This window comes from Pseudomonas alloputida, from assembly GCF_021283545.2.
Taxonomy (GTDB): Bacteria; Pseudomonadota; Gammaproteobacteria; order Pseudomonadales; family Pseudomonadaceae; genus Aquipseudomonas; species Aquipseudomonas alloputida.
Genome location: NZ_CP128540.1, coordinates 5950555 through 6008225, shown reverse-complemented (window position 1 = coordinate 6008225; position 57671 = coordinate 5950555). Strand labels below are relative to the sequence as shown.

Genomic DNA, 57671 nt, shown 5'->3' with positions numbered 1-57671 from the left:
GGTGGCTGAGCTGGTTCTTGTCTGCTGGGGCTAGATCGGCGCTGGAGCAGTTGCGCTCCGGTACCCAGAACAGCGGATCGTAGCCAAAGCCCTGGTCGCCGCTGGCCTCGAACAGGATGCGCCCGTGCCACAGGCCTTCGCACAGGATCGGCAACGGGTCGTCGGCGTGGCGCACCAGCGCCAGAACGCAGACGAACTGTGCACTGCGCTCAGCTTCAGGCACGTCTTTCAAGGCTTCGAGCAGCTTGGCGTTGTTTGCCGCGTCACCTTTGCCATCGGCATAGCGCGCCGAGTAGATGCCCGGCGCGCCACCGAGGAAGTCCACCGCCAGTCCAGAGTCATCGGCCAAGGCCGGCAGGCCGGAAATGCGGGCGGCGTTGCGCGCCTTGAGGATGGCGTTCTCGACAAACGACAGGCCGGTTTCTTCCGGCTCCACCTGGCTGAACTCACCAATCGAGTGCAGCTGCACGGAATGGCCGAGCATGGCCTGGAGTTCCTTCAGTTTGCCGGCATTGTGGCTGGCCAATACGAGTTGCTGGAAATTCATCATTCGCCTGGGAACACTTCCTGGTTGAAGCTGAGAGAGTTGCTGATGCCGCCGGTTTCGATGTTCAAGTCGAAGGTGACGGTTTCTGGCTGATCGATCTTGAACTGGGCGATGTAATACACCGCGCCCTGTTCGGTAATCTGCTTGAACGACAGCGGGCTGCTGCGCCCGGTCAGGTCACTGACCTTACCGCTGACCAGTGCTGGGGTGGGCTTGCCGGCCTTGAGCACGGCAATGTTGAGCACGCCCTGGTTCTTGCTGCGCACCAGGCCGGTGGCCGCGGCCACCTTGGGTGTGAGCATGCTCGAGGTGAATGCGCTGTAGTGCACCGTCACGTCGCCAAATACCTCCTTGCGCTCGGGGCGTGCGGCATCGGCAGCCAATACTGGCAGGGCCAGGCACAGGCTGATCAGGAACAGGGCTAGGCGACGCATGGTGCGATTCCTCCGGTGGGCGTCAGACCGCGAGCTGATGCTCTTGCAGGCCCGGACTGCTGACGCGGTAGATGCCGATCTCACCTAGAAGATTAGGCCATAGCCGGCCACCCCACCCGTTGCGGTGCAAGTGGTCGACCGCCAGGCGGTCGAGTACCTTGGCCCGGCGTTCGTGCACAAGTTCTTCGAAGTCGGCGAAGGTGCAGAAGTGGATGTTCGGCGTGTTGTACCAGGTATACGGCATGAAGTCCGATACCGGCATGCGGCCTTTGGTCGCCAGGTACCAGCGGCAGCGCCAGTGGCCGAAGTTCGGGAAGGTGATGATGCACTGACGGCCCACTCGCAGCATTTCGTCGAGGATGCGGTCGGGGTATTCCACGGCCTGCAGGGCTTGGGTCATGATCACCACGTCGAAGCTGTTGCTGGCGAAGTTGCCCAGGCCTTTGTCCAGGTCTTGTTCGATGACGTTGACACCCTTGGCCACGCAGGCGGCGATATTGTCGGCGTCGATTTCCAGGCCATAGCCGGTGACCTGTTTGCGGTCACGCAGCGAGGCCAGCAGTTCGCCGCTACCGCAGCCCAGGTCGAGTACCCGGCTGCCGGCGGGGATCCAGTCGTGGATGATTTCCAGATCGGCTCTCATGCTGTCCTCAGATGGCAATGCGGTTCATGTAGTTCGAGAAACCCTGCATGTAGCGAGGTGTGGGAATCAGGAATGCATCGTGCCCGTAGGGCGAATCGATCTCCAGGTAGCAGACGTTCTTGCGCGCGGCCATCAGCGCGTCGACGATCTCGCGCGAACGGGCCGGAGAGAAGCGCCAGTCGGTGGTGAACGACATGATGCAGTAGTCCGCCGTGACGTGGGCCAGCGTGGCGGCCAGATCACCACCGTGCGTGGCGGCCGGGTCGAAATAGTCCAGTGCCTTGGTCATCAGCAGGTAGGTGTTGGCGTCGAAACGGCCGGAAAACTCCTCGCCCTGATAGCGCAGGTAGCTTTCGACCTGGAACTCGACGCTGTGGAAGTCGTAGTTGAGCTTGTCGCTTTTCAGCTCACGGCCGAATTTTTCACCCATCGAATCATCGGACAGATAGGTAATGTGGCCGACCATGCGCGCCAGCATCAGGCCGCGCTTGGGGATCACGCCTTGGTCCTGGAACGAACCGCCATGGAACTCAGGGTCGGTGAGAATGGCCTGGCGCGCCACCTCGTTGAAGGCGATGTTCTGCGCCGACAGCTTGGGCGCCGAGGCAATGTCGACGCAATGACGCACACGCTCGGGGTAGCTGATGGTCCATTGCAGTGCCTGCATGCCGCCAAGGCTGCCGCCGACGACAGCGGCCCATTGCTGGATGCCCAGGCGCTCGCCCAGGCGCACCTGGCTGTGGACCCAGTCCTCTACGGTCAGTACAGGGAAGTCGGCGCCATACGGTTTGCCGGTGGCAGGGTTGACGCTGCTGGGGCCGGTGCTGCCGTTGCAGCCGCCGAGGTTGTTCAGGCTGACCACGAAGAAGCGGTTGGTATCGATCGGCTTGCCGGGGCCGATGCAGCTGTCCCACCAGCCCGGCTTGCGGTCGGTGGCGGCATGGTAGCCAGCGGCATGGTGGTGGCCGGACAGGGCATGGCAGATCAGCACGGCGTTGCTCGCGCTGGCGTTCAGGGTGCCATAGGTCTCGTAGACCAGTTCGTAACTGGCCAGTGAACGGCCACAGGCCAGTGCCAGCGGTTCATCGAACCGGGCGGTTTGCGGTACTACCAGACCGACGGAATCTTCGGGAAAGACAGTTGACATCGACCCTGCTCACGCTTGACGGAGGCGTAAGTCTAAAGAGCGCTACCCCCAGCGGCAAGCAAAGGCTTGCGACTGGGGGCAAGCTGGCGCTGGCGAGCCTCAGATCATTCGCCACAGCTCTTGAGGCATGCCGGCGTAGGCGGCCAGCGGGGGCATGACAAACGACTGGACCACCTGGATCGCCAGGAAGGCGAAGATCGGCGAGATGTCCATGCCACCCAGATTTGGCACCAGGCGGCGGAACGGCGCCAGCACCGGCTCGCTGATCTGGTAGGCCAGTTCGGCCGCCGGGTTGTGGCTGTTGGGTGCAACCCAGGAAACGATCACCATGACGATCATCGCCACCCAGAAAATCTTCAGGAACAGCGAGGTGATGCCGATGATCGCCCACATCAGCAGGTGCAGGACGTCGCCGAAGGTACCGTAGGTGACCATCAGCACAAAGCCCATCAGCAAGGCCTGGATGACCACCGCCAGCAGTAGCGACGAGGTATCCAGCCCGCCAACGCTAGGGATGATCCGGCGGATCGGCTTGAGCAGCGGTTGGGTGGCACGAACGGCGAACTGGCACAGCGGGTTGTAGAAGTTGGCCTTGACCAGTTGCAGCACGAAGCGCAGCAGGACGATAACCAGGTAAAGGCTGACCAGGGTTTGCACCACGAAAATCGCGGCGCCTGACAGTGCATTCATCTAAGGCTCCTTATTTGCCCAGTTGTTCGGCCAGCTCGGCAGAGCGCGTGGCTGCAGCCTGCAGCGCCTGCTCGACGATGGCTTCGAAGCCGCTGGCCTGGAACGACTTGATCGCCGCTTCCGTGGTGCCGGCGGGCGAAGTGACGCGGCGGCGCAGTTCAGCGGCATCGACATCGCTTGCAACTGCCATGCGCGCGGCGCCCAGGGCTGTCTGCAAGGTCAGTTGGGAGGCCGTTTCGCGTGGCAGGCCGAGTTTTTCGCCTGCCGCGGTCATGGCCTCGATCAGCAGGAAGAAGTACGCCGGGCCACTGCCGGACACAGCTGTCACGGCGTCCAGTTGCTGTTCCTGCTCCAGCCACAGGGCGGTGCCTACAGCCGACAGCAGTTGTTCGGCCTGCAGACGCTGTTCGCCGGACACTTCAGCGGTGGCGTACAGGCCGCTCACGCCTTGGCGCAGCAATGCCGGGGTGTTGGGCATGCAGCGCACCACCGGGCGAGCGCCCACCCAGCTCTGCAGGCTGGCGCATGTGATGCCGGCGGCGATGGAAACGATCAGCTGGCCATCCTGCAGGTTGGGTTGCAGTGCCTGACATACGGTTTTCATGACTTGTGGCTTGACCGCCAGCACGATGACGTCAGCGCCATCGATGGCCTGGGCGTTGTCCTCGAAGGCTTCAATGCCGTGCTCGGCCTGGATGCGACTGCGGGTCTCGGCGCCCGGGTCGCTGGCGCGGATCTGCGAGGCGTCCAGGCCCTGGGCACGCAGACCACCGATCAGGCTGGCGGCCATGTTGCCGGCGCCGATAAAGGCAATACGTGTCTTGCTCATGTCAGGTCCTTGTGGAAAAGAGTGAGTGAAGCATGGAATCAGGTGTTGCCGTAGTCGCGGGCTCCGAACAGGGCCGTGCCAATCCGTACCCACGTCGCGCCCTGGGCGATGGCCGCTTCCAGGTCGTGGCTCATGCCCATCGACAGGGTGTCCAAGCCAAGCCCCAGGCCTTCCTGCAACTTGCGCAGGCTGGCGAAGGCGGCCTCCTGGGTGGCGCGGTCTTCGGTGGGTTCCGGGATTGCCATCAGCCCGCGCAGGCGCAGGTTGGGCAGTGCGGCTACGGCTTTGGCCAACGCGGGTAGGTCGGCTGGGGTGCAGCCGGATTTACTGTCTTCGCCGCTGACGTTCACCTGCAGGCAGATGTTCAGCGGCGCCAGCCCCGCAGGGCGCTGTTCCGACAGGCGTTGGGCAATTTTCAGGCGGTCCACGGAATGCACCCAGTCGAAATGCTCGGCGATGGCTTTGGTCTTGTTCGACTGAATGGGGCCGATGAAGTGCCAGATCAAGGGCAAGTCGCTGAGGGCCTGCTGCTTTGTCAGTGCTTCCTGTAGGTAATTCTCCCCGAAGTCGTGCACACCGGCGGCATGGATCTCGCGGATAGCGCTGGCGGGCTTGGTCTTGCTCACGGCCAGCAACTGGACGCTGGCCGGATCACGCCCGACTGCCTGGGCAGCACTGGCGATACGGGCGGAAATCGCGGAAAGGTTGTCTGCTAGGGTGGACATGGATCGATGCCGGCAGCTGTGGGGTCTGCGGCATTCTACCTGCTTGAAGGCCTTTGGGGAGTCTTATGGATGTGACCGACCTGTTGGCCCGAGCTGTGGATGCGGGGGCTTCAGACCTGCACCTGGCGACGGGCCAGATTCCGATGCTGCGCCTGGATGGCGAGTTGCAGCGTATGGGCTTGCCGCCGTTGAGCCAGGGTGCCTTGATCGAGGGCATGGCCAGCGTGCTGGATAACGATCAGCGCCGGCAGTGGGCCCAAGGCGATGAAATGGACCTTGCGCTGGAGTTGCCGGCGCTTGGGCGCTTTCGGCTGAACCTGTTTCGCCAGTTGAATGGCCCGGCGGTTACCTTTCGGCTGATCCCGGGGCGCATTGCGACGGTGAGTGAGCTGGACCTTGCGGATGTGTTTCAAGCTGTTGCGCATTGCCGGGATGGCTTGATCCTCGTGGGCGGGCCGACCGGCAGTGGCAAGTCCAGCACCCTGGCAACGCTGCTCGACCAGCTGAACCGCGAGCGGGCGCTGCACATCATTACCCTGGAAGACCCTGTCGAGATCATCCATGACAGCCAGCGCAGCCTGGTCAACCAGCGTGAGATGGGGCGCCATAGTCGCGGCTTTGCTCAGGGGCTGCGCAGTGCGCTGCGCCAGGACCCGGACGTGATCATGATCGGCGAGTTGCGCGACCTGGAAACCATTCGCCTGGCCCTGCGCGCGGCCGAAACCGGGCACCTGGTGCTGGCAACCGTGCATGCGCGTTCGGCGACCAGCAGCATCGACAGGTTGGTGGAGGTGTTTGCTGCCGAGGAAAAGCCGTTGGTGCGGGCGATGCTGGCCGAGTCGCTGCGCCTGGTGGTCGCGCAGGTGCTGGTCAGGCGCGTAGGGGGTGGGCGGGTGGCGGCGCGGGAAGTGCTGGTGGCGACGCCGGCGGTGCGTAACCTGGTTCGGGAGGGGCGGTTGGCGCAGTTGTCTTCAGTGATGCAGGGCGGGGCGGCGGAGGGGATGCTGACGATGGAGGGGGCGTTGCGGAGGCTGAGGGAGCGAGGGTTGATCAAAGGCTTGTAGTACCTGCAAAGGCCCTTTCGCGGGCGCGCCCGCTCCCACAGGTATGTGAGCTGCGCGCGAGAGCGACGCGCTACCTGTGGGAGCGGGCGTGCCCGCGAAGGGGCCGGTACCGGATAGCGCCGATCAGCTTAACGCTTGGCCAGACTCAGCTGCTGCTCTTTCGGCAGCACCCGCTTGGCCACCACGTAGTGCTTCTGCCAGTAAGGCTTGCTCAAGGTGTCGATACTCACCCGCTTGCCACGGCGTGGAGCGTGGATGAAGCGGTCGTTACCCAGGTAGATGGCTACGTGATTGACCCGACGGCTCTTGATGTTGAAGAAGATCAGGTCGCCAGGCTTCAGATCACCCTTGGCCACCTTCACCCCGTGGCCCCGGGCCATGGCATTGGAGGTGCGCGGCAGGTCGACGTCGGCGACGTCGTTGAAGGCGTATTTGACCAGCCCGCTGCAGTCAAAGCCTTTTTTCGGGCTGCTGCCGCCCCAAACATAAGGAGTACCGAGCACATTTACCGCACGGCTCAGCACATCGCTGCTTTGCTTAGGCGACATGGCGGCGACATTCGCACCGCGGCTGCTGGCGGCATTGCCTGGGCGGGCGCGTAGCGCGGTCTGTTTGACTGGTGCGCGTTTCACCGAGGCGTTGGTCGTATAGCCGGTGAAACCATTGGGAAGACGTTGCTCACGATTGGTGGCGTGGGCGGCCAGGGGCAATAATAGGCAGAGGGTCAGCCATGTCTTGATCAAAGGCGGCATAGATGAAGCTCTTATGAATAGTTATGTGTTGGCGCGCAACTTTATAACAGCTTTTTGATCAGTTATTGATCCGTTGGTCGATTGCCAGGCGCCGTATGTCGGCTTGCGACGAAAAAGTCACATTTTTTCTTAGAAAATTTTCGGATAACCCACGGGGGCTATGAATGAACAGTTATCAACAGGGGGTGCCCTTTCACGACACCCACAGCAAAACCATCGGCTACCTGCTGTGGATTTTCGGCTTCACCGGTTCCCATCGTTTCTATTACGGCAAGCCGATTACCGGGACCATCTGGTTCTTCACCTTGGGCTTGCTGGGCATTGGCTGGTTGATCGACCTGTTCCTGATCCCGTCCATGGACCGTGAAGCCGACCTGAGGTTTCAGTCCGGGCGTATCGACTACAACATCGCCTGGATCCTGCTGACCTTCCTGGGGGTGTTTGGCCTGCACCGGCTGTATCAGGGCAAGTGGATCACCGCGATCATCTACTTCTTTACCGGCGGGTTGTTCCTGGTGGGGGTGCTGTATGACTTCTGGACGTTGAACAGCCAGGTGTCCGAAAGGAATGCGGGGCGGGGCTGACGGTGGCGGGGCTGCTTTACAGCCCCTTCACGGGCAATGCTGTCCATATAAAGAAGGCCTTGTCGCATCGCTGCGGCAAGGCCTTCTTCGTTACTGACGGGTCTGCCGCTGTTGCAGCAACAGGTTGCTGAACCCGGCCCCAGCCAGCTGCTTCTGTGCCCCTGTCAACTGCTCGCGGTTGCTGAACGGCCCAACCAGCACGCGGTACCAGGTTTCATCCTTGACCGTGCCCGACTCCACTTTCACGGACTGGCCCAGCAGGATGATCTGTGCCCGTACCTTGTCGGCATCGGCCTGCTTGCGGAACGAGCCGGCCTGAAGGAAGTACTGCGTGGTCGCTGCCGGCTTGATCACGGGTGGTGGCGGTGGCGGGGTCTGGCCGAGCAGCGCTGCCTGGGCCCGCGCCGTGTCGATTTTCGCCGCTTCTGCTGGTGTCACCGGGGTTACCGGCTGGGCCGGCACCGGTGGGGTTTTCTCCGGTACGGCTTCCGGCGGCACGATCACCTCAGACTCCGGCAGCAGGGTGTAGAAGTCGTACTTCGGCTTCACCGGCTGTTGCGGGGTAGCTTGCGCGGGCTTGCCGGCTTCGGCCGTTTTCGCCGGTTTCTCCTGCTCGGGCTTGGTGCGCTTGATGTCATCGCCACCGGGTTCGAGCTTCATCAGGAACACGATGAACGCGCCTACGGTCAGGCCGACCGCCAGCCATACCCAGCCGGGGATCGGCTGTTTGGCCGGTGCCGTCTGGCGGCTGGCGCCGCGTTTCGGGGCAGGTTTTTTCTTGGCAGCCAACTTACATGCGCTCCAGGGTTTCCAGGCCGAGCAGTTCCAGACCTTGTTTGAGGGTGCGGCCAGTCAGGGCGGCCAGGCGCAGCCGGCTCTGCTGCTGCGAAGGGGTTTCGGCAGCGAGGATCGGGCAGTTCTCGTAGAAGCTCGAGAACAGGCCGGCCAAGTCGTACAGGTAGCTGCACAGCACGTGCGGCGTGCCTTTTTCGGCGACGTTGTTGAGGATTTCGCCAAACTGCGCCAGGCGTGCGGCCAAGTCCTGCTCGTGGGCAGCTTGCAGCACGATCTTGCCGTCGACTTCGTCAAAGCCTTTGCCCAGCTTGCGGAACACGCCGGCTACGCGGGTGTAAGCGTACAGCAGGTAAGGCGCGGTGTTGCCTTCGAAGTTGAGCATCAGCTCGAAGTTGAAGCTGTAGTCACTGGTGCGGTGCTTGGACAGGTCGGCGTATTTCACCGCGCCAATGCCCACCACCTCGCCGATGTGGCGCAGTTCGTCGTCGGCCAGGCTCGGGTTCTTTTCCTTGACCAGCGCGTAGGCGCGCTCCTTGGCCTCGGTGAGCAGGTCGATCAGCTTCACGGTGCCGCCGTCACGGGTCTTGAACGGGCGGCCGTCGGCGCCGTTCATGGTGCCGAAGCCCATGTGCTCCATTTGCATCGGGTGGCCGACGAAGCCAGCGCGGCGGGCCACTTCGAACACCTGATTGAAGTGCAGGGCCTGGCGCTGGTCGACGAAGTACAGTGCGCGGTCAGCCTTCAACACGTTGCTGCGGTAACGCACGGCAGCCAGGTCGGTGGTGGCGTACAGATAGCCGCCGTCAGCCTTCTGCACGATCACCGGCAGGGGGTCGCCGTCGCTGTTCTTGAACTCTTCGAGGAACACGCATTGGGCGCCCTGGTCTTCGACCAGCAGGCCCTTGGCCTTGAGGTCGGCCACCACGTTGGCCAAGTCGTCGTTGTAGGCACTTTCGCCCATCACGTCGGCCATGGTCAGCTTGACGTTGAGCAGCTCGTAGGTCTTCTGGCAGTGCGACAGCGAGATGTCCTTGAAGCGTGTCCAAAGGGCCAGACACTCGGGGTCACCGGCTTGCAGCTTGACCACCAGGCCGCGGGCGCGAGTGGCGAACTCTTCCGATTCATCGAAGCGTTTCTTCGCCGCGCGGTAGAAGTTTTCCAGGTCCGACAGCTCGTCGCTGGTGATCGGGTTTTCCTGCAGGTAGGCCATCAGCATGCCGAACTGGGTACCCCAGTCGCCGACGTGGTTCTGGCGGATGACGTTGTCGCCCAGGAACTCCAGCACGCGCGCAACGCTGTCACCGATGATGGTCGAGCGCAGGTGGCCGACGTGCATTTCCTTGGCCAGGTTGGGTGCCGACATGTCGATCACCACCTTTTGCGCCGGGCCGGCTTTGCGCGCACCCAGGTGGGCGTCGGCCAGGGCGGCATCCAGGCGGTTGGCCAGGGCGTCGGTGTTCTGGAAGAAGTTGAGGAAGCCGGGGCCTGCAATCTCGACCTTGCTGATGTCGGCGCTGGCCGGCAGGGCGTTGATCAGTTTTTCGGCGAGGTCGCGCGGCTTCATGCCGGCCGGCTTGGCCAGCATCATGGCGATGTTGCTGGCGAAGTCGCCGTGGGTCTTGTCCCGGGCGTTTTCCACCTGGATCGCCGGCGACAGCCCTTCAGGCAGCACACCGTCGGTGACGAGTTGGGTGAGGGCTTGCTGGATCAGCTGGCGAATGGTGTCTTTCATGGGGATCTCTTTTCGACCGCAAGCGCGGTGAGCGCCTGGATGCGCAGGTGGAAAAACTGGGCATTATCCGTTGCCGGGAGCAGGTTGCCAACCTTTGGGCGGCAAGCTGGGGGCCACAAGCGGCAAGAAAAAGCGGCATCGCACCCGCCCGGCGCTTGCTTGCCGCTGGCAACTCGCAGCTTGCAGCTCAATACAGGTCTACCGGGTCGACATCCAGCGACCAGCGCACCTGGCGCCCGCTCGGCAACTGTTCCAACACTAGCAACCAGGCGCTGATCAGTCGATGCAACGGCGCCCGGGTGTTGGCCTGTATCAACAATTGTGCGCGGAATCGTCCGGCGCGGCGCTCCATGGGCGCCGGTACCGGGCCCAGCAGTTCGATACCCGGCAGGCGCTGTTCGGCCACCAGGCGCTCGGCGGCGGCACAGGCTTCGTCGAGGAAACCTTCGGCCTGCCCCGGCTTGTGTGCTTCGGCACGCAGCAAGGCCAGATGCGAGTAGGGCGGCAGCCCGGCGGCTCGGCGTTCGTCCAGGGCCTGTTCGGCGAAGGCGAAGTAGCCTTGCTCGGTTAGCTGGACCAACAGTGGGTGGTCGGCCAGGTGGGTCTGGATGATGACCTTGCCGGGCTCTTCGGCCCGCCCGGCCCGCCCGGCCACCTGTACGATAAGTTGTGCCATGCGCTCGCTGGCGCGGAAGTCACCGGAAAACAGCCCGCCATCGGCATCAAGGATGGCCACCAGGGTCACCCGCGGGAAGTGGTGGCCCTTGGCGAGCATCTGGGTGCCGACGAGGATGCTCGGCTGGCCGCGCTGGATGGTGCTGAACAGGTTGTGCATGGCGTCCTTGCGCGCCGTGCTGTCGCGGTCCACGCGCAGGATCGGGTAATCCGGGAACAGCACCTTCAGGCGCTCTTCGGCGCGTTCGGTACCGGCACCGACCGGGCGCAGATCGACGTGGTTGCATTGCGGGCACTGGTGCGGCAGGCGTTCGTCATAGCCACAGTGGTGGCAGCGCAGCACGCCGGAGCGCTGGTGCACGGTCATGCGCGCATCGCAGCGTGGGCATTCGGACAGCCAGCCGCAATCGTGGCACAGCAAGGTTGGGGCAAAGCCGCGGCGGTTGAGGAACACCAGCACTTGTTGGCCAGCCTCCAGGGTCTGTCGGATAGCCTGCTGCAGCGGGCCACTGATGCCGCTGTCCAGTGGCAGGCTCTTCACATCAAGGCGCAGCATGCGCGGCGGGCGTGCCCCTCCGGCGCGTTGGTTCATACGCAGCAGGCGGTAGCGGCCGGTCAGGGCGTTATGCAGGGTTTCCAGCGACGGTGTGGCGGAACCGAGCAGGATCGGGATGTTCTCCTGGTGAGCGCGTACCAGCGCCAGGTCGCGGGCGTGGTACCGCAGGCCTTCCTGCTGTTTATAGGAGCCGTCGTGCTCTTCGTCGATGATGATCAGGCCGGGGTTTTTCATCGGCGTGAACAATGCCGAGCGGGTGCCGATGATGATATCGGCCTCGCCGTCCCGTGCCGCCAGCCAGGCATCCAGGCGTTCGCGGTCGTTTACCGCAGAGTGCAGCAGGGCAATGCGCGCGTTGAAGCGTTGCTCGAAGCGGGCCAGGGTTTGCGGGCCGAGGTTGATCTCCGGGATCAGCACCAGCGCCTGCTTGCCGGCTTCCAGGGTTTCACGGATCAGTTGCAGGTAGACCTCGGTCTTGCCACTGCCGGTGACGCCGGCCAGCAAGAACGCGCCGAAACCGCCAAAACCCTCGCACACGGCGTCGAAGGCTTCGCGTTGCTCTTCGTTGAGCGGCAGTTCCGGCTGTGCCAGCCAGTGCTCATGACGTAGTGCCGGCAAGTGGCGGCGCGTCTCGATCTGTACCAGGTCCTTGGCCAGCAGCAGGTCGAGGCTGTCCTTGTTCAGGTTGAGTTTGGCCAGCAGGCTGTGGGCCACGCCGTGCGGGTGCTGGGCCAGGGTCTTGAGGGCGTCGCGCTGGCGCGGCGCGCGGGCGATGCGCGGGTCTTCCAGGCGGGCGCCCGGGGCTATGTGCCAGAAGCGTTCCTGGCGCATTTCGGCGGCTTCGCCCTGGCGCAGTAGCGTGGGCAGCGCCCAGCTCAGGGTATCGCCCAGGCTGTGCTGGTAGTACTGGGCGGTCCACAGGCACAACTTGAACAGCGACGCGGGGATGGGGGACACCGGGTCGAGCAGGGCGCTGGCAGGCTTCAGTTTGTCGGCGGGCACTTCGCTCCGCGTGCACACCTCTATCAGCACGCCGATCATTTCGCGGCGGCCAAAGGGCACGCGGATGCGCATGCCTGGGGTCAAGGTCAGGCGCGCCATGCTCGCCGGCGCCTTGTAGTCGAACAGGCGCCGCAGCGGGGAGGGCAGGGCAAGGCGCAGGATGACGTCGGACACGCGGAAAGTCTCGGAGGGCGTTACAAGGACTGGCGAGCCTAGCAGACGACGGTCGGTGCAAGCGACATCTTGCGCTGACGGTGTGCTCTGGTATTATTCGCCGCCTAATTACGTGCGGTATTCAACAATTGGTGTTGGGTGGCGGCACGCAGCTCGAGGAAGTGACCATGAAAGAAGGTATCCACCCGAACTACGAAGTAGTTGCAGTCACCTGCAGCTGCGGTAACAAGTTCGAAACTCGTTCGACCCTGGGCAACGTCCTGTCGATCGACGTTTGCAACCTGTGCCACCCGTTCTACACCGGTAAGCAGAAAGTTCTGGACACCGGTGGTCGCGTACAGAAGTTCGCCGATCGCTTCGGCATGTTCGGTGCCAAGAAGTAATCATGCGCATGGCGAATCCTTCGGGTTTCGCATTGTTGCTGAAGAAGGCGTCCCTTGTGGGCGCCTTTTTTGTGGGCGTTATCTGGCATTTCCCGGTCCTGGCGTTCTGCCCACTGCCGGACAAGCCCCAATGGGTAGCGGTACGACAGGTGGTTGATGGCGACACCTTGCGTCTGGTCGATGGCCGCAGTGTGCGGCTGATCGGTATCAATGCCCCGGAAATGGGTCGCAAGGGACGTACCAGTGAGCCCTATGCCGAAGCTGCCAGGCGGCGATTGCAGGCCTTGGTCAAGGCCAATGACGATCGCGTCGGGCTGGTGCCTGGTGTTGAAGGTAAAGACAAGTACGGTCGCACACTGGCGCACATCTACAGCCGCAATGGCGACAATCTGGAAGCGCAATTGCTTAGCGAGGGCTTGGGCTACCGCGTGGCTATTGCCCCTAATGTACGTCTCAGCGGTTGTCAGCAGCTTGCCGAACAAGCTGCGCGCCAGGCCGGCGTTGGCCTGTGGCGGCATTCGCCCGTAGTGGCTGCAAGCGATGTCAGGCAGTCAGGTTTCGCTGTTGTGCGTGGTCGTATCGAAGGTATCGAGCGAAATCGTGGTGGGGTCTGGCTGACCCTGGGCAGTACCCTGGTGCTGCAGGTTCCCGCTCGTCTGCAGCGCAACTTCCCCGCCAGCTTCTTCGATAACCTCAAGGGGCGCCAGGTCGAAGCGCGCGGCTGGGTGCTGGATCGTTCCCGCAGGGGTGGCCTCAAGCCCGGGCAGCGACGCTGGGTGTTGCCATTGACCGATCCGAGCATGTTGGAGCGCATTTCAGGCTAAAAGATGTAGACATTTCGCTACTGGATTGTACACACTGTTGGTCGTATGCCCCGTGGGTTGTAGCGTAAAGTCGTAGGCTAAAGGCCTTGACACAAGTGACCGGCCAGTCTTGTGGCTCCCCGGCTCTTTGCGTATCCTCGGCGGTCCGTCAGAACAGTAAATAGCGGAATGCCCACCATGTCAGACCTGAAAACCGCCGCTCTCGAATATCACGCTCAACCTCGTCCGGGGAAACTGAGCGTTGAACTCTCCAAGCCCACTGCCACCGCCCGTGACCTCGCCCTGGCCTACAGCCCAGGTGTTGCAGAGCCGGTGCGCGAAATTGGCCGTGATCCAGAGCTGGCTTACAAATACACCGGCAAAGGCAACCTGGTTGCGGTGATTTCCGATGGCACTGCCATCCTCGGTCTGGGTGACCTCGGCCCACTGGCTTCCAAGCCGGTCATGGAAGGCAAGGGTGTTCTGTTCAAGCGTTTCGCCGGTATCGATGTGTTCGACATCGAAGTCGAGTCGGAAAGCCCGCAAGCGTTCATCGACACCGTTCGCCGCATTTCGATCACCTTCGGTGGCATCAACCTTGAAGACATCAAGGCACCTGAGTGCTTTGAAATCGAACGTACCCTGATCGAACAGTGCGACATCCCGGTGTTCCACGATGACCAGCACGGTACTGCCATCGTGACTGCCGCTGGCATGATCAACGCCCTGGAAATCGCCGGCAAGAAACTGGAAGAAGCCAAGATCGTCTGCCTGGGCGCCGGCGCTGCTGCCATTTCCTGCATGAAGCTGCTGGTAAGCATGGGTGCGAAGGTCGAGAACATCTTCATGATCGACCGTAGTGGCGTGATCCACGCTGGCCGTGACGACCTGAACCAGTACAAGGCGCAGTTCGCCCACGCGACCGACAAGCGCACCCTGGCCGACGCCCTTGACGGTGCCGACGTGTTCGTAGGTCTGTCTGGCCCGAACCTGCTGAGCCCGGAAGGCCTGAAGTCGATGGCTGCCAACCCGATCGTGTTCGCCTGCTCGAACCCGGACCCGGAAATCTCGCCAGAGCTGGCGCATGCCACTCGCAACGACGTGATCATGGCTACCGGTCGTTCCGACTACCCGAACCAGGTCAACAACGTACTGGGCTTCCCGTTCATCTTCCGTGGTGCTCTGGACGTTCGCGCCAAGCGTATCAACGAAGAAATGAAGATCGCTGCCGCTATCGCCCTGAAAGACCTGGCCAAGCTGCCAGTGCCGAAGGAAGTTTGCGAAGCCTATGGCGTTGAAGGCCTGGAGTTCGGTCGTGAGTACATCATTCCGAAGCCGCTGGATGCACGCTTGATCACCGTCGTTTCCGATGCTGTGGCCAAGGCTGCCATCGAATCCGGCGTGGCTACCCTGCCTTATCCGAAGCATTACCCGCTGACCAGCGTGGATGAAGTGTTCAACGGCTGATTGCAGCAAGCGACATAAAAAAGCCCCGGCTCGCATGAGCCGGGGCTTTTTTATGGGGCTTGGGAATGTGTCAGGGCTGCAAGGTGTTGGTCAGGGCACTTGTGGCGCCTATCAGATCGAGCGCCCACGCAAAACCTGAGTCAGGCGCCCTGCCTTAGAACAGATCCATCGGCGTCGCTTCATCGGCTGGCAGCGGGCTGCCCGGTGCCGCGCCATTGCCCAGTTCGTCCACCGACGGCGGAGAATCTTCGGCTTTGAACAGCTCGAAGTAGGCATTCGGTGTGCTCGGCGATGCCGCGCGCCCGCTGACCGGGTCGACGCGCAAGCTGAGAATGCCCTCCGGTTCTGCCGGGGCATGCGCAGGCTTGTCCTTGAGCGCCGCGCCCATGAAGTTCATCCAGATCGGCAGTGCCGCAGTCCCGCCATATTCGCGGCGGCCGAGGGTTTCCGGTTGGTCGAAGCCGACCCAAACGGTAGTCACGTAATCGGCGTTGTAACCGGAGAACCAGGCGTCCTTGGATTCGTTGGTCGTACCCGTCTTGCCCGCCAGGTCGGTGCGGCCCAAGGCCAGCGCCCGGCGGCCGGTGCCGCGCTTGATCACGTCCTGCAGCATGCTGGTGAGGATGTAGGTGGTACGCCCGTCGATGATCTGTTCGGCCACTGCCGGCGCTTGCGATGCCGCGGCCACCTGACTGAAGGCAGAAGGTGCCTCGCCTGGCATGGCCGCAGTGCTGATTGGCTGCTCGGGGGCGGCCAGGCCCGCCTGGTCTTGGGCACCTTGCGGTACGCGGGCCGGGTTGGCGGTGAACAGTGTCTCGCCGCTGCGGCTCTCGATGCGCTCGATCAGGTACGGGGTGATCTTGTACCCACCGTTGGCAAAGGTGCTCCAGCCGGTGGCGATTTCCATCGGGGTCAGGGTGGCGGTGCCCAGGGCCAGCGACAGGTTGCGCGGCAGGTCCTGCTTGTTGAAGCCGAACTTGGCGATGTAGTCGATGGTGCGGTCCACGCCCATGGCTTGCAGCAGGCGGATCGACACCAGGTTACGTGACTTGTACAGCGCCTCACGCATGCGGATAGGGCCGAGGAAGGTGTTGGTATCGTTCTTCGGTCGCCACACTTTGTCCACCGACTCGTCAACGAACACGATCGGCGCATCGTTGACCAGGCTGGAAGCGGTGTAGCCGCTGTCCAGCGCGGCGCTGTAGATGAAGGGTTTGAAACTCGAGCCCGGTTGGCGCTTGGCCTGCACGGCGCGGTTGTAGTTGCTCTGTTCGAACGAGAAACCGCCGACCAGGGCGCGGATGGCGCCGTTGTTCGGGTCGAGGGTGACCAGGGCACTCTGCGCAACGGGCACCTGACTGAACTTCAATGTGCCATCGTCAAGGCGTTGCAGGCGCACCAGGTCACCGACCTGGGCCACGTCGGCCGGTGATTGCGGTGAACGGCCCTGGGCGTTGTTGTTGATGAACGGGCGCGCCCATTTCATGGTGTCCCAGGCAACCTGCGCCTCTTGGCCGTCACGGGTCAGCACCTTGAGGCCGGTGTGTTCCACCTGGGTGACAATGGCTGGCTCCAGGCCGCCAAGGGTGCGTTGCTTGCCCAGCTCCTGCAGCCACGCTGCCTGGGTGCGGCCCGGGAAGCGTGCTTCAGGGCCACGGTAGCCGTGGCGCTCATCGTAATCGGAGAGGCCCTTGAGGACGGCCTTGTTGGCCATTTCCTGCATGTCGCTAGGCACGGTGGTCGTGACGCGGAAGCCTTCGGTGTAGGCGTCGCTGCCGTAACGGCCGACCATTTCCGCGCGGGCCATTTCGGCGATGTAGGGGGCATTCACCTCAGGCGTCGGCACGTGATAGCTGGCGTTGAGCGGCTCGGCCAGGGCGGCCTCGTAGCTGGCCTGGTCGATCTTGCCCAGCTTGTACATGCGCCCGAGGATCCAGTCGCGGCGCTCTTTGGCGCGCACCGGGTTGGCCAGCGGGTTGAAGCGCGACGGTGCCTTGGGCAGGCCGGCGATCATCGCCATCTGCGCCAGGCTCACGTCACGGATGGACTTGCCGTAATACACCTGTGCTGCTGCATCGATACCGTAGGCGCGGTTGCCCAGGTAGATCTTGTTCACGTACAGCTCAAGGATTTCGTCCTTGGTCAGCTCACGCTCGATTTGCAGGGCCAGCAGGATTTCGTTGGTCTTGCGTGAGAAGCTGCGCTCGCTGGTGAGGAAGAAGTTCTTCGCCACCTGCATGGTGATGGTGCTGCCGCCGGTCTGGATATGACCGGTTTTCACCAGCTGGGTTGCTGCGCGCATCAGGCTGCTGGGGTCGACGCCGTAGTGGTTGAGGAAATTGTCGTCCTCGGCTGACAGCAGCGCCTGAATGAATTGTGGGGGAATTTCCGCGAAGCGGATCGGCGAGCGGCGCATTTCGCCGAATTCGGCAATCAGCTTGCCATCGCTGCTGTACACCCTGAGGGGGATCTGCAACTGGATGCTTCTGAGGGACTCGACCGAGGGCAGGCTGGGACTAAGATACAGAAACGCACCGCTCACACCGAGTACGAGCGCGCAGATGACTGCGACGGAAGACCACCAGAAGAACTTCAGCAGACGTATCAAGGCTTTTCGGTGTCCAGGTTGGGAGTGGATTGCACGCAGGTCCGGTGGACCAAAAGTCGGGTGGGAGCCAGCCATTGCTGGCTGACTCCCCCCTAAGAACCGTACGTGCGCCTTTCAGCGCATACGGCTCAAGCCTTCTTTAAGCCCCCAAGGGGAGCCGGCTTGGTCACGTACAGACCACGCGTGTGGAGCTGGTTATGACAGTTGGGGTGCAAGAGTACCCGATTGGCCAAGGCGTCACCACCGTCAACGGCCCGGTGGATGATGTGGTGGTCGTGCCACCCCGTTTCCTTGGTGATCGGTTGCTTGCATAGCAAACACAGGCCGTTTTGGCTGGCGTATAGGCTGCCGATTTGTTTCCGGTACTGCAGCTTTTTCAGCATCCGGTCCATCCGCAGCTTTTCGCTTTGGGCCTCCATGGCAGGGTCATAAGGGTTGTAATCCCCACTCACCTTTTTGTGTCGCTCGATCGGCGTGCTCGCGAGCGAGCAAAGCTCGATCTCCCGTCTCCTCCCAGCATCGTCCACTGTCGTGGTGGCGAAAACCCAGTTCCGTTCTCCGGAGGCTCGGAAGTACTTCTTCCTAACCCAGTCGAGGGACTTGTTTGGATGTCGCCGTTTCGCCCAACGCCACAGTTTTACAAACACTCGGTGGTCCATCCGGCTGTACGTTTGCTTGGCTACCACTGGCTGATGGTATAGCGCCCAACCCCTCAGCATCGGATTTAGCAGTTGGATTAGATCCTCTTGCTTACTCGTCCTGTGGGTGTTGATTGCCTCCCTGATCTTGCCGTAGAACGCTTTAACGTTCTTTTTGCTCGGTTTGATCAGCAGCTTTCCTTCGTATTTCCGGAAATTCCATCCAAGGAAGTCGAAGCCTTCGTCGATGTGAGCAATACGCGTTTTCTTGAGTGACAACCGCAATCCTCGCGTCGCGAGGAACTGTTCTACCCAAGGTTTTACTTCGTTCTCCAGCACCTCCGAGGAGGTGCCAGTAATTACGAAGTCATCTGCGTATCGCACCACATTCACCTTCAGTTTCTTCGCCCTTGTCACTCCTAGGTATTGCTTGAGGAGTGTTTCCAGACCATCCAGTGCCAGATTTGCCAACACCGGGGAGATAATTCCCCCTTGTGGCGTGCCTGCGTCCGTTGCGTGCAACTGCCCCTTGTGGATGACTCCAGCCTTTAACCACTGCTGAAGCATCCGGGTATCCGTAGGGGCGTTCCTTAGCAGCCATTCGTGGTTGATGTTGTCGAAGAACCCTTCGATGTCTGCGTCCAGAACCCAACAGGCGGAAGCCTGTTTGGAAAGACACAGGAAGAGCTGCGCCATCGCATCCGCCGTACAACGTTCGATCCTGAAGCCGTAGCTATTAGGATCGCCATGGGTTTCGGCGATGGGAGACAGGGCTAGCATGTACAGCGCTTGCATAGCCCTATCCGTCATGGTCGGTATGCCCAATGGGCGTTCCCGTCCATCCGACTTCGGGATGTAGACTCGCCGTAGTGGCCGAGCCCGGTAACCCCGCGTCTTCAACTGACCAACCGCGTTCCATTTCGCGATGGGTGTGTCCCAGAGTTGCTTATCGACTCCCGCCGTGCGGCTTCCCTGATTTTCCGTGACTCTCCGTACAGCCAAGTACCTGGCCGACTTCGAGCGAGTAAGCATTCGTTGCAGGGATTTAACCCTGCGCCATTTGCCTTCCCGACAAGCCTTCGCAATTCGCACCTGCATTCCCCGGACATTCCGCTGAACTCGACGCCAATCGACGTCATGCCACTGCTGCGGAGTGCCGGAAAGCGCAGACTCACCTTGCTGGCTGAGCTCTTTCATGCTGCTTTCCTCTCAAAGTGATACCACCCGAGCGGAAGGCGCACGTACCCCTGAGGGGCGCGTGCACCCCGTCAGGGTTGGATGATCAAGGGCCAATGAAGCCAGCCCTGAAGTTGATGAGACGGTCTCAGTCAGAGTCATTGCGACAGAAGACCACGCAGAAGTCTGCCCGGTTTCCCGTGGGGTGATGTTCCAACCCCTATCCAAGCCATTACAGCCTGGCGTTCGCTTTCTCTGCGATCCCATACCCGCACCGCCAACAGTGTTCCTTACGGTTCACCTGCCCACAGGGCAGCGATACGGGCTTACCACGTTCCCTGTCTGTCACACGACTGGGTTAGGGCCCACCTTTTCACCGGTGATCTTGAAGGCGACGTATCCCCAAGCGCTACGGAGATATCCGATCACGTACCTTTTGGTTCAAGCCTGTCAGCAGCTTTGGCTTGGCAATGCTTACGGTGTTTATCAGTGGTTCACATACGTTACCCATACCAGTCAGCCTAGCGCCTCAACCCGGCACTGCTCCGAGTCTCCGCACCTCTCCTCGCGGAGAGAATGCACCCGAGGTGGGGGCTACATTGTCAGACGGGCTTCACACACCACCGTTGCCAGTGATGCATGCCGTCGTAGGCTACCGTTGGTCGCACAACGAGTCCGCTACTGCTCCATGTAGGCGGCAGTTGGACAATGACAGACAGAGCTTCCGCTCATGTCTCCAGAGGAAGGACCGAACCAAGACGGTGAAATGACCGTTGGTCGGGAAGTTGTTACCTCCTGTTTCAAAATAAGCAGGAGGGGACCCCTGCGGGGGTCTTCTCCCCCGCTTGGGTTGGTGTGTAGAGGGCTCTCCAAAACCGGGATTGCCGGTCCTGCGGTCGTGCTACCGAGAGCTGAACGACCTTGGGTTTTGCCATCCGCCGCAGCGTTAAGTCCTTGAAGGCAGTGGACTTCTGGGTTGGTTTTGTTTCTTGAGGATGGGTACCCAAGTTTTCGGTTTCCTTTGGGAAACCACATCAAGCTGACCATACAGCTTGGTGGGAGGAGACACGCAAAACGTGTCGCACAACGCTGGGCATTATAAGCATTTTTCGCCTTTCCGGGTGACCGGCCAGGCTACTCGTCGAGTCGATGGGTAGCCCTGGCCCAGTGTTGCCGCGGGGTTGCGACAGGTGGCTGCGCTTGGCAGCTGTAACAGACAGCAAAGGAGTCGCGATGTTTGGACGCTTCGGCAAGGATGCCGGTTCACTCGTGGGGGTGGAAATTACGCCCGACGCCGTTCGGATCATGCAACTGCAGCAGCGCAATCGACGCTGCCGTGTGATGGGGTCGGCACAAGAGCTGTTTCAGGCGCCGCTGGCCGATGACTGGGCTCAGGCGCCTGGGGTGGTGGTGGCTGCGCTGCAGCGAGCTTACCGGCGCAGCGGCCTCAGGCAACGCCGGGTAGCGCTGGCATTGCCGGCCAGTCAGGTTATCTGCAAGTTGTGCCATCTGCCGGTGGAGCAGAGCGGGGCGCAGTTGGAGGCACAGCTGCTTGCCGATGCAGAGCGGCTGTTTCCGTTTCCGCTGGAAGACCTGGCCTTGGATTTTCAGGTCATGGGGGCTTCCCATGACCAGCCAGGTTGCTCCGAGGTAATGGTTGCAGCCTGTCGGCAGAGTGCGCTGGCGTCACTCGAAGCCGTCGTCGAGGAGGCGGGCTTGCAGTTGGAGGCCGTCGAGGTCGACAACATTGCCTTGTGCCGCATGTTGCCACAGGGTGGCCTTGAGGGAGCAGCGCTGCTGCGTGTCGAAAACCGCAGCGTAACCCTTCATGACTGGCAGCCGGGCAGGGCGTACCAGCGCTGTGAGCTGCAAACGACTGGCCCGGACATGAACGGGCAATGGCCAGAGCGTCTCCAGGCTTTACTGGTCGGGCAGAGCCGGCCTGCGGGGTTGTGGGTTGCCAGCAGCTCATCGATCAATCCGGGCTGGCTACAAGCCTTGGGCAGCCGGCTGAATGTGCCGTGCACCTACCTGCCTGGGCTGGCAGGGCTGGAACATGTCGATGGGGCGATGCTCCTGGCCTGCGCCTTGGCCTTGGGAGGGCTGCGCCCATGATGCGGCTGAACCTTCTGCCCTGGCGCGAACGGCAGCGTCAGGCGGCGCTGCGGCGCTTTCGAGGCCAGTTGATTGCTGGCGCACTCCTGGCTTTGTGCGCCGTGATGCTGGTCGATCAGCTGGCCCGCCAACGCGGGCAGCAGCAGGTGCTGGCCAATACCCAGCGCCAAGCGACCCTTGATATACAGGATGAGCAGTTGCAGCCGCTGGCCGAAGTGCGTGCACAGCATGAAGCGCTACTTGCCCGTGCGGTGGCCCTGGAGGGCCTGCGCGCCCATCAGGGTGTATTGGCCGGTGTCTTCGCCGACCTTGAAGGGGCGTTGCCTGAAGGTGTGCAGCTAATCGGCCTGAGCCTTGATAGTGGCCGCTTGCAGGTGACAGGGTTGGCTGCGTCCGGTGCAGTGGTGGCGCAGTTCATGCGCGACTTGAACCGCTCGAACGTTTTGCTCGATCTGGAGCTCAAGCGCATCAAGAGCCTGCCGGACGGCGATGAGTTTCTGCTCACCGCTCGTGTTGCGGCGTTCTGGTCGTGAGTCCAGCGCAGATGCTCGCTTGGCTGGCGGTGGTCGAGGGCTCAGGCCGCTTCCGATGGTTGGCGCCAGCGCTGATCGCTGTTGTGTTGTTCAGCCTGGGCTGCGCGATGCGCCTGCCTGCCCTGTTACAGCAGCAGGCGCGGGAGGATGCCAGGCATGTCGAGTTGAACCAGCTGCAGGCAGCCAATGCAGCGCAGTTGGCCGAACTGGAGCGGCTGAAGGCTTTAGTGGTGATTGCCGAACAGCGGTTGCAAGAGGCGCACTGGTATCTGGCCGCCGGGGAGAGCATGAGCGACCTGCTTGAACGGCTGGCAGTGTCGGGGCATGCACATGGCTTGCTTGTCGAACGCCTCGATGTAGAGGCAGGTGAGCAACAGGCCGGATTCAGCAAGGTACCGCTGGTGGTGCAAGTGGTGGGGCGTTATCCGGCCTTGCGGCTGTGGCTGGACGACTGGTTAGGGCAGGCACGGATTCTGCGCAGCGGTGACATGAGCCTGGCAACCGTTGATCGCCAGCCTGGACTGTTGCGCCTGCAGTTGCGGGTTGATGCCTATCACACGGCTACGCCCGTGAAGGCACCTGCAATGCTGGCGCACCTGCCGGCAAGGGCCGCAATGGCTGCGCCTGAAGTGGACCCGTTTGCGCCCGCTGCGGCGCGAGTGGCCAGCGCCGGGCTGGTCGGCGTGCCGTTGGCGCAGCTGGAAATGGTCGGCAGCCTGGCGCGCGGGGCGGCACGCGAGGCACTGCTGATGGCGGCTGGCAAGCTCTATCGCGTACGCCCGGGCGACCGGGTAGGGCGTGATCAGGGGGTAGTGATGCATATAGACCAACGTCAGGTCGAAGTGCGTGAGCGGCTGTTCATGGCGGGGGTATGGCACGAGCGCACGGCGTTCATCACCCTCACCAAGCGCCTGGGCAAGGAGGCCTTGGACCCGAATGAAAACGTGGATGAAATACCTGTTGGCGACCCTGCTGTCGATCCCGCTGGCTTCGGCGACGCCTTACCAGGGTGAACCCCTGTCGCTGAACTTCCAGGATGTTGAGGTGCGTGCGGTGCTGCAGGTGCTGGCTGACTACGCTGGCGTCAACCTGGTCGCCAGTGATGCGGTACAAGGCAGTGTCACTTTGCGTTTGCAGGACGTGCCGTGGGATCAGGCGCTTGACCTGGTCCTGCGCAGCAAGGGCCTGTCCCGGCGCCAGGAGGGCAATGTGCTGTTGGTGGCACCTGCAGCCGAGTTTGCCGCGCAATCAGCAGACGCCCGGGTGAGTCAGGCGCTGGATGCGCACCTGCAGCCATTGCGTCGGGAGCTGCTGCCCATTCACCACGCCAAGGCCGCCGATCTGGCGCAGTTGCTGCTGGCAGGCCTGGAGGGTGACGGCATCCCTCCGGCTAGCTTGAGTGTCGATGAGCGCACCAACACGTTGGTGGTGCATCTGCCCGCTGACCGCCTGGCCGAGATGCGCCAGCTGGTGGCGCAGTTGGATGTGCCGGTGCGCCAGGTAGCGATCGAGGCGCGTATCGTCGAGGCCAACGTCGATTATGAGAAAAGCCTGGGGGTACGCTGGGGTGGGCCGCTGTACGGCGAGAAACTGCGGCCCGGCAAGGAGCTGTTCGTCGACCTCGGTCTGGAGCGTGCCGGCAGCAGTATCGGCCTGGGTTTGTTGCGCGGTGACGTGCTGCTGGACCTGGAGCTCAGTGCCATGGAAAAAAGCGGCAACGGCGAAATCATTTCGCAGCCCAAGGTGGTCACGGCTGACAAGGAAACGGCGAGGATCCTCAAGGGTACCGAGGTGCCTTACCAGGAAACGAGCCAAAGCGGCGCTACCTCGGTATCGTTTCGCGAAGCCTCGCTGTCGCTGGAAGTAACGCCACAGATCACCCCGGACAACAAGGTGATCATGACCGTCAGGGTGACCAAGGACGAGCCGGATTACGTCAATGCCTTGAACAACGTACCGCCGATTCGCAAGAACGAGGTCAATGCCAAGGTTCGTGTGGCTGACGGCGAAACGATCGTGATCGGTGGCGTCTACTCGACTTCGCAAAACAATGTGGTCGACAAGGTGCCATTTTTCGGCGATCTGCCGTATGTTGGGCGGCTGTTTCGACGCGATGCATTACAAGAGAAAAAATCCGAGCTGCTGGTCTTCCTGACTCCGCGTATCATGAGTGACCAGGCGATTGCTGTGAGTCGTTGATTCTGTGCGAAATTTGATACTTGTGGGGCCCATGGGCGCTGGTAAAAGCACCATCGGACGCCTGTTGGCCAAAGAGCTGCGCCTGCTGTTCAAGGATTCCGACAAGGAAATCGAACTGCGATGCGGCGCGAACATCCCGTGGATATTCGACAAGGAAGGCGAGCCGGGTTTCCGTGATCGCGAGCAAGCGATGATTGCCGAGTTGTGCGCGCTCGACGGTGTGGTGCTGGCCACCGGCGGTGGCGCGGTGATGCGCGAAGCCAACCGGCAGGCGCTGCATCAGGGTGGCCGGGTGATCTACCTGCATGCTTCGGTCGAGCAGCAAGTCGGCCGCACCGCGCGCGACCGCAATCGCCCGCTGCTGCGCACGGCCAATCCCGAGGCGACCTTGCGCACCTTGCTGGAAACCCGCGACCCGCTCTACCGCGAGATCGCCGACCTGGTGGTTGAAACCGACGAGCGGCCACCACGCATGGTGGTGATCGATATTCTCGAGCGCTTGCAGCAGTTGCCGCCCCGTTAACCCGGGACTATTCTCGGCCTCCAGCGCCGAGGCGAGGCTCAACGTTACCGCGCAGGCCGCCGGATGGCGCCGCGCCCAAGTACATTGTGGGGATACATGCAGACACTAAAGGTCGACCTGGGCGAGCGTAGCTACCCGATCTACATTGGCGAAGGCCTGCTGGACCAGCCTGAGCTGCTGGCGCCGCACATTGCGGGTCGGCAGGTTGCCATCGTCTCCAACGAGACCGTCGCGCCGCTGTATCTCGAACGCCTGAGCAAGGCCCTTGGTGCCTACTCGGTACTGCCCGTTGTGTTGCCCGATGGTGAAGCCCACAAGAACTGGGAAACATTGCAGCTGATCTTCGATGGCCTGCTGACAGCTCGGCATGATCGTCGTACTACTGTGGTCGCTCTGGGTGGTGGCGTGATTGGTGACATGGCTGGTTTCGCAGCCGCCTGCTACCAGCGCGGTGTCGATTTCATCCAGGTGCCGACTACCCTGTTGTCCCAGGTCGACTCTTCCGTGGGTGGCAAGACCGGCATCAATCATCCGCTGGGCAAGAACATGGTCGGTGCGTTCTATCAGCCCAAGGCGGTGCTGATCGATACCACCAGCCTCAAGACCCTGCCAGCGCGCGAGCTGTCTGCAGGTCTGGCCGAAGTGATCAAGTACGGCCTGATTTGCGACAAGCCGTTCCTCGCCTGGCTCGAAGACAATATGCAGGCACTACGTGCCCTCGATTCGGCAGCCCTGACCGAGGCCATCCGCCGCTCCTGCGCGGCCAAGGCAGCAGTGGTGGGTGCCGACGAGCGCGAGTCCGGCCTACGGGCCACGCTGAACCTGGGGCATACCTTCGGGCATGCTATCGAAACCCATATGGGCTATGGCGTGTGGCTGCACGGCGAAGCCGTCGCGGCGGGCACAGTGATGGCCCTGGAAATGTCCATGCGCCTTGGCTGGATCGACCAGGCTGAGCGCGATCGTGGAATCCGCCTGTTGCAGGACGCAGGTTTGCCGGTGGTGCCACCACAGGAAATGACCCCGGCGCATTTCATGGAGCACATGGCGGTCGACAAGAAGGTGCTCGACGGTCGTTTGCGTCTGGTGCTGCTGCGCCAGATGGGCGAGGCCGTGGTGACCGACGACTATTCGAAAGAGATTCTCCAGGCCACGCTGTCGGCGGATTACCGCGCGATCGTGGCCCAGCTTTGAGGTTGTGACAGCGCAATGACAAGTTTGCATGCCGATGAGGCCTTTCTCGACCATTACCAGTTGAGCCATGATCCGTTCGCGCCCCGCGTACCTGGCTTCAAGTTCTTCCCGGCCCAGCGCAAGCCCGTGCTTGGCCAACTGCACCACCTGGCGCGCTATAGCCAGTTGATGCTGGTGGTCAGTGGCCCATTGGGCAGCGGCAAGTCGCTGCTGCGCCAGGCCCTGGTGGCCAGCACCAACAAGCAGGCTGTGCAAAGTGTGGTGGTGTCGGCCCGCAGCGCCAGAGATGCCTCCAGTATGCTCGCGCAGGTTGCGCAGGAGCTGGGTGTCGCCCAGCCCGAGGTGCAGGCGATCCTGTCGAAGGTGGTGCAGCTGGCACTGACCGGGCAGGAAGTGTATTTGCTGGTGGACGATGCGGAACAACTCGACGAGTCGGCACTCCAAGCGTTGCTGGAATTGGCGGCGGGGGTACCTGAAGGGCGTCCGCACGTGTTTCTGTTCGGTGAGCCATCGCTGATTGCCGGGCTGGATGAGCTCAATGTCGAGGAAGAACGTTTTCACATCATCGAGCTTGCGCCCTACAGTGAAGAAGAAACCCGCGAGTACCTGGAACAGCGCCTGGAAGGGGCTGGTCGGGGCATCGAGGTGTTCAGCCGTGAACAGATCGCCGATATCCATGAAAACTCCGACGGCTGGCCTGGCAACATCAATCAGGTCGCCCGTGACACTTTGATCGAAGCCATGATCGCCAGCCGCTCGACGGCCAAGCGACCAACCATGGGGTTCAAGATGCCTAAAAAACATGTGCTCGCGCTGTCCGCTGTGGTCGTGGTTGCCGTTGCGGCCGCGGTATTGATGCCCAAGAAAGGCGACAAGGCCCCTGCCGAAGCGCCGGCTGCCCAGGCCCAGTTGCCACTGGGCGACGGCAAGCAGGGTGCTGCCATCGAGTTCTCTGGCTCGTCCCAGCCAATGCCGCTGCCACTGGTTGGCCAGTCGCAGCCGGTGATGCGCGAGCCGCTGGCCCAAGCCGCAGGCATGGGCGAGGGTGAAGAGGGAGGCCCGGCTGTCGACACCGCGCTGCAGCCTGGCAACCCGCCACCCACCGTGACCACCATCGCTCCGCCACAAGGTGTGCCGGCTGGCCCGGCGCCTGCGCCTGCCCAGCCCGTGCAGTCGGTTGCGCCTGCGCCCAAGCCTGTTGCAACCCAGCCCGCCAAGCCGGTTGCACCGGCCAAGCCAGCACCAGCGCCGACCCAGGTCGCCGTGGCCAAGCCGGCTGCCAAAGCTGCCGAAAAACCAGCCGCCGCTGGCGCTGGCAACAGTGGCTGGTATGCCGGACAGAAGCCGGGCAATTATGTGGTGCAGATCCTTGGTACCAGCTCCGAGGCGTCGGCCCAGGCTTACGTCAAGGCCCAGGGTGGCGACTATCGCTACTTCAAGAAAAACCTGCAGGGCAAGCCTCTGTACGTCGTGACTTACGGCAGTTTCGCCAACCGCGACGCAGCGGTTGCGGCAATCAAGAACTTGCCAGCGAAGGTCCAGGCTGGTAAACCTTGGCCACGTACCGTCGGCAGCGTCCAACAAGAGCTGGCCACGGCCCGCTGATACCTTCCGGGCGGCATCACCCCGCCGCCCAGTAGCTAAGCGAATTCTAGCTTTCGACTAGCCTGCTGCGCCCGAGCGCGGCAGGCTTTTCTGTCCCGGACTGCCGGCCACAAGTCCTTAGTTGCAGTCATGGCTGAAACGCTTCAGACTCGAGCCAAGCCGCTATCACGGCGCATGGCGCAAAAACATTCAAAATTGCGACATAAATTTTCAATGGCGAGACATGAAAATTTGTGGGCGTCGCTGTCGCTGTGCAACAATGGTTTTCCATGACCACCGCAAAAAAGCTGGCGTTTGATCGGCGTGGATGGTAAGTGGTTGTTAAAAAAGAGATTTACCTCCGTTGAGAGGTGAACCTGGTGAGAATGTGTCTATGAAAACAGGTCTGTACCATCCCGAAGAATTCAAGGACAACTGTGGTTTTGGCCTGATCGCCCATATGACGGGTGAGCCGAGCCACCACCTTCTGCAAACTGCCATGCAGGCGCTGACATGCATGACCCACCGCGGCGGCATCAATGCCGACGGCAAGACCGGTGACGGTTGCGGTCTGCTCATGCAGAAGCCCGATCAATTCCTGCGTGCCATGGCCCAGGAGCACTTCGCTGTCGAGCTGCCCAAGCAGTACGCCGTCGGCATGGTGTTCTTCAACCAGGACCCGGTCAAAGCCGAAGCTGCCCGCGCCAACATGGACCGCGAGATCCTCGCCGCTGGCCTGAAACTGGTCGGCTGGCGCAAGGTGCCGATCGACACCAGCGTCCTCGGCCGCCTGGCCCTGGAGCGCCTGCCGCAGATCGAGCAGGTGTTCATTGGCGGTGAAGGCCTGAGCGACCAGGAATTCGCCATCAAGCTGTTCAGTGCCCGTCGTCGTTCGTCGGTGGCCAACGCCCACGACGCCGACCACTACATCTGCAGCTTCTCGCACAAGACCATCATCTACAAAGGCCTGATGATGCCGCGCGATCTCGCGGCGTTTTATCCAGACCTGGGTGACGAGCGCCTGCAAACCGCGATCTGCGTGTTCCACCAGCGCTTCTCCACCAACACCCTGCCGAAATGGCCGCTGGCGCAGCCGTTCCGCTTCCTCGCCCACAACGGCGAGATCAACACCATCACCGGCAACCGCAACTGGGCCGTGGCTCGTCGCACCAAGTTCGCCAATGACCAGATCCCGGACCTCGAAGAGCTCGGCCCGCTGGTCAACCGCGTCGGTTCCGACTCGTCCAGCATGGACAACATGCTGGAACTGATGGTCACCGGTGGCATCGACCTGTTCCGCGGCGTGCGCATGCTGGTACCGCCAGCGTGGCAGAACGTCGAGACCATGGACGCCGACCTGCGCGCCTTCTACGAATACAACTCCATGCACATGGAGCCGTGGGATGGCCCGGCCGGTATCGTCATGACCGAAGGCCGCCACGCGGTGTGCCTGCTCGACCGTAACGGTCTACGCCCGGCGCGCTGGGTGACCACCACCAATGGTTACATCACCATCGCCTCGGAAATCGGCGTATGGGGCTATCAGCCTGAGGAAGTGCTGGCCAAGGGCCGTGTCGGCCCGGGCCAGATCCTTGCCGTGGACACCGAAACCGGCCAGATCCTCGACACCGACGCCATCGACAACCGCCTGAAGTCGCGCCACCCGTACAAGCGCTGGCTGCGTCAGCACGCCACCCGCATCCAGGCGACGCTGACCGACGACCAGGGTGTGGCCAGCTACGACGCTGACCAGCTCAAGCAATACATGAAGATGTTCCAGGTCACCTTCGAAGAGCGTGACCAGGTACTGCGCCCGTTGGGTGAGCAGGGCCAGGAAGCCGTTGGCTCGATGGGTGACGACACGCCGATGGCCGTGCTGTCGCAGCGCGTGCGCTCGCCGTACGACTTCTTCCGCCAGCAGTTCGCTCAGGTAACCAACCCGCCGATCGACCCGCTGCGCGAAGCGATCGTAATGTCGCTGGAAATCTGCCTGGGTGCCGAGCGCAACATCTTCCAGGAGTCCCCGGAGCACGCTTCGCGGGTCATCCTCAGCTCGCCGGTCATCTCGCCCGCCAAGTGGCGTTCGCTGATGAACCTGGAGCGCGAAGGCTTCGACCGCCAGCTGATCGACCTCAACTATGAGCAGAGCGTCGGCCTGGAAGCGGCCATCCGCAACATTGCCGACCAGGCCGAAGAAGCTGTGCGTGGGGGCAAGACCCAGCTGGTGCTGAGCGACCGTTATATCGCCCCGGGCAAGCTGCCGGTGCACGCTTCGCTGGCCGTTGGTGCAGTGCACCACCGCCTGACCGAACAGGGCCTGCGTTGCGACAGCAACATCCTGGTGGAAACCGCTACCGCCCGTGATCCGCATCACTTCGCCGTGCTGCTGGGCTTCGGTGCCTCGGCCGTTTACCCGTACCTGGCGTATGAAGTACTGGCTGACCTGATCCGTACCGGCGAAGTGCTGGGCGACCTGGACGAAGTGTTCAAGTACTACCGCAAAGGTATTTCCAAGGGCCTGCTGAAGATCCTGTCCAAGATGGGTATCTCCACCATCGCCTCGTACCGCGGTGCACAGCTGTTCGAAGCCATTGGCCTGGCCGAGGAAGTGGTCGGCCTGAGCTTCAAGGGCGTGTCCAGCCGCATCAAGGGTGCGCGCTTCGAAGACCTGGAAAACGACCAGAAGCTGCTGGCGGCCGAAGCCTGGAGCGCGCGCAAGCCGATCCAGCAAGGTGGCCTGCTGAAGTTCGTCCACGGTGGCGAATACCACGCCTACAACCCGGACGTGGTCAACACCCTGCAAGCGGCTGTGCAGCAGGGCGACTACGCCAAGTTCAAGGAATACACCACGCTGGTGGACCAGCGCCCGGTGTCGATGATTCGTGACTTGCTCAAGGTGAAAGTGGCCGACCAGCCGCTGGCGCTGGAGCAGGTCGAGCCGCTGGAGGCGATTCTCAAGCGTTTCGACTCGGCGGGTATCTCGCTGGGTGCACTGTCGCCGGAAGCCCACGAAGCGCTGGCCGAGGCCATGAACCGCCTGGGCGCACGCTCCAACTCGGGTGAAGGCGGCGAAGACCCGTCGCGCTATGGCACCATCAAGAGCTCGAAGATCAAGCAGGTGGCCACCGGCCGTTTTGGTGTGACCCCGGAGTATCTGGTCAACGCCGAAGTGCTGCAGATCAAGGTTGCCCAGGGCGCCAAGCCGGGTGAGGGCGGCCAGTTGCCGGGCGGAAAGGTCAACGGCCTGATCGCCAAGCTGCGTTATGCGGTACCGGGCGTGACCCTGATCTCGCCACCGCCACACCATGACATTTACTCGATCGAAGATCTGGCCCAGCTGATCTACGACCTCAAGCAGGTCAACCCGCAGGCGCTGGTATCGGTCAAGCTGGTAGCCGAAGCGGGCGTGGGCACCATCGCCGCAGGTGTGGCCAAGGCCTATGCCGACCTGATCACCATCTCCGGTTACGACGGTGGTACCGGTGCTTCGCCGCTGACCTCGATCAAATACGCCGGCGCCCCTTGGGAGCTTGGCCTTGCGGAAACCCACCAGACCCTGCGCGGCAATGACCTGCGTGGCAAGGTACGGGTGCAGACCGACGGCGGCCTGAAAACCGGCCTGGACGTTATCAAGGCGGCCATCCTCGGCGCCGAAAGCTTCGGCTTTGGTACCGCGCCAATGATTGCCCTGGGCTGCAAGTACCTGCGCATCTGCCACCTGAACAACTGCGCCACCGGCGTGGCCACCCAGAACGACAAGCTGCGCAAGGACCACTACATCGGCACCGTCGACATGGTGATCAACTTCTTCACCTTTGTCGCCGAAGAAACCCGCGAGTGGTTGGCCAAGCTGGGCGTGCGCAGCCTTGGCGAGCTGATCGGCCGTACCGACCTGCTCGAAGTGCTGCCAGGTGACACCGAACGCCAGCAGTACCTGGACCTGTCGCCGCTGCTGGGCAGCTCGCACATTCCTGCGGACAAACCGCAGTTCTGCGAAGTCGACAAGAACCCGCCGTTCGACCTGGGCGAGTTGGCCGAGAAGATGGTTGATATGGCCATGCCGGCCATCCGCGACCAGGCGGGTGGCGAGTTCAGCCTCGACATCTGCAACTGCGACCGCTCCATTGGTGCGCGTGTGTCGGGCGAAATCGCCCGCCTGCACGGCAACCAGGGCATGGCCGCGGCGCCGATCACCTTCCGCTTCAAGGGGACTGCGGGCCAGAGCTTTGGTGTGTGGAACGCCGGTGGCCTGAACCTGCACCTGGAAGGCGACGCCAACGATTACGTCGGCAAAGGCATGACCGGTGGCAAGGTCACCATCGTGCCGCCAGCCGGCAGCCCGTTCGAAACCCAGCACAGCGCCATCGTCGGCAACACCTGCCTGTACGGTGCCACTGGCGGCAAGCTGTTTGCCGCAGGTACTGCGGGCGAGCGCTTCGCTGTACGTAACTCCGGCGCCCATGCTGTTGTCGAGGGCACTGGCGATCACTGCTGTGAATACATGACCGGCGGCTTTGTCTGCGTTCTGGGCAAGACCGGTTACAACTTCGGTTCTGGCATGACTGGCGGCTTTGCCTACGTGCTCGACATGGACAATAGCTTCGTCGACAAGCTCAACCACGAGCTGGTGGAAATCCAGCGTATCAGTGGCGAAGCGATGGAGGCCTACCGTAGCCACCTGGCGCGTGTCCTTGCCGAGTATGTGGATGAGACCGGCAGCGAGTGGGGGCGTGAGCTCTCGGAGAACCTGGACGACTACGTGCGGCGCTTCTGGCTGGTCAAGCCGAAGGCAGCCAACCTGAAGCAGCTGTTGTCCAGCACCCGTGCCAACCCGCAGTAAAAACAGCTGCAAGTGGCAAGCCTCGAGCTGCAGGTAATGGCAGTGCGAGGTTTGCCCGGCTTAAGTGATCGTCTTGCGGCTTGCAGCGTGTAGCTTGCAGCTGCTGTAAAGAGGTTTTGAAAAATGGCTGAACGTCTGAACAACGACTTCCAGTTCATCGAAGTGGGCCGAAAGGACCCGAAAAAAAAGCTGCTGCGCCAGCGCAAGAAGGAGTTCGTGGAAATCTACGAACCGTTCAAGCCGCAGCAGTCCGTGGAGCAGGCGCACCGCTGCCTGGGCTGCGGTAACCCGTATTGCGAGTGGAAGTGCCCGGTACACAACTTCATCCCCAACTGGTTGAAGCTGGTCTCCGAAGGCAACATCCTGGCCGCGGCGGAACTGTCGCACCAGACCAACACCCTGCCGGAAGTATGCGGCCGTGTTTGCCCGCAAGACCGCCTGTGCGAGGGTGCCTGCACCCTGAACGACGGTTTCGGCGCGGTGACCATCGGCTCGGTGGAGAAGTACATCACCGACACCGCCTTCGCCATGGGCTGGCGTCCGGACATGTCCAAGGTCAAGCCAACCGGCAAGCGCGTTGCCATCATCGGCGCCGGCCCGGCGGGCCTGGGCTGCGCCGACGTGCTGGTGCGCGCCGGGGTAACCCCGGTGGTGTTCGACAAAAACCCTGAGATCGGTGGCCTGCTGACCTTCGGTATCCCCGAGTTCAAGCTGGAAAAGACCGTGCTCAGCAACCGCCGTGAAGTGTTCACCGGCATGGGCATCGAGTTCCGCCTGAACACCGAGGTGGGCAAGGATGTGACCATGGAACAGCTGCTCGCCGAGTACGACGCGGTGTTCATGGGCATGGGTACCTACACCTACATGAAGGGCGGCTTCCCGGGTGAAGACCTGCCGGGCGTGCATGACGCACTGGACTTCCTGATCGCCAACGTCAACCGCAACCTGGGCTTCGAGAAGTCGCCGGAAGACTTCGTCGACATGCAGGGCAAGAAAGTGGTGGTGCTGGGCGGTGGTGACACCGCGATGGACTGCAACCGTACCTCGATCCGTCAGGGTGCCAAGGCGGTGACCTGTGCTTATCGTCGTGACGAAGCCAACATGCCGGGTTCGCGCAAAGAGGTTAAGAACGCCAAGGAAGAGGGCGTGAAGTTCCTCTACAACCGTCAGCCCATTGCCATTGTGGGCGAGGACAAGGTCGAAGGCGTCAAAGTGGTCGAGACTCGCCTGGGCGAGCCTGATGCCCGTGGCCGCCGCAGCCCTGAGCCAATCCCGGGCTCCGAAGAGATCCTGCCGGCAGACGCCGTGGTAATCGCCTTCGGCTTCCGCCCGAGCCCGGCACCGTGGTTTGAACAGCATGGCATTCAGCTGGACAGCCAAGGTCGTGTGGTTGCCCCGGAGAAGGGCAAGTTCAAGCACCAGACCAGCAACCCGAAAGTGTTTGCCGGTGGCGACATGGTGCGCGGTTCGGACCTGGTGGTGACTGCGATCTTCGAAGGGCGTACGGCTGCCGAGGGTATCCTGGACTACCTCGAAGTCTGAGCTTCGACCTGTTCGCGGGCATGCCCGCTCCCGCAGGGTTAAGCGCAGAACCCGTGGGGGCAGGCATGCCCGCGAAGCTTTTGTATACAAAAACGCTTGATCTGTGGCATCCAATAGACAAAACACATGGCCATGGCCGTGCCTTTTGCGCTGGTGTCTGAGAAAATGCCCGCACTATTTTTCCGGATGCCGACATGACTGCCCTGAAGAACGATCGTTTCCTGCGTGCACTGCTCAAGCAACCCGTAGACGTCACCCCGGTGTGGATGATGCGCCAGGCCGGCCGCTACCTGCCGGAGTACCGCGCCAGCCGCGCCAAGGCCGGTGACTTCATGAGCCTGTGCATGAACCCGCAGTTCGCCTGCGAGGTCACCCTGCAGCCGCTGGACCGCTACCCGCTGGATGCAGCGATCCTGTTCTCGGACATCCTTACCATTCCCGATGCCATGGGCCTGGGCCTGTACTTTGAAACCGGCGAAGGCCCGCGTTTCAAGAAGGTCATCAGCACCCCCGCCGACATCGAGGCGCTGCCAGTTCCGGACCCACAGAAAGACCTCGGCTACGTGATGGATGCGGTCAGCACCATTCGCCGTGAGCTCAATGGCCGTGTGCCGTTGATCGGCTTCTCCGGCAGCCCGTGGACCCTGGCTACCTACATGGTCGAAGGCGGCTCGTCGAAGGACTTCCGCAAGACCAAGGCCATGGCCTACGACAACCCGCAAGCCCTGCACCTGCTGCTGGACAAGCTGGCCCAGTCGGTCACCAGCTACCTTAACGGCCAGATCCTGGCCGGCGCCCAGGCCGTACAGATCTTCGACACCTGGGGCGGCAACCTGTCGGCGGCGGCCTATCAGGAGTTCTCCCTGGCCTACATGCGCAAGATCGTCAGCGGCCTGATCCGCGAGCACGAGGGGCGCAAGGTGCCGGTGATCCTGTTCACCAAGAATGGTGGCTTGTGGCTGGAAAGCATTGCCGAAGCCGGCGCCGACGCGCTGGGCCTGGACTGGACCTGCGAGATCGGCGACGCCCGTCGCCGCGTGGGTGACAAGGTGGCGCTGCAAGGCAACATGGACCCGACCGTGCTGTATGCCAAGCCCGAGGCCATTCGCAAGGAAGTGGCGCGCATCCTGGCCAGCTATGGCCACGGCACTGGCCATGTGTTCAACCTTGGCCACGGCATCACGCCGGAAGTTGACCCGGAACATGCGGGTGCATTCATCAACGCCGTGCACGAACTGTCGGCGCAGTACCACCAGTGACTTGATGCACTGCACAGTAAACCCGGCTTCGATGCCGGGTTTTTTGTACGTTAAGTTTGAATTCAGCGATCGTCGCTAATCTGGTCCCATCGAAACCGAAACAGGACCCGATTATCATGAAAATCCGTTATCTCGCCCTCATCCTCGCCCCCTTGTTCAGCACTGGCGCATTTGCGGCTGGCTACACCGGCCCTGGCGCCCAGTCGGTAACCACGGTTGCCGCCGCGAACGACGCCGCCGACGACACCCCGGTTGTGCTGCAGGGCTTCGTGACCAAGAAGATCAACAACGACGACAAGTACGAGTTCAAGGACAACACCGGCACCATCACTGTCGAGATCGACGATGAGGACCTGCCGCCGACACCGTTCAACGACAAGACCAAGGTGAAGCTGACCGGTGAGGTTGAAAAGCACCTGATGAGCCGGGAAGTGGATGTGGATATTGTCGAGATCATCAACTGATCTGATGGCCTCTTCGTGGTCACACCCGCTCCCACAGGTTGTGGGTGCGGGCGTGCCCACGAATGCATCACACCGTTTTGGGTGGCAACTTGCTCAGGTGCAACGCCACCATCAAGGCCACCGCCAGCAAGCTGCCAATGAACAGCCCGATCCCGTTCCAGCCCCACTGGTGCCAGAACACCCCGCCCGCCGTACCGGCCACGCTGGAGCCAGCGTAGTAGCAGAACAGGTACAGCGACGACGCCTGCCCCTTGGCCTTCAGCGCCCGGCGGCCGATCCAGCTGCTGGCCACCGAGTGCGCACCAAAGAAGCCGAAGGTGAACACCAGCATGCCCACGATCACCATCACCAGTGGACTGGCCAGCGTCATCAGCAAGCCAACCGCCATTACCACGATACTGGCCCAGAACACCTTGCGCCGGCCCAGTTTGTCCGCCAGGGCGCCGACCTGTGCAGAACTGTAGATACCCGACAGGTAAACCACCGACAGCAAGCCGACCAGCGCCTGGTTCATGTGGTAGGGCTCGGCCAGCAGGCGGTAGCCGATGTAGTTGAACAATGTGACGAAGGCGCCCATCAGCAGGAAGGCTTCAAGGAACAGCCAGGGCAGGCCGGCGTCCTTGAAGTGCATGACAAAGCCGTCCAGCAGGCTGCGTGGGTTCATCGTCTGTGCGCGGAAATTGCGTGACTCCGGCAGCACCTTCCAGAATACCAGCGCGGCCACCAGGGCCAGGCCGCCAATGGTCAGCATCGCCGTGTGCCAGCTGACGAAGTCGATCAGTACGCCCGTGATGAGACGCCCGCTCATGCCGCCAATCGCGTTGCCGCCGATGTACAGGCCCATGGCCAGGCCAATGTGTTGCGGGTGGATCTCTTCGCTCAGGTAAGTCATCGCCACTGCCGCCAGGCCGCTCAGCGACAGGCCGACCAATGCGCGGGTGGCCAGTACCAGCTCCCAGCTGGGCATCACTGCGCTGGCCAAGGTGGACAGGGCGGCGCAGACCAGCGCGAACACCATCACGGGCTTGCGTCCGATGCGGTCAGAAATGGGGCCGGTGATCAGCAGGCCGAACGCCAGCATGGCGGTGGACACCGACAGCACCAGGCTGCTCTGTGCCGCGTTGATGGCAAACTCCCGGGACAGCAGAGGCATCATCGGCTGTACGCAGTACAGCAAGGCGAAGGTGGCGAAACCGCCGCTGAACAAGGCCAGCACGGTTTTCATGAAGGCGGGTGTGCCTTTTTCGATCCACATTTCGGTCAGGATGGCAGGTTTTGGCTCAAGGAGGAGGGGGGCTACTGCAGTTTTCACGGGCGGGTACCTCTGGCGCAATGAAAAAAGCATATAGCTGGCTAACGATTAGATCCAATATATTGTTCGACCTATTTGAGATGTTTTACGACTTGATTGGAGCGGCTCATGGAACTGCGTCATCTGCGTTACTTCATTGCTGTGGCCGAAGAGCTGCACTTTGGCCGCGCCGCCCAGCAGCTGGGTATTTCCCAACCGCCCTTGAGTCAGCAGATCCAGGCTCTGGAGCAGGAGTTGGGGGCCCGGTTGTTCGACCGTACCAATCGTCGTGTCGAACTGAGCGAGGCCGGGCGATTGTTCCTCGAGGAAGCGCGCCAGGTATTGGCGCAGGTGGAGAAGGCCGCGGATGTCGCCCGGCGTGCGCAGTTGGGCGAGCTGGGGGAGATGAAAATCGGTTTCACCTCCTCGGCCCCGTTCACCTCGAAAATCCCCAAGGCCATTCACGCCTTCCGTCAGCGCTTTCCGGCGGTGCACCTGAACCTCAAGGAAATGAGCAGCCGTGATGTTGCCGAAGGGGTATTCGACGAGTCCATCGAGGTGGGGTTGATGCGGCCGATGCCGCTGCCGGAGGGGTTGGTGGCCACCGAGTTGTTCCGAGAACCGTTGGTGGCGGTGATCAATGCTTCGCATCCGCTGGCTGAGGGCACTGAGCAAGGCGTCTACATGGCGGCGTTGGCCCCTGAGCCCTTCGTGTTCTTCCCGCGCAGTTATGGCAGCGGCTTGCATGCACAATTGCTGAGCCTGGCACGGCATGCGGGTTTCAGCCCCCATTTTGCGCAAGAGGCAGGGGAAGCGATGACCATCATCGGCCTGGTCTCGGCGGGGCTGGGGGTGTCGGTGTTGCCGGCGTCGTTCCAGCGCATGCGCATCGAAGGGGTGGTGTACCGCACCTTGCTCGATGAAGAGGCGATGACGGCGGTGTGGCTGGTGCAGCGCGAGCGTGGTCATTCGGTCATGGCCAAGGCATTTGCCGAGTTGTTGACAGGGCAGGTGGTCGGTCAGGCGTGATGCCGGTCAAATGGCACTGGTCATTGCCCCACTGCCGCCACATACTCGGGCATTCGTTGATACACGGAGGTCAATCATGCGGCGCGTGGTGTTCAATCAGAAAGGTGGCGTGGGCAAGTCGAGCATTGCCTGCAACCTGGCGGCGGTCAGTGCCAATGAAGGCTACCGGACCTTGTTGATCGACCTGGATGCCCAGGCGAACTCGACCCAATACCTCACCGGCCTGACCGGCGAGGACATCCCCATGGGCATCGCCGATTTCTTCAAGCAAAGCCTTTCCAGCGGGCCGTTCAGCAAGAAGAACAAGGTCGATATCTACGAAACCCCGTTCGACAACCTGCATGTGGTCACCGCCACTGCCGAGCTGGCCGACCTGCAGCCAAAGCTGGAGGCAAAACACAAGATCAACAAGCTGCGCAAGTTGCTCGACGAGCTGGACGAGGATTACGAGCGTATCTACATCGATACCCCGCCGGCGCTTAATTTCTATGCGGTTTCTGCGCTGATCGCTGCCGATCGCGTGCTGATCCCCTTCGACTGCGACAGCTTTTCGCGCCAGGCCCTGTATGGCCTGCTGGCCGAGATCGAAGACCTCAAGGAAGACCACAACGAAGACTTGGTGGTCGAAGGCATCGTGGTCAACCAGTTCCAGTCACGTGCCAGCCTGCCGCAGCAGATGCTCGACGAACTGCTGGCCGAAGGGTTGCCGGTGCTGCCGGTGTACTTGGGCAGCTCGGTGAAAATGCGCGAATCGCACCACGCCAGCCTGCCGCTGATTCACCTGGAGCCGCGGCACAAGCTGACTCAGCAGTTTGTCGAGCTGCATTCGCTGCTTGAAGAAAACGCTTAAACCCCTTGGCTACGCAGCCACTCCAGCAGCGACTGGAGTGGAAACGCCCCGGCCTGGCGGCTGATTTCGCGGCCGTTCTTGAACAGCAGCAGGCTGGGGATCGAGCGTATGCCCAGTTGCCCTGCGAGGTTACGGTTGGCTTCGCTGTCGAGCTTGGCCAGGCGGCAGCGGCCAGCAAGCTTCCGGGCGGCCTCTTCGAAGGTGGGGGCGAATGACTTGCACGGGCCGCACCAGTCGGCCCAGATGTCGACCAGCAGCGGCAGGTCGCCTTTGATCTGGCTGGCGTAGCTGGCTTCGGTAAGTTCGAAGGGGGTGCTCAACAGCACATCCTTTTTGCAGCGACCGCATTTCGGCGCATCGCCCAGGCGCTCGGCGGGCAGGCGGTTGAGGCCGTTGCAGTGGGGGCAGGGGATTACCAGTGGGTCGGTCATTTCATCTCCGGTGTTGGGTTCACGGTTTCCTTGTGGGAGCGGGCGTGCCCGCGAACACCGGCGAAGCCGGTGCAATCCATCACGTTGCCTGCTTCGCGGGCACGCCCGCTCCCACAGGATTCGGCGCTAATCAGGAAGAGCAGCTGATTTCCAGGTGCTTGCCCCACTCCGGCGGTCGCTCGGCGTAGGCTTGCATCCCGGGCTGTTCCTCGAAAGGCCTGGCCAGGACTTGGTGCAGCCGTCGAACTTCACTGTAGTCCCCCGCCTCGGCCGCTTCGATGGCTTTCTGCGCCAGGTAGTTGCGCAGCACGTACAGCGGGTTCACCGCATGCATCCGCTCGCGGCGGCCTTCGGCATTGCCGGGCTCACGCCCACAGCGGGCCAGGTAGTCTGCGCCCCAGGCATCGAAACCGGCCAGGTCGATAAAGTCATCGCGCGCCACCTTCAGCGCCTCGGCTACCGGCTGCTCACCCAGTTTGCGGAAGAACAGGCTGTAGTCCACGCCACCGCGTTGCATGCACTGCAGCAGGCGCTCGACCAGCACCATGTCATCATCTTCGGCGGTGGTCAGCCCTAGGCGCCGGCGCATCAGGTCCAGGTAATGGGCCTGGTACAGCGGCAGGAACAGGCCCAACGCTTCCTTCAGTGGCTCAACTTCGATCACGGTGGTCAGTGCCTGGGCCAGCGCGCTGAGGTTCCAGTGGGCGATGGGCACCTGGTTGGCGTAGCTGTAGCGGCCACGGTCGTCGGAGTGGTTGCAGATGAAGTTGGCGTCGAAGTCATCCAGGAACGCGTAGGGGCCAAAATCGAAGGTGATGCCGAGGATCGACATGTTGTCGGTGTTCATCACGCCGTGGCAGAAGCCATACGCCTGCCAGCGGGCGATCAGTTCGGCATTGCGCTCGACGATGGTGCGGAACATGGCCAGGTAGGGCTGCTCGGCCTCACGGCATTCGGGATAGTGCTGTTCCAGCACATGGTCGATCAACACGCGCTGCTGCTCGGGCTGCTTGGTGTAGTAGAAGTACTCGAAATGGCCGAAACGCACATGGCTCTGCGCCAGACGCGTCAGCATGGCCGCGCTTTCACGAGTTTCGCGCCACACCGGTGTGCTGGAACCGATTACGCACAGTGCCCGGCTGGTCGCGATACCCAGGGCGTGCAGGGCTTCGGAGGCGAGAAACTCGCGAATCGACGAGCGCAGCACGGCACGGCCGTCACCCATGCGGGAGTAGGGTGTCTGGCCGGCGCCCTTGAGGTGCAGGTCCCAGTGTTCGCCTGCGTCGTTGAGCACTTCGGCCAGCAGCAGGCCACGGCCGTCGCCCAGACGTGGGTTGTACGAGCCGAACTGGTGGCCGGAATAAACCATCGCCCGAGGGTCGGCCTCTTCCCACAGTTTGTGGCCGCTGAACAGCTCGGCGAACACCGGCAGCTCGGCCTGGGCGGGGTCGAGGTCGAGCAAGGCCATGGCCGACTCGCTCGCTACCACCAGGCGCGGGTCTGCAATGGGCTCGGGCAGCACCTGGGTGGAGAACGCATCGCCCAGGCGGGCGAAGCGGTTGTCGAAGGTGAGTTGGTCGAGGGCTTTCACGGGACTGCTCCTTGGAATCGGTGCCAATGGGGCCGCTTGGCGGCCTTTCGCGGGTGAGCCCGCCCCCACAGCGGCCAGCGCCCGATTTAGGAGCGGGTTTACCCGCGAACGAGGGCGAAGCCCTCGCAGCCATTTTGCACACAATAAAGTATTCGAGCCCATTCAGGCCGAAGCAGTGCCATCCGATTTTGGCTGTTCCATCGGAATCAATTGCTGCTTGCTGCCCTTCGCATCCATCAGGAACACCTCTACCTGGCGTACCGAGATCTTGATGTTATGGGCCTTGAACTCGCGGTTGATGTAGCGGTTGATCTCGTCCAGCGTCGGGTTGCGGTCGCCCAGGTCACGGACGTGCATGCGCAGTTCGTGGTCCAGCGAGCTTTCGCCGAAGTTGAGGAAGTACACGATCGGTTCCGGATCCTTGAGCACGCGTGGGTTCTCATGCGCGCCCTTGAGCAGCAGGTCGCGCACCAGGTCGAGGTCTGAGCCATAGTCGATGCCCAGCTTCAGCGTCACCCGGGTGACCGTGTCGGTCAGCGACCAGTTGATCAGTTGGCCAGTGATGAAGGTCTTGTTGGGGACGATGATGTCCTTGCGGTCGAAGTCGGTGATGGTGGTGGCGCGGATGCGGATCTTGCTTACCGTGCCCGACAGGTTGCCGATGGTGATGGTGTCGCCAATCCGTACCGGGCGCTCGAACAGGATCATGATGCCGGAGATGAAGTTGGCGAAGATTTCCTGCATGCCGAAGCCCAGCCCTACTGACAGCGCGGCCACCAGCCATTGCAGCTTGTCCCAGCTCACCCCCAGGGTCGACAGGGTGCTGACGATGCCGATGCCGACGATGGTGTACGACAACAGCGTGGTGGTGGCGTAGGCACTGCCCTGGGCCAGGTTCAGGCGAGACAGCACCAGTACTTCCAGCAAGCCTGGCAAGTTGCCGGCCAGGGCGAAGGTGATGCCGACGATCACCAGCGCGCCGAGCAGGTCGCCGAGGCTGATCGGTACCATGCTGGCGGCGGCGCCGGTGCCGCTGGTGTATTCGTAGAGGACGAAATTGTTGAGGTAGGCGAACACCGAGATCAGGTCGGCCCACACCCAGTACAGGCCGGCGATGAAGCCGCCGAGCAGGGCCAGGCGGATCAGGCGCAGCGACTGCTGGTTGACCTGTTCGATATCCAGCGTTGGCTCCTCGGTGATGACTTCGCCATCCAGCCCTTCCTTGGCCGCCGCACGCTTGGTCAACGCACGCTGGTAGGCCAGGCGCCGTGCAGCCACCGACAGGCCGCGCACGAAGGCGGCTTCGATCACCAACCAGAACAGCAGCAGGTACAGGGTGTAGATGAGTCGATCGGTAAGCTTCAGTGCCGTGTAGTAGTAGCCGAAGCACACGGCGACGAACAGGGCGATGGGCAGGGCGGTGAACGCTACCCCCACCGCCCTGCGGAACAGCGAGGTGTCACGGTGTGCCGGGCTGCTGAGCAGCAGACGGCTGAGCAGCCAGGCCATTAGCGCATAGCAGGTCAGCACCACGCCGATGCCCAACACGTCGTCTGCCAGTGCCGAAGGCTGGTGCTCGGCCACCGCCACCACGCCGACCAGTGCCAGCACCACAGTGCCCAGGCGGCGAACCCAGCCGCGCAGGAACTCGACCTGCGGTTTGTGCCAGCGGAAGTGGACTTCCGCCACGCCACCGGGTGCGAGGATACGGTAGGCGGTGTAGAACACCAGCCAGGCCTGGGCCAGCTGCCAGAGTGCGGCGCCCAGGTTGGCGTTTTGCCCGCGAGCATCGATCTGCAAGGCATAGCTGCACAGCGCCAGGCCAAGGCTGACCGGCATCGCCAGCAGAATGTTGATAAGGATTGCCTGGGGCGTGTGCCATTGGCTGTCACGGCGGAAGTGGCCGATATCCTGGTGCACCTTGCCCAACCGTTGGTAAAGGTATTTGCGCCGCCACAAAAGCGCGCCGATCACCAACAGCAGCGGCAGGAACAACAACGGGCGCTGGCTCAGGCCATCGGCCAGCTCTTTCAGGCTGGAGCCCCATGGCAAGTTGGCGACCTGGTCGGCCAGGCGCTTCGGCACGTATTGCAGCCAGTCCCAGTCCAGCGGCTTGTTGCTGGGGATCCAGAACATTTGCTCGTCGAGGGTGGTGCGCAGGCTCTGCGCGGTGCCCAGCAGCTGCTTCTGGTTGAGCTGCAAGGTGATCGATTCGTTGAGCAGCGCCGACAGCTCGCGGTTCAGCCGCTCCAACAGGTCGCTGCGGGTGATGGCCACTTCCAGCAGGGCCTTGCGCAGCTGCGGTGTCACATCTTCCTGCGGTTGCGCCGCCAGCAGCTTGTCGACGTAGGTGACCGGGCTGCTCATCTGCTCGCGTTGCTGGTTGACTTCGAACTGGTACAGGCGGGTGTCGGCGATCTGGTCGGCCAGGTCGCGGTCGACCTTCAGGTGCGGCAGGGTCTGTTTCTGTTTATAGAGAATCTTCGACAGCAGCAGGCTTCCCTTGAGCACGTTGATCTGCTCGTCAAGCGCCTGGTCGGCCTGGGTCAGGCTGTCGAGCTGCTGCTTGGTGCGCAGGTTCTGCTGGGTCAGTTCGTTAAGGCGATCGGTGCTCTTGAGCAGGTAGTCGGAAAGCTTGAGGTTGATCGCGCTTTCAGTGGCCAGCAGGCTGCTGCCGCCGGCCTTCTGAGCCTCGATCGACTGCTGGGTGACGGCTTCCTGGGACTGGGCCAGGCGTTTGGCGTTGATCAGCGTCTGCAGGTCCTGGATTTCCTGCTCCAGGCGCGCAGCGCGCTCGACCATCAGGTCGTGACGCGCATTGCCGAGGTCTTGCAGCAGGCTGTTGCCGGCCAGTTCCTGGCGGCGCAGCAGGGTCAGCGCGTTGAGCGAGGCCAACTCGGCGTTGAGCTGATTGCGCTGGTCGGCATTGATGGCTTTGCCACCGTCCTTGCCGGTTTTGAGGATGTTGTTGATCTGCTGGGTGCGCGTCTGGCTGCTGCTGATCTCCGCCTGGGCGCGCTCGGGGCGGGTTTGCGAGTTGATGATCAGGCTGTTGGCTTCAGACAGCGCCTTTTGCAGCTCGCCCTGCTGCGTGTTGCGTTCGCTGAGCATCTGTTCAAGCTGTGGCACGGTGAGGGTGGCGTAGCGCTGTGCCACCGGTTGTGCCTTGGTTTCCTTGAGCTTGGCCAACTCCTTCTGGCTGTCGCTGGTCTCCTTGGGGGCACTGCTCAGCTGCTGCTTGAGTGCAGCCAGTTTCTTTTCGTTGTCTTCCTTGGCAGCAAGCAGGCTCAACGTTTGCTCGAGCACCTGCTGCAGCGCCTTCTGGTCTGCCTCGGGCAGCTTGCGCTCGGCGATCTTGTCGAGGCTGTTCTGGATACTGGCGGTGGTCGGGGCTTCTGCCGCGCCAGCCGCAAAAGAAAGGGACAGGCACAACCCGAGCAGGGCTGTGCGAAGGTACACGCGCAGGGACATAGGCAGACTACTTGTGGATCCGGCTGAAACGAAGTTTAGAGGAACAATCCTGGTCCGGGTCGCGTTCCTTCGGGGAATCTGACGCCTACTTTCTGGATCTTGTTCCCGTCCATGGTTGCCACGGTCCAGATCGTGCCATGCCATTCGACCTGGTCCCCTACTACTGGAGCGCCTCCGACCTTCTGTCGGATGAACTGTGCCAGCGGCATTTTCGCGTCGAGGCCATCGAGCTTCAGGCCATACAACGCTGCCACCGCACCCAGTTCGGCATCGCCTTCGAGCACGAAGTCGCCGAAGAAGCGCAGGTCCAGGCCACGCTGTGGCGCCTGGCTGAACAACTTACCGAGGGCCGGCAGGTTGTGTTCGTGGCCGATCACGCAGAGCATGTCGCCAACCTCCAGCACGGTGCTGCCCGACGGGTGCAGCAGTTGCTCACCACGGAACAGCGCGGCAATCCGCGTGCCTTCGGGCATTTTCAGTTCGCGCAGGGCGGCACCGATGCACCATTTTTCTGCGCCCAGGCGGTAGACGAACATCTCCCACTCGCTGGTGATGTGCACCTCAAGGGCGGAGCGGGAGATCGGCGCCGGGTCTGGCGGTACCGTCACTTTCAGCAGCTTGGCCACCCACGGCAGACTGGTGCCCTGCACCAGCAGTGACACCAGCACGATGAAGAACGCCAGGTTGAAGAACAGCTGGGCGTCTGGCAGGCCCGCCATCAGCGGGAACACCGCCAGAATGATCGGTACCGCGCCGCGCAGGCCGACCCACGAAATGAAGCCCTTTTCACGGCCGTGGAAAGCCTTGAAAGGCAGCAGGGCCGCGACCACCGACAGTGGCCGCGCCACCAGGATCATCCACAGCGCCAGGCCCAGTGCCGGCAGGGCGATGGGCAGCAGGTCGTGCGGCGTGACCAGCAACCCCAGCACCAGGAACATGCCGATCTGGGCCAGCCAGGCCATGCCGTCGAGCATGTGCAGGATGCCATGGCGGCTGCGGATAGGCTTGTTGCCAAGCACCAGGCCGCACAGGTAAACGGCGAGGAAGCCGCTACCATGCAGGGCGTTGGTCAGCGAGAACATTACCAGGCCGCCGGCCACTACCAGAATGGGGTACAGGCCGCCGGCCAGATTGATACGGTTTACCAGTTGCAGCATCAGCCAGCCGCCGCCCAGGCCCAGCAGCGTGCCGATACCGAACTCACGCAGCAAGTGGCCCAGCAGGCTCCAGTGCAGGCCGGTCTCGCCGCTGGCGATCATGTCGATCAAGGTGACAGTGAGGAACACTGCCATCGGGTCGTTGCTGCCCGACTCGATCTCGAGGGTAGCGGAAACCCGCTCGTTCAGGCCTTTGCCGCCGAGCAGCGAGAACACTGCAGCGGCGTCGGTGGAGCCGACGATGGCGCCGATCAGCAGGCCCTGAATCAGGCTCAGGTTGAACAGCCAGGCGGCGATCAGGCCGGTGAGGGCGGTGGTGATCATCACCCCGACCGTGGCCAGCGACAGCGCCGGCCACAGCGCCACGCGGAAGCTTGCCACCCGCGTACGCAGGCCACCGTCAAGCAGGATGACGGCCAGTGCCAGGTTGCCCACCAGGTAGGCGGTTGGGTAATTGTTGAAGATGATGCCGCCACCATCGACACCGGCGAGCATGCCGACGGCGAGGATGATGACCAGAATAGGGATACCCAGGCGCGACGACAGCGAGCTGACCAGGATACTTGCACCCACCAGCAATGCGCCGATCAGGAACAGGCTGTTGATGGTGCTTGCATCCAAAGGCAGGTACTCCGAGACAGCGGGGAAGGGGCATGGTAGCGCATTCAGCAACAGCCAGCAGGTCGCGTGCCAATCGATTCTAACCTGATGCCGGCGCAGGCTGTAAAGCGATACCGCATCGTCGCTGCGGCGTGCAGCTGTAATGGTTCGCCCACTGTCAGGCAGCCAAGGACATGAATGTCAAAGAAACCATTTCTCTCGCCCAGGTGGCCCAGCGCCTGCTCGGGCAATTTCCTGATTTGCACAATCTGGCGCGCCAGGCGGCGGGCCACGTGCTTCGCCGCCAACTGGGGTACTGGCTGGACCCGGACGGGCTCTATTGGCACGAGTTCCAGTCGGCGGCCAGCAGTTCGTCGAGCTTCACCGGCTGGCGCCACAGTGGGCCGCCACTGCGGTCTTTGAGCCTTACCGAACTGGTCATCCAGCGATTCAGCCCGCAGCAGCAGGCCAGTGCTGACGAGTTGAGTGTTTATGGTGGCTTCTACCGGGTGGATGCCAGCCACGCAGTTTACGACGAGCGCAACGAAGTGCGGCTCGACCCTCGGCAAGTACTGACGGCGTTCTGGCAGTTGGATTTTGCAGGGCGCTACACCGAGGCGCTGAGCAAGTTCCGGTCACGGCATGGCGAAGACTATTGTGTCCTGGCCCGTGCCCGCTTCATTGCTGCTGTGGGCCAATCTGCGCTGAGCCAACCTGAGCGCCAGGAACTCATGGCGGTGACGGTCGCTGATGCCGCTCTGCCAAGCACCGTGCAAGGCCTGCGACAGGCCAGGCAGGCGAATGCCCAACCTCAATGGAACGCTCTTGTCATCGGCGGTATCAGCGCCAAGCTGATGTTCTTGCACAAGCTGAAGACTGGCAGGTTGTGCCTCTATCTTGCCGATGCGCAGGCTGTGGTGAAGGTATTCGACGATCGCCATGCGTTCCAGATGTGGATGGCTGACCAGGCCACCACGACTGCGGGGCGAGAGCGGCTGGTCAGGCTGTTCGTCGGGGACGGGGTACTGGCGCAGTCGCTACGCCCGCGTCTACGCAATTACTTCAAGTTGCTCGCACAGTCGCGAGGCGACACCACGTTTTCAGGACAGGCCATTGAAGGGGACCTGTTCGTTCGTCTGCGCGATTCGGTCATGGATGATCTGACCAGCGACGCCCACGAACGGCTGACCACCAACGCACAGTTGCGCAAGGCCGATTGGCTGTCGGGCTTGCAAGCAGCGAGTTTTATAATTGCGCCGATGGCGCCGCTTGGCTGGCCAGTGATATTGGCATCGCTCGGTCTGGGCACCGCAAGCCTGGCGCTGCACCTGGACCGGGCAATCAATGGCAAGCAGGCCTGGCGCACTGCGGCATGGTGGTCAGTACTGACGGATATCCTGTTCATCCTGCTCGATATAGCCATGATGCGTGCCAGCGAGCTGTTCACTGATGGCCACGTCCCCCCGCGTGTGACTGGTCAGGCGCAAGCCTCCGCTGCCAAGGTCGATTGGGAGCTTTACATGGCGCCGGCGGCAGACGACCTGCTGGCTGTGTCGGATCAGGCGCTGGCCCGCCAGGAAGCCCTGTTGGGCGCGGTTCCGTGGGCTGATCTCGATGCCGTGGGGCCCAATGGCGAGTATCTGGATGCATTCGGTGAGCCCTACCCTGTCTACCGCGATGAGCTCGGGTTTGGTTCGCCCGCCATTGCCGAGTACACCAGCTCGCCGGAGCGCTACAACAACCTGTGGCGGGGTATGCCGCTGGAGGGCACTCGCGCCGGGAATATCCAGCGCAGCCATGACCTTGCCCGCGCACTTGGGCAGATTGGCGTCAGTAATCAGGTGAGGCTGTATCGGGCTGCCTCCAGCCTGCGGGGCACTGGTTTTCAGGCAGTTGGTGAGGGTGCCATTGAAGTGGGTGACGTGCTGGTGACCACCGACTTCACGTCATTCACGGAAAACCCCTATGCCCTCTGGGAGGTTTTCAACGACCCGCAGACCCAGGTCAGCGGCAGGGGGGCTTTTGATGAAAATGCGTTGGTGTATGTATTGGAACCGGGCGAAGACATGCAGGCGACGCCCATCGGGCCCTTTTCAAGGCGACCTGATGAAGCGGAGTCTTTGATGATGCCCGGGCGCTACCTGCAAGTGGAAAAGGTGACGGCCGTTCAAGGGCACAATTATCGCTTTACCGAGGTGTGCCTGAAGGCACTGGCGCAGGCGCCAGGCGGGAAGGCCGTGCGTGAAATGCGCACAGGACAGTTGTTCGATCGCCAGGCGCTGGCGGGGCGACTGGGTGTCGAGGATGATTCGTTGATGCGCACATTTTTTGCGCTGCCCGCCTGAGCAAACGTGAAAGGGGCCGCTGCGCGGCCCCTGATCAAGGCCTCAGCCCTGTTTCACTTCACGCATCGGCTTGCCTTTCACTGGTGCATCCCCCGCCACGTAGTACTTGGCGGTGCTGCGCGGCAGTGGCTTGCGACCACGGATCTTGTCCGAAATCTTCTCGGCGATCATGATCGTGGTGGCGTTGAGGTTGCCGGTGATGATCAGCGGCATGATCGAGGCATCGACCACGCGCAGGCCCTTCATGCCGTGCACGCGGCCTTCACCATCGACCACTGCCATGTCGTCGGTGCCCATCTTGCACGAGCAGGACGGGTGGAAGGCGGTTTCGGCGTGCTCGCGGATGAACTTGTCCAGCTGCTCGTCGGTTTGCACGTCAGCGCCCGGGCTGATTTCGCGGCCACGGTACGGGTCCAGCGCCGGCTGGGCCATGATTTCACGGGTCAGACGAATGCCGTCACGGAATTCCTGCCAGTCCTGCTCGGTGGACATGTAGTTGAACAGGATGCTCGGGTGCTGGCGCGGGTCTTTCGACTTGACCTGGATGCGGCCACGGGCAGGCGAGCGCATGGAGCCCATGTGCGCCTGGAAGCCATGTTCCTTCACGCCATTGGAGCCGTTGTAGTTAATCGCAACCGGCAGGAAGTGGTACTGGATGTTCGGCCACTTGAACTCCGGACGAGTCCGGATGAACCCCCCGGCCTCGAACTGGTTGCTGGCGCCGATACCGGTGCCATTGAACATCCACTCGGCACCGATCGCCGGCTGGTTCCACCACAGCAGCGACGGGTATAGCGAAACCGGCTGGGTGCAGGCGTACTGCAGGTACAGTTCCAGGTGGTCCTGAAGGTTTTCACCAACGCCCGGAAGGTCGTGCACAACCGGGATGTCGAGGCTTTCCAGCAGGGCGCGCGGGCCGACGCCGGAGCGCTGCAGCAGTTGCGGCGAGGCGATGGCCCCGGAGCTGACGATCACTTCCTTGCGGGCGCGGGCTTCGACGCGCTCTTCGCTGTCGCCGACCAGGTAGGTCACGCCGATGGCGCGCTTGCCGTCGAACAGAACGCGATCCGTGAGGGCGTGGGTGACGATGGTCAGGTTCGGGCGCTTCTTGGCCTGGTCCAGGTAACCACGGGCAGTGCTGGAGCGGCGGCCGTTCTTGGTCACGGTGCGGTCCATCGGACCGAAGCCTTCCTGCTGGTAACCGTTGAGGTCTTCTGTGCGTGGGTAACCGGCCTGTACGCCAGCTTCGACCATGGCATGGAACAGCGGGTTGTTGCCGGCTTTCGGCGTGGTCACGCTGACCGGGCCTTCGCCGCCATGGTAGTCGTTCGGGCCGATGTCACGGGTTTCGGCCTTGCGGAAGTACGGCAGGCAGTCCAGGTAGGTCCAGTCTTCCAGGCCTGGCAGTTCTGCCCAGCCGTCGAAGTCCATGGCGTTGCCGCGGATGTAGCACATGCCGTTGATCAGCGACGAGCCACCCAGGCCCTTGCCACGGCCACATTCCATGCGGCGGCCGTCCATGTACGGCTCCGGGTCGGTCTCGTAGGCCCAGTTGTAGCGGCGGCCTTGCAGCGGGAAGGCCAGGGCGGCTGGCATCTGGGTGCGGAAGTCGAAGCGGTAGTCGGGGCCACCGGCTTCCAGCAGCAATACGGTGACGCCGGCGTCTTCGGTCAGGCGGGTCGCCAGGGTGTTACCGGCCGAGCCGGCACCGACGATGATGTAATCGAATTCTTGGGACATGAAAGTACCCTCGTGTTGGCGGTGATCGGGGAGCGGGAACGCCCGTGCGCGGTGGCACGGGCGGGGCTAGACAGGGTTCAGAAAACCGAGTTGTAGCCGCCCAGCTCGACCTGGACCGACTTGATGCGAGTGTATTGAGCCAGCGAGCTGACGCCGTTTTCACGGCCGACGCCCGACTGCTTGTAGCCACCTACCGGCATTTCGGCCGGCGATTCACCCCAGGCGTTGATCCAGCAGATACCGGCTTCGAGCTTGTGGATGATGCGGTGGGCGCGGGTGATGTCGTTGGTGCAGACGCCGGCGGCCAGGCCGTAGTCGGTGTCGTTGGCACGGCGGATCACTTCTTCTTCGGTTTCGTAGGTGAGGATGCTCATCACCGGGCCGAAGATCTCTTCTTTGACGATGGTCATGTCGTCGGTGCAGTCGGTGAACACCGTCGGCGCAACGAAGGCACCTTTGGCGAAGTCACCGGCAGTCAGACGCTCGCCGCCGCACAGCACGCGGGCACCTTCTTCCTTGCCTTTGGCGATGTAGCCCAGCACGCTTTCCATGTGCTGGAAGCTGACCAGCGGGCCGAAGTTGGTGTTTTCGTCTTCCGGGTTGCCAACGCGGATGCGGGCAACGCGCTCGGCGATCTTGGCTTCGAAGGCCGCCTTCATTTCAGCCGGGATGAACACGCGGGTGCCGTTGGTGCACACCTGGCCCGAGCTGTAGAAGTTGGCCATCATGGCGATGTCAGCGGCCTTGTCCAGGTCGGCGTCGGCACAGATGATCAGTGGCGACTTGCCGCCCAGCTCCATGGTCACTTCCTTCAGCGAAGAGCTGGAGGCGCTGGCCATGACTTTCTTGCCGGTGGTGGTGCCGCCGGTGAAGGACACTTTTTCGATGCGCGGGTGCTCGGTCAGCCAGGTGCCGACTTCGCGGCCGCTGCCGGTCAGAACGTTGAACACGCCGTTCGGCAGGCCGGCTTCGGTGTAGATCTCGGCCAGTTTCAGGGTGGTCAGCGAGGTGACTTCCGACGGTTTGAAGATCATCGCGTTGCCAGCGGCCAGGGCCGGGGCAGATTTCCACAGGGCGATCTGGATCGGGTAGTTCCAGGCACCGATACCCACGGTCACGCCCAGCGGCTCGCGGCGGGTGTAGACGAAGGACGATTCGCGCAGCGGGATCTGCTCGCCTTCGATGGCCGGTACCAGGCCTGCGTAGTATTCCAGCACGTCGGCGCCGGTAACGATGTCGACGTAGCGGGTTTCGGAGTACGACTTGCCGGTGTCCAGGGTTTCCAGCATGGCCAGCTCATCGTTGCGCTCGCGCAGGATGTCGACGGCGCGGCGCAGGATGCGCGAACGCTGCATGGCAGTCATCGCAGCCCAGACTTTCTGGCCACGCTCGGCGCTTTCCACGGCCTTCTCGACGTCAGCCTCGGTAGCACGCTGTACGTGGGCGAGGACTTCGCCGGTGGCCGGGTTGATGGCTTCGAAAGTGGCATCGCTGCCAGCGTCGACGTAAGCGCCATCAATGTAGAGTTTTTGCGTTCCGAAACGGGCCATAGTGTCCTCGCAAGTGCAGTGTGTGGTTTGGCTTGCGCGTCATGCTCCTGCCGGGTTGGCAAGGGCCCTGCGCGCATTGTCAGCAGCCTGGTCGTTTGTGCCCAGGGTGTGCTGCTTGGCCAGTTGTAGTTCCATGTATTCGTAAGCAATCCGTATCGCCTGGTCGGTGTCGAATGCATCACCCGACAGGGCGCCACGCAGCCACAAACCGTCGATCAGGGCTGCCAGGCCGCGGGCTGCCTTGCGCGCATGGTAGAGCGGCAGGGCGCGGCGGAACTGGCAGCACAGGTTGGAATACAAGCGGTGGTCGTTGATCCGCTGCAACCTGTGCAAATCGGGCTGGTGCATGCTGGAAGCCCAGAAGGCCAACCAGGTTTTCATTGCCGGGCCGTTTACCTGGCTGGCATCGAAGTTGCCCTCGATGATCACTTTCAGGTGAGCGCGCGGGCTGTCGTCTTTCAGGGCCTGGCGACGTGCTCTGACGCCTTCGTTGAGCATGCTCATGATGTAACCCATCGTCGCTGCGATCAGGCCGTTCTTGTCCCGAAAGTAGTGACTGATGATGCCGTTCGACACACCGGCCAAACGGGCAATCAGCGCAATGCTGGCGTCCCCCAGTCCGACCTGATCGACCGCCTGCAATGTGGCTTCGATCAACTGCTGGCGCCGGATGGGTTGCATACCGACCTTGGGCATCTTGCTATCTCCTCAGGCCTGCGAGCAGACGACAGGCGGCTGACTCGGCGAAGGCCAGTCTATTTTGTTTTGATTGAACGTTCAATCAATAAAGAATAAGCTCTGCGACAATTTGTGCCATTGACAGTTTTTCAGGCGGTCGAGAAGGCACGGATTGACACCCCAGGAAATCGCGTAACCCCCGGAATACAAGGTGTTGACGGGCATGAGCGATGCGAAATGCAGATTCTGCCGTACGGCCATTGGCCCTGCGACAGGCCCTTGGAGCGGGCGGGGTGACCTGTGACGAATGCGCGCACCTCCGTTGAGGCGTGGCATTTTCAGCAGGCCACCTGTCTGTTTTTGGCAACGTATCGATTCGGGATCACGGTTTCCAGGGTTCTTTTATAACACCTGATGCAGTGGGGATATTCCACCAATTGCTCGGGAAAGACTGATTAGCCTCCACAGCTGCACTGCCCGGAGCATTCGTGCAATGAGTTCTGCCTCACTTACCAAGCCCCCCGCCGAGAGGGTACGGGTCAACCGCGTGGTGTTTTTCACCTCCGCGCTGATGATCCTTGTTCTGACTGCCTTGCTGATCGCTGTACCCGAAACCGCCGGCCAGGTGCTGGGCGTGGCCCAGAAGTGGCTGACGCGCACCTTTGGCTGGTACTACATGCTGGTCATCTGCGGATACCTGCTGTTCGTCGTCTACCTGGCTTTCTCCGACTACGGCAGCCTCAAGCTGGGTGGCAAGGACGACCAGCCTGACTTCAGCTACGGCGCCTGGGCCGGCATGCTGTTCTCGTCCGGTATCGGTATTTCGCTGCTGTACTTCGGCGCCTCCGAGCCCCTGGACCACTACTTCAACCCACCGGAAGGCACTCCTGCCAGCCTCGAGGCCGCGCGCCAGGGCCTGCAGCTGACCTTCCTGCACTGGGGCCTGCACGGCTGGGCGATCTATGCCCTGGTCGGCCTGGCCGTGGGTTACTTTGCCTACCGCCACAACCAGCCGCTGGCACTGCGCTCGGCGCTGTACCCGCTGGTGGGCGAGCGTTGGGTCAAGGGCGCTGCCGGCAACGCCGTCGATATCTTCGGCATGTTCGTCACCCTGCTGGGCCTGGTGACCAACCTGGGCATCGGCGCGATGCAAGTATCGTCCGGCCTGGAATACCTGTTCGGCATGGACCACAGCAAGACCAACCTGCTGGTGGTGATCCTGGTCATGGCCGGCGTGGCTACCGTGGCAGCGGTATCGGGCGTGGAGAACGGCATCCGCCGCCTGTCCAACCTGAACATCATGCTGTTCAGTGGCCTGTTGATCTTCGTGCTGCTGGGCGGCGAAACCCTGCACCTGCTCAACGGCTTCGTGCAGAACGTTGGCGACTACCTGAACGGCATCGTGCTGAAAACCTTCGACCTCTATGTGTATGAAGGCGAAGCCGGCAAGTCGGAGCGCTGGCTGGGCCTGTGGACCGTGTTCTACTGGGCCTGGTGGATCTCCTGGGGCCCGTTCGTCGGCATGTTCATTGCCCGTATTTCCAAGGGCCGCACCGTGCGCCAACTGGTGATGGGTGTGCTGCTGATCCCGCTGGGCTTCACCCTGGCCTGGCTGTCGATCTTCGGCAACACCGCACTGGACCTGGTGATCAACCAGGGCGCCGTGGAGCTGGGCAAGACTGCGCTGGAACAGCCATCGATGTCGATCTACCAGCTGCTGGAACACTTCCCGGCAGCCAAGATCGTCATTGGTGTGGCAGTGTTCGTCGGGTTCGTGCTGTTCCTCACGCCGGCCGACTCCGGCGCGGTGATGATGGCCAACCTGTCGTGCACAGGCGGCAAGGTCGACGAAGATGCCCCGCACTGGATGGTGGTGTTCTGGTCCGTGGTGATCACCCTGGTGACCATCGGCCTGCTGTTTGCCGGTAACTTCGAAGCCATGCAGACCATGGTCGTGCTGGCGGGCCTGCCGTTCTCGGTGGTGCTGGTGCTGTTCATGTTCGGCCTGTACAAGGCCATGAAGCAGGACGTGGTGATCGAGCAGGAGCGCGCCGAACTGGCCGCCCGTGGCCGTCGCGGCTTTAGCGAGCGCCTGACCCAGCTGGAACTGCAGCCGACCCAGGCCGTGGTGCAGCGCTTCATGGACAAGCAGGTCAGCCCGGCGTTGAAAGAAGCCGCTGCACAGCTGCAGACGCAGGGCTTCGAGGTGGAAACCCGCGTTGGCCAGTCGCGCAACCTGATGGGCTTGCGGGTGATGATGGAAGAGGGCAACCCGTTCGTCTACGAAGTGAGCCTTGACGGCTATATGGCCGCGCCGAGCGAGGCGCCGGTCGAGGGTGAGCCTGAACTGCGCCAGCGCTTCTACCGCGCCGAGGTCTACCTGCATGACGGCAGTCAGGAGTACGACCTGATGGGCTTTGCCCCAGACCAGATCGTGCGTGATGTGCTCGATCAGTTCGAGAGCCATCGCCAGGTGCTTGGCCGCGTCTATAGCTGACTTCCCGGCAGGCCGCCGCACTGCCAGGTGTCGCGGCTTGCCAGCAGCAATATGTAGCACCTGTTTCGATACCATTTCCAGGACGCTTTGTGGTTCATTCCACAACGAGTCCTGGTCATGCCCGCCACTCACGCGCACAACCTCAATCACGCAGTCGCCGCCCAGTTCGCCAGCCGTCCCACGCTCCGTCAGGTCGTAGGCGAACAGGTCATGAAGGTGATCCTGGAGCACTATCCTCTGGTTGGCGTGCATCGCCCTGAAATGACCTCGGCTGCACCGCTGTACCTGATGTCCCTGCAGCCGGATGGTGTCTGGCGCCCTCAGCCGCTGGTGGATGTTGTGCTGCAGGCCCTGCTTGCGGCTAAACCACTGGACCTCGCCCCGGCGGGCGACTACCGCCTTAGCCTGAACCCGCCCCGGCGCTTTTTCGCCATCGAGTCGAGCTTCGAAACGGCTGAGGGCGATTTGATCGAGCCCGCGCGCCTGACCGATGGCCTGAACGCGTTGCTGCCAATGCTGCTTTGGCACTTCCAGCAAGCGCAGATCGACTATTGGAACGGCGACGGCACGATCGACCGGGACCTGTGGTTGCAGCAGTTGTTGCGCGCCAACCTGCTCGATGGCCTGAAGGATGAAGCGCTGGATGACGAACAACGCAAGCTGCTGCGTGACCTGATGATGGGCAACCGCACCGGGCTCGATGTGCAACTGGTGCGGGTAGCCTTACGTGAGGGCGAAGACACGTTCCATGAGCTGTTGCCCGGCTTGCTGATTACCGCCTCCAGTGAGGTTCGCGAACTGACACTCTGGTGTTCTCCCGAAGGCCTGGTCCGCAGTTTCGACGCCCAGGCAGCATTCGGCGCGGCGTTGCAAATACAGATGGCTGGACGTTACCGGTTTGATGAGTTGAGCTGGCAGGGCCTGACTGTGGAGGGCGACGCTTTCGCCCTGTACAGCGCCTCGCTGCTGGAAATCTTGCTCGAGCGCGTGGCCCGCCTGCGCTGGAGTGCGATCGACAGCGTCGACCAACTGGAGCACTACTGCCACTTGGCCTGCGACCCCGCATCATTTTTCGCCGAGTTCAGTGACCATGGCACTGGTGGGCTGGGCCTGGCGCTTCCCAAGGGCCTGTCGCGAGCCGATACGGATAGCCAGACCGCTTACCTCCAAGCCATGCTCGACTTGTCGCTACTGCAACAGCACAGCCCAGCGCAGGGCATTCAGGACGGTCTGCCGGATTTGCACACCTATGCGGCAACGCGCCTGCGCGAAGCGATGCTGCATGACCACCCGGTAGACGCCAATTATTTTCCTGATGACATTCTCCTCACGGTCGAGACCTTTGTCAGTGACGGTCACGGGCTGGGCTTCGGCCAGAAGAGCGGTGAAAAGACGTTGACCCTGACGCAGCTGGCGATCGGCCGCCTGGATGCCACCGCAGGAGGAGTGGTGACACACATCGCGCACCGGGAAAACCAGCTGATCATGAAGTGGATGACCATTGATTACGTCCGTGAGCTGGTGCAGCGAGTCGATATCGGCGGCAGCTATCCACGGCATGTTCAGTCGATGCTCGATCGCTCGGCGAGCCGCGCCGAACATATCTCGGCATTTGCCATACGCTGGCGTATCACCCTGATGTTCGATGCTGCGCGGGCGCGTGCCGTCAAACGGCTCGACAAGTTCGCCTACGGCGCCCTGGCAGAATTCTGCCGTAGCGGCGCGCAAGGGGCTGCCGCTGTGCGGATTGCACCGCTTGCGTTCAAACGCTCGCCGACATCAGAGAGGGTCGACGTCGCGCATGGTTTCTACGTGATCGAACTCATCGAGTTGGGTGTTCATCTGTTGTACTGCCCGCTGTACACCGAAAAGGCGCTAATTCAGTACGACAGCGCTCAGGCACTGTTGGATGCGATCAGCCGCCCGGGGGCTTTGCAGGACAACGTGCTGCTGTGGATCGAGCAAGCTCAGCGCGCGGTCTACGACAATGGTGGTTTCCGGGAGCCGCACCTGCCCCAATGGCTGCTCGACCCTTACACCCTCCCGGAGAAACCGCAGCCTGTTCAGTTGGCGCTGCAATTCTGGGCGCGGGACGTGGATCGGCAGATGTTCGAAGCCAAGGGCCGGATGTTGCTGGAGCTGGCGGATCGCAGCGCCATGAGCAACAGCGAGGTGCGCTGGCGGCTGGTCACGGCATTTTCCTGGGAACTGTTGAATGTTGTGTTTCCAGTGTTACCAGGGCCGCTCACCTCGGTTGCCTGGCTCTACATCGGCATGCGCAGCTTGATCAACGATGTGCAAGGACTGGCCAGCTCGCATCTCGACGAGCGCATCCAGGCGATGGTCGATGTGCTGAACAACACCTTGCTGGCGCTGATACACCTGCAGACGCCGAAACTGGCAGCCCCGCCCGTCTCTGGCGACCTGCCGCCATCGCTGCTCCAGGGGCCAGCTGCAGGCGATGGGATCGAGCTGGCGAACCTTTCCACCGCGACGCGGGAGCCCAGCGTCTCGGTCGACAGCCTGCAGGCGATGGCCAACACCCACCTCGACTTTTCCTGGCGTGGGGCTGGGGGGCTCAATGGCCTGTCAAGTGCCCAGCGAGGCCAGATGCGGGCGTTGGCGGCCAGTGTTTCGCTGGAAGGGCGCGCCCCGCAGACGCAGGGTGTGGCCGCGGGGCTGGTACGGATCGGGGATTATTTCTATGTGTCTCTGGACGGTGATGTCTACCGAGTCAGCCTTGATAACGCAGCGTTTCGCATCA

42 protein-coding genes and 1 pseudogene (2 of these 43 only partly in view) are annotated in these 57671 nt (G+C 62.3%); 22 read left to right on the top strand and 21 right to left on the bottom strand.

Annotated features, from left to right (window positions below; all coding sequences use genetic code 11):
- The 7 genes from rdgB to LU682_RS27700 form a co-directional block, all read right to left on the bottom strand.
- Positions 1 to 550, bottom strand: partial view of an RdgB/HAM1 family non-canonical purine NTP pyrophosphatase gene (rdgB, locus tag LU682_RS27730; protein ID WP_010955642.1) — the 5' portion only. 47 nt of this gene lie to the left of the window's left edge; only the first 550 of its 597 coding nucleotides appear in the window; the start codon lies at positions 548 to 550; the stop codon falls past the left edge of the window.
- Entirely contained in the window at positions 547 to 981 is a 435-nt protein-coding gene (locus tag LU682_RS27725) for a DUF4426 domain-containing protein (RefSeq protein WP_010955641.1), read from the bottom strand. The genes rdgB and LU682_RS27725 overlap by 4 nt, the downstream gene beginning before the upstream one ends.
- Before the next feature lie 22 nt (positions 982 to 1003).
- The gene (gene metW / locus LU682_RS27720; protein WP_003249106.1) at positions 1004 to 1624 is read right to left on the bottom strand and encodes a methionine biosynthesis protein MetW; all 621 of its coding nucleotides are present in this window, start codon (positions 1622 to 1624) and stop codon (positions 1004 to 1006) included.
- Positions 1625 to 1631: 7 nt separating this feature from the next.
- On the bottom strand, positions 1632 to 2771 hold the full coding sequence (gene metX, locus LU682_RS27715; RefSeq protein WP_010955639.1) for a homoserine O-succinyltransferase MetX: 1140 nt from the start codon (positions 2769 to 2771) through the stop codon (positions 1632 to 1634).
- 99 nt (positions 2772 to 2870) lie between these two features.
- Positions 2871 to 3461 carry a YggT family protein gene (locus tag LU682_RS27710; RefSeq protein ID WP_003249110.1) on the bottom strand — a complete coding sequence of 197 codons (591 nt, stop codon included), beginning with the start codon at positions 3459 to 3461 and terminating at the stop codon, positions 2871 to 2873.
- A gap of 10 nt (positions 3462 to 3471) precedes the next feature.
- Positions 3472 to 4290 (bottom strand): pyrroline-5-carboxylate reductase, encoded by an 819-nt coding sequence (gene proC / locus LU682_RS27705; RefSeq protein ID WP_010955638.1) that lies wholly within the window; start codon positions 4288 to 4290, stop codon positions 3472 to 3474.
- A gap of 38 nt (positions 4291 to 4328) precedes the next feature.
- Positions 4329 to 5015 (bottom strand): YggS family pyridoxal phosphate-dependent enzyme, encoded by a 687-nt coding sequence (locus LU682_RS27700; protein ID WP_010955637.1) that lies wholly within the window; start codon positions 5013 to 5015, stop codon positions 4329 to 4331.
- A gap of 65 nt (positions 5016 to 5080) precedes the next feature.
- Here LU682_RS27700 and LU682_RS27695 point away from each other — a divergent pair, with 65 nt between their 5' ends.
- Positions 5081 to 6079: a type IV pilus twitching motility protein PilT gene (locus LU682_RS27695; RefSeq protein ID WP_049588310.1), complete on the top strand. Its 999-nt coding sequence runs from the start codon at positions 5081 to 5083 to the stop codon at positions 6077 to 6079.
- 128 nt (positions 6080 to 6207) lie between these two features.
- Here LU682_RS27695 and LU682_RS27690 read toward each other — a convergent pair whose 3' ends face one another.
- Complete coding sequence (locus LU682_RS27690; RefSeq protein ID WP_010955635.1) at positions 6208 to 6831, bottom strand: C40 family peptidase; 624 nt, start codon at positions 6829 to 6831, stop codon at positions 6208 to 6210.
- Between the two features lie 164 nt (positions 6832 to 6995).
- Here LU682_RS27690 and LU682_RS27685 point away from each other — a divergent pair, with 164 nt between their 5' ends.
- On the top strand, positions 6996 to 7415 hold the full coding sequence (locus LU682_RS27685; RefSeq protein ID WP_010955634.1) for an NINE protein: 420 nt from the start codon (positions 6996 to 6998) through the stop codon (positions 7413 to 7415).
- A 90-nt stretch (positions 7416 to 7505) separates the two neighbouring features.
- Here LU682_RS27685 and LU682_RS27680 read toward each other — a convergent pair whose 3' ends face one another.
- From LU682_RS27680 to LU682_RS27670, 3 genes are all read right to left on the bottom strand, one after another.
- Entirely contained in the window at positions 7506 to 8204 is a 699-nt protein-coding gene (locus LU682_RS27680; RefSeq protein WP_003249122.1) for an SPOR domain-containing protein, read from the bottom strand.
- A gap of 1 nt (position 8205) precedes the next feature.
- A complete protein-coding gene (gene argS, locus LU682_RS27675; protein ID WP_010955633.1) occupies positions 8206 to 9942 on the bottom strand; it encodes an arginine--tRNA ligase in 1737 nt (578 codons plus the stop codon).
- A 187-nt stretch (positions 9943 to 10129) separates the two neighbouring features.
- Complete coding sequence (locus LU682_RS27670) at positions 10130 to 12349, bottom strand: primosomal protein N' (protein WP_060489068.1); 2220 nt, start codon at positions 12347 to 12349, stop codon at positions 10130 to 10132.
- Between the two features lie 167 nt (positions 12350 to 12516).
- On the opposite strand from LU682_RS27670, the gene rpmE reads away from it, so the two are divergent.
- From rpmE to LU682_RS27655, 3 genes are all read left to right on the top strand, one after another.
- A complete protein-coding gene (gene rpmE, locus LU682_RS27665) occupies positions 12517 to 12732 on the top strand; it encodes a 50S ribosomal protein L31 (protein WP_003249127.1) in 216 nt (71 codons plus the stop codon).
- A gap of 2 nt (positions 12733 to 12734) precedes the next feature.
- Positions 12735 to 13556 (top strand): thermonuclease family protein, encoded by an 822-nt coding sequence (locus LU682_RS27660; protein ID WP_049588308.1) that lies wholly within the window; start codon positions 12735 to 12737, stop codon positions 13554 to 13556.
- Between the two features lie 177 nt (positions 13557 to 13733).
- On the top strand, positions 13734 to 15002 hold the full coding sequence (locus tag LU682_RS27655; RefSeq protein WP_004575488.1) for a malic enzyme-like NAD(P)-binding protein: 1269 nt from the start codon (positions 13734 to 13736) through the stop codon (positions 15000 to 15002).
- 154 nt (positions 15003 to 15156) lie between these two features.
- On the opposite strand, the gene LU682_RS27650 is transcribed toward LU682_RS27655, so the two are convergent.
- Together LU682_RS27650 and ltrA are read right to left on the bottom strand one after the other, a co-directional pair.
- A complete protein-coding gene (locus LU682_RS27650; protein WP_370688787.1) occupies positions 15157 to 17607 on the bottom strand; it encodes a penicillin-binding protein 1A in 2451 nt (816 codons plus the stop codon).
- 131 nt (positions 17608 to 17738) lie between these two features.
- Positions 17739 to 19445, bottom strand: coding sequence for a group II intron reverse transcriptase/maturase (gene ltrA, locus LU682_RS27645; protein WP_060494796.1), 1707 nt, complete (start codon positions 19443 to 19445; stop codon positions 17739 to 17741).
- 1212 nt (positions 19446 to 20657) lie between these two features.
- Here ltrA and pilM point away from each other — a divergent pair.
- The 11 genes from pilM to LU682_RS27590 all read left to right on the top strand — a co-directional run bounded on the left by pilM (position 20658) and on the right by LU682_RS27590 (position 35677).
- Positions 20658 to 21539, top strand: coding sequence for a type IV pilus biogenesis protein PilM (gene pilM / locus LU682_RS27640; RefSeq protein ID WP_010955629.1), 882 nt, complete (start codon positions 20658 to 20660; stop codon positions 21537 to 21539).
- Positions 21536 to 22072, top strand: coding sequence for a PilN domain-containing protein (locus LU682_RS27635; RefSeq protein WP_010955628.1), 537 nt, complete (start codon positions 21536 to 21538; stop codon positions 22070 to 22072). Before pilM ends, LU682_RS27635 begins: the two co-directional genes overlap by 4 nt.
- Before the next feature lie 11 nt (positions 22073 to 22083).
- Positions 22084 to 23085, top strand: a complete 1002-nt coding sequence (locus tag LU682_RS27630; protein ID WP_049588306.1) for a pilus assembly protein PilP — start codon at positions 22084 to 22086, stop codon at positions 23083 to 23085.
- The gene (locus LU682_RS27625; RefSeq protein WP_010955626.1) at positions 23009 to 24271 is read left to right on the top strand and encodes a type IV pilus secretin PilQ; all 1263 of its coding nucleotides are present in this window, start codon (positions 23009 to 23011) and stop codon (positions 24269 to 24271) included. The genes LU682_RS27630 and LU682_RS27625 overlap by 77 nt, the downstream gene beginning before the upstream one ends.
- A gap of 4 nt (positions 24272 to 24275) precedes the next feature.
- Entirely contained in the window at positions 24276 to 24794 is a 519-nt protein-coding gene (gene aroK, locus LU682_RS27620; RefSeq protein ID WP_010955625.1) for a shikimate kinase AroK, read from the top strand.
- 96 nt (positions 24795 to 24890) lie between these two features.
- The gene (aroB, locus tag LU682_RS27615) at positions 24891 to 25988 is read left to right on the top strand and encodes a 3-dehydroquinate synthase (RefSeq protein ID WP_010955624.1); all 1098 of its coding nucleotides are present in this window, start codon (positions 24891 to 24893) and stop codon (positions 25986 to 25988) included.
- Between the two features lie 15 nt (positions 25989 to 26003).
- Positions 26004 to 27593, top strand: coding sequence for an SPOR domain-containing protein (locus LU682_RS27610; RefSeq protein WP_010955623.1), 1590 nt, complete (start codon positions 26004 to 26006; stop codon positions 27591 to 27593).
- Between the two features lie 373 nt (positions 27594 to 27966).
- Positions 27967 to 32412: a glutamate synthase large subunit gene (gene gltB / locus LU682_RS27605; protein ID WP_010955622.1), complete on the top strand. Its 4446-nt coding sequence runs from the start codon at positions 27967 to 27969 to the stop codon at positions 32410 to 32412.
- A 123-nt stretch (positions 32413 to 32535) separates the two neighbouring features.
- Positions 32536 to 33954, top strand: coding sequence for an FAD-dependent oxidoreductase (locus tag LU682_RS27600; protein ID WP_003249156.1), 1419 nt, complete (start codon positions 32536 to 32538; stop codon positions 33952 to 33954).
- A gap of 194 nt (positions 33955 to 34148) precedes the next feature.
- The gene (hemE, locus tag LU682_RS27595; RefSeq protein WP_010955621.1) at positions 34149 to 35213 is read left to right on the top strand and encodes a uroporphyrinogen decarboxylase; all 1065 of its coding nucleotides are present in this window, start codon (positions 34149 to 34151) and stop codon (positions 35211 to 35213) included.
- Between the two features lie 116 nt (positions 35214 to 35329).
- Positions 35330 to 35677: a YgiW/YdeI family stress tolerance OB fold protein gene (locus LU682_RS27590; RefSeq protein ID WP_014859120.1), complete on the top strand. Its 348-nt coding sequence runs from the start codon at positions 35330 to 35332 to the stop codon at positions 35675 to 35677.
- A gap of 67 nt (positions 35678 to 35744) precedes the next feature.
- On the opposite strand, the gene LU682_RS27585 is transcribed toward LU682_RS27590, so the two are convergent.
- Complete coding sequence (locus LU682_RS27585) at positions 35745 to 36932, bottom strand: MFS transporter (RefSeq protein WP_232014165.1); 1188 nt, start codon at positions 36930 to 36932, stop codon at positions 35745 to 35747.
- A 165-nt stretch (positions 36933 to 37097) separates the two neighbouring features.
- Here LU682_RS27585 and LU682_RS27580 point away from each other — a divergent pair, with 165 nt between their 5' ends.
- Positions 37098 to 37997 carry a LysR family transcriptional regulator gene (locus tag LU682_RS27580; protein ID WP_010955618.1) on the top strand — a complete coding sequence of 300 codons (900 nt, stop codon included), beginning with the start codon at positions 37098 to 37100 and terminating at the stop codon, positions 37995 to 37997.
- 76 nt (positions 37998 to 38073) lie between these two features.
- Positions 38074 to 38847: a ParA family protein gene (locus LU682_RS27575; protein WP_010955617.1), complete on the top strand. Its 774-nt coding sequence runs from the start codon at positions 38074 to 38076 to the stop codon at positions 38845 to 38847.
- Here the strand turns inward: LU682_RS27575 and trxC are convergent.
- From trxC to LU682_RS27555, 4 genes are all read right to left on the bottom strand, one after another.
- Positions 38844 to 39278, bottom strand: a complete 435-nt coding sequence (trxC, locus tag LU682_RS27570; RefSeq protein WP_010955616.1) for a thioredoxin TrxC — start codon at positions 39276 to 39278, stop codon at positions 38844 to 38846. The two genes, LU682_RS27575 and trxC, sit on opposite strands and share 4 nt — an antisense overlap.
- A gap of 130 nt (positions 39279 to 39408) precedes the next feature.
- Positions 39409 to 40869 (bottom strand): protein adenylyltransferase SelO, encoded by a 1461-nt coding sequence (gene selO, locus LU682_RS27565; RefSeq protein ID WP_049588303.1) that lies wholly within the window; start codon positions 40867 to 40869, stop codon positions 39409 to 39411.
- Positions 40870 to 41031: 162 nt separating this feature from the next.
- Positions 41032 to 44340 (bottom strand): mechanosensitive channel MscK, encoded by a 3309-nt coding sequence (mscK, locus tag LU682_RS27560; protein WP_010955614.1) that lies wholly within the window; start codon positions 44338 to 44340, stop codon positions 41032 to 41034.
- A gap of 35 nt (positions 44341 to 44375) precedes the next feature.
- A complete protein-coding gene (locus LU682_RS27555; RefSeq protein ID WP_010955613.1) occupies positions 44376 to 46118 on the bottom strand; it encodes a potassium/proton antiporter in 1743 nt (580 codons plus the stop codon).
- Positions 46119 to 46291: 173 nt separating this feature from the next.
- Here LU682_RS27555 and LU682_RS27550 point away from each other — a divergent pair, with 173 nt between their 5' ends.
- Entirely contained in the window at positions 46292 to 48442 is a 2151-nt protein-coding gene (locus LU682_RS27550; RefSeq protein ID WP_010955612.1) for a dermonecrotic toxin domain-containing protein, read from the top strand.
- Positions 48443 to 48484: 42 nt separating this feature from the next.
- On the opposite strand, the gene betA is transcribed toward LU682_RS27550, so the two are convergent.
- The 3 genes from betA to betI all read right to left on the bottom strand — a co-directional run bounded on the left by betA (position 48485) and on the right by betI (position 52428).
- Complete coding sequence (betA, locus tag LU682_RS27545; protein ID WP_010955611.1) at positions 48485 to 50182, bottom strand: choline dehydrogenase; 1698 nt, start codon at positions 50180 to 50182, stop codon at positions 48485 to 48487.
- Between the two features lie 77 nt (positions 50183 to 50259).
- Positions 50260 to 51732 (bottom strand): betaine-aldehyde dehydrogenase, encoded by a 1473-nt coding sequence (betB, locus tag LU682_RS27540; RefSeq protein WP_003249182.1) that lies wholly within the window; start codon positions 51730 to 51732, stop codon positions 50260 to 50262.
- Positions 51733 to 51771: 39 nt separating this feature from the next.
- The gene (gene betI, locus LU682_RS27535; protein WP_014859113.1) at positions 51772 to 52428 is read right to left on the bottom strand and encodes a transcriptional regulator BetI; all 657 of its coding nucleotides are present in this window, start codon (positions 52426 to 52428) and stop codon (positions 51772 to 51774) included.
- A 532-nt stretch (positions 52429 to 52960) separates the two neighbouring features.
- Here betI and LU682_RS27530 point away from each other — a divergent pair.
- From LU682_RS27530 to LU682_RS27520, 3 genes and pseudogenes are all read left to right on the top strand, one after another.
- Positions 52961 to 54495, top strand: a pseudogene (locus tag LU682_RS27530) (BCCT family transporter).
- Entirely contained in the window at positions 54443 to 54907 is a 465-nt protein-coding gene (locus tag LU682_RS27525) for a hypothetical protein (RefSeq protein WP_172830944.1), read from the top strand. Before LU682_RS27530 ends, LU682_RS27525 begins: the two are co-directional and overlap by 53 nt.
- Before the next feature lie 117 nt (positions 54908 to 55024).
- A protein-coding gene (locus LU682_RS27520) for a dermonecrotic toxin domain-containing protein (RefSeq protein WP_049588300.1) crosses the window boundary here: on the top strand, positions 55025 to 57671 show its 5' portion. Its footprint extends 2039 nt past the window's final position; 2647 of the gene's 4686 nt are visible here — the first part of the coding sequence; its start codon is at positions 55025 to 55027; its stop codon lies off the right edge, out of view.

What these genes read in the sequence shown, in the direction of transcription:
- LU682_RS27550 (WP_010955612.1), top strand. Translation starts at nt 46,292, where the DNA reads ATGAATGTCAAAGAAACCATTTCTCTCGCCCAGGTGGCCCAGCGCCTG.
- LU682_RS27580 (WP_010955618.1), top strand. Translation starts at nt 37,098, where the DNA reads ATGGAACTGCGTCATCTGCGTTACTTCATTGCTGTGGCCGAAGAGCTG.
- argS (WP_010955633.1), bottom strand. Translation starts at nt 9,942, where the DNA reads ATGAAAGACACCATTCGCCAGCTGATCCAGCAAGCCCTCACCCAACTC.
- LU682_RS27710 (WP_003249110.1), bottom strand. Translation starts at nt 3,461, where the DNA reads ATGAATGCACTGTCAGGCGCCGCGATTTTCGTGGTGCAAACCCTGGTC.
- LU682_RS27725 (WP_010955641.1), bottom strand. Translation starts at nt 981, where the DNA reads ATGCGTCGCCTAGCCCTGTTCCTGATCAGCCTGTGCCTGGCCCTGCCA.
- metX (WP_010955639.1), bottom strand. Translation starts at nt 2,771, where the DNA reads ATGTCAACTGTCTTTCCCGAAGATTCCGTCGGTCTGGTAGTACCGCAA.
- LU682_RS27610 (WP_010955623.1), top strand. Translation starts at nt 26,004, where the DNA reads ATGACAAGTTTGCATGCCGATGAGGCCTTTCTCGACCATTACCAGTTG.
- betA (WP_010955611.1), bottom strand. Translation starts at nt 50,182, where the DNA reads ATGTCCCAAGAATTCGATTACATCATCGTCGGTGCCGGCTCGGCCGGT.
- LU682_RS27585 (WP_232014165.1), bottom strand. Translation starts at nt 36,932, where the DNA reads ATGTGGATCGAAAAAGGCACACCCGCCTTCATGAAAACCGTGCTGGCC.
- LU682_RS27625 (WP_010955626.1), top strand. Translation starts at nt 23,009, where the DNA reads ATGAAAACGTGGATGAAATACCTGTTGGCGACCCTGCTGTCGATCCCG.
- aroB (WP_010955624.1), top strand. Translation starts at nt 24,891, where the DNA reads ATGCAGACACTAAAGGTCGACCTGGGCGAGCGTAGCTACCCGATCTAC.
- LU682_RS27575 (WP_010955617.1), top strand. Translation starts at nt 38,074, where the DNA reads ATGCGGCGCGTGGTGTTCAATCAGAAAGGTGGCGTGGGCAAGTCGAGC.
- proC (WP_010955638.1), bottom strand. Translation starts at nt 4,290, where the DNA reads ATGAGCAAGACACGTATTGCCTTTATCGGCGCCGGCAACATGGCCGCC.
- LU682_RS27630 (WP_049588306.1), top strand. Translation starts at nt 22,084, where the DNA reads ATGCTCGCTTGGCTGGCGGTGGTCGAGGGCTCAGGCCGCTTCCGATGG.
- pilM (WP_010955629.1), top strand. Translation starts at nt 20,658, where the DNA reads ATGTTTGGACGCTTCGGCAAGGATGCCGGTTCACTCGTGGGGGTGGAA.
- LU682_RS27655 (WP_004575488.1), top strand. Translation starts at nt 13,734, where the DNA reads ATGTCAGACCTGAAAACCGCCGCTCTCGAATATCACGCTCAACCTCGT.
- LU682_RS27660 (WP_049588308.1), top strand. Translation starts at nt 12,735, where the DNA reads ATGCGCATGGCGAATCCTTCGGGTTTCGCATTGTTGCTGAAGAAGGCG.
- gltB (WP_010955622.1), top strand. Translation starts at nt 27,967, where the DNA reads ATGAAAACAGGTCTGTACCATCCCGAAGAATTCAAGGACAACTGTGGT.
- LU682_RS27695 (WP_049588310.1), top strand. Translation starts at nt 5,081, where the DNA reads ATGGATGTGACCGACCTGTTGGCCCGAGCTGTGGATGCGGGGGCTTCA.
- metW (WP_003249106.1), bottom strand. Translation starts at nt 1,624, where the DNA reads ATGAGAGCCGATCTGGAAATCATCCACGACTGGATCCCCGCCGGCAGC.
- LU682_RS27685 (WP_010955634.1), top strand. Translation starts at nt 6,996, where the DNA reads ATGAACAGTTATCAACAGGGGGTGCCCTTTCACGACACCCACAGCAAA.
- LU682_RS27700 (WP_010955637.1), bottom strand. Translation starts at nt 5,015, where the DNA reads ATGTCCACCCTAGCAGACAACCTTTCCGCGATTTCCGCCCGTATCGCC.
- ltrA (WP_060494796.1), bottom strand. Translation starts at nt 19,445, where the DNA reads ATGAAAGAGCTCAGCCAGCAAGGTGAGTCTGCGCTTTCCGGCACTCCG.
- mscK (WP_010955614.1), bottom strand. Translation starts at nt 44,340, where the DNA reads ATGTCCCTGCGCGTGTACCTTCGCACAGCCCTGCTCGGGTTGTGCCTG.
- trxC (WP_010955616.1), bottom strand. Translation starts at nt 39,278, where the DNA reads ATGACCGACCCACTGGTAATCCCCTGCCCCCACTGCAACGGCCTCAAC.
- LU682_RS27590 (WP_014859120.1), top strand. Translation starts at nt 35,330, where the DNA reads ATGAAAATCCGTTATCTCGCCCTCATCCTCGCCCCCTTGTTCAGCACT.
- LU682_RS27690 (WP_010955635.1), bottom strand. Translation starts at nt 6,831, where the DNA reads ATGCCGCCTTTGATCAAGACATGGCTGACCCTCTGCCTATTATTGCCC.
- LU682_RS27635 (WP_010955628.1), top strand. Translation starts at nt 21,536, where the DNA reads ATGATGCGGCTGAACCTTCTGCCCTGGCGCGAACGGCAGCGTCAGGCG.
- betB (WP_003249182.1), bottom strand. Translation starts at nt 51,732, where the DNA reads ATGGCCCGTTTCGGAACGCAAAAACTCTACATTGATGGCGCTTACGTC.
- betI (WP_014859113.1), bottom strand. Translation starts at nt 52,428, where the DNA reads ATGCCCAAGGTCGGTATGCAACCCATCCGGCGCCAGCAGTTGATCGAA.
- LU682_RS27600 (WP_003249156.1), top strand. Translation starts at nt 32,536, where the DNA reads ATGGCTGAACGTCTGAACAACGACTTCCAGTTCATCGAAGTGGGCCGA.
- rpmE (WP_003249127.1), top strand. Translation starts at nt 12,517, where the DNA reads ATGAAAGAAGGTATCCACCCGAACTACGAAGTAGTTGCAGTCACCTGC.
- hemE (WP_010955621.1), top strand. Translation starts at nt 34,149, where the DNA reads ATGACTGCCCTGAAGAACGATCGTTTCCTGCGTGCACTGCTCAAGCAA.